The following is a 57,671-nucleotide window of genomic DNA, read 5'->3' as shown; positions in this document are numbered from 1 at the left end:
CGAGGATGGCCTCGGCGAGCCAGGTCAGGTAGTCGCTGACTTTCATCAGCGGCAAGCTGCCGGCGATTTCAGACGCGGCCACGCGCAAGCGGTGAGCCAACTTGAAGTGACGCAAGGCTTCCATCTGTTGCTCAAGGTCGTCCTCGGGGATGCGCGTCAGGCGCTCGCGCAGCTCAGCCGCAAGCTCCGGCGCCAATGGCGGCTTGAACAAACGGCCTTCGTTAAGCAGTTCATCCAGCAGCAGCGGGAAGCGTGTGATCTGTTCGGCGATCCACGGGCTGGCGGCGCACAGGGTCAACAGGCGACGCAACGCGTCGGGGTTTTCCGTGAGCAGCACCAGATAGGCAGAACGCCGAGCGACCGCTTCCACCAGCGGCAACACACGCTCCAGCACCAGGTCGGGGTTGGCGTGTTCGACAGACTGGGCGAGCAGACGCGGGATAAATGCATCCAGGCGTTCGCGACCCAGGCGCTGCATGGCACGCAGCTGGGGGCTGCTGCGCAGGCCGGCCAACGCTTTGAGCGCCTTGGTCGCGTCAGTGAACCCGCCTTCGGCCAATTGGCGGCAGGCCGCTTCGTCGTCTTGGGATTCTTCCCACAACGGCAACCACTCACCGCCCACTACCAGTTCGCTCTCTTCACCCTCTTCTTCGTCTGGATCGGCAATCACTTGGCGGAAATGCCAATCCACGCGCCCGCGCCAGTACATCAGGCGCTCATGGAACGCGGCCCAGTCGGCGAACCCCAGCATAAAGGCAATGCGCGCCTGATCTTCCGGGTCGTCCGGGAGCATTTGCGTCTGGCGGTCGGCAATCGCCTGGATCGCATGTTCGGTATAACGCAGGAATTCGTAGCCATTGCGCAATTCGGCGATCACCGCCGGCGGCAGGTAACCCTGACCCTCCAGGGTGCCGAGCACCTTGAGCAGCGGCCGCTGTTGCAAGCTGAGGTCGCGGCCGCCATGGATCAGCTGGAAGGCCTGGGCGATAAATTCCACTTCGCGGATACCGCCAGAGCCCAGCTTGATATTCTCGGCCATGCCTTTGCGCCGCACTTCCTGCTGGATCAACTGCTTCATGGTGCGCAGCGCTTCGATGGCGGAGAAGTCCAGATAGCGCCGATAAACGAACGGTCGCAGCATGTCGAGCAGTTGCGCACCCGCCACCTGGTCGCCCGCCACCACCCGCGCCTTGATCATGGCGTAGCGTTCCCAGTCACGACCCTGGTCTTGGTAGTACTGCTCCAGCGCATTGAAGCTGAGCACCAACGCGCCCGCGGAACCGTAGGGGCGCAGGCGCATATCGACGCGGAACACAAAGCCGTCAACCGTCATCGGGTCGAGGGCCTTGATCAGTTTTTGACCAAGGCGGATGAAAAATTCCTGGTTGTCCAGGGAGCGTTTAACACCGACGGTTTCGCCGCCTTCGGGATACGCGAAGATCAGGTCGATATCCGACGACAGGTTCAGCTCCACCGCACCGAGCTTGCCCATGCCGAGGATAACCATGTGCTGCGGCTCGCCGCTGCGCCGGCCGGTAGGCGTGCCGAACTGCGCGCAGTGGCGCTGGTACAGCCACTGGTAGGCCTGGTCGATGCTCGCGTCGGCCATGTCGGAAAGGTCACGGCAGGTTTGCACCAGGCCCGCCTGGCGGGTCAAATCGCGCCAGATGATGCGCACTTGCTGGCGAGTACGCTGGCGACGCAACACACGGCCCAGCTCGTCTTCTGTTTCGGCTTGTTGCACTGCGCCAGCAATTTGCCCGCACAGCTCGCCAGGGGCGAAACCCCGGTCCAGCTCGCCCCAGGCCACCAGCTCGAGCAACATCAAAGGGTCACGAACACTCTGTTCAATGACGAAATCACTGGCGGCGCACACGCGGACGAAATCCGCCCACCGTTGCGGCGTCCACGCAGAAAGTCCATGATCGTCGTCCAGCGCGGCCACGGCGTCACGAAATGACTGCTCGGCCCGCTGGGCTTTTGGCAAGAGAATGGCCGGCAGTTCGGCCATCATTGGAAGGCTCATGGTCTATCCTTGATCAGCGCGTAAATGGCTTGTTGCTGTGGACGTGATACTGGCGCTACATGAAGGACTGTCGAACAAAGGTTATAAATAGCTGAAAATCTATAGTTGTTGGCAGGGAACATTAAACTTCCACCTTTTCTTGTTCGCAAAAGATCAACAATAACGATTATGCTCACCAGCCAGACCGAGCCATACGCTCAGTCTTGTGTAGTTTTACTACTCGTATATACATTCGAAAGGCTGAAATGGCCGACGATTTGTAGTAAAACTACAGGACGCCGAAGCAACCTTCGGCCATCCAAGAATTTATGTCGTCTGCCCACAAGGCCAGTCGCAAACTTCAGGCAACCGATTCTGGTAGCCTTTCCGCCCTGGAGCAAGCCATGCAAGACCTCGATCCCGTCGAAACCCAGGAATGGCTGGACGCCCTGGAATCGGTTCTCGACAAAGAAGGCGAAGACCGTGCTCACTACCTGATGACCCGTATGGGCGAACTCGCGACCCGCAGCGGCTCGCAACTGCCTTACGCCATCACTACGCCATACCGCAACACCATCCCCGTTACCCACGAAGCACGCATGCCTGGCGACCTGTTCATGGAACGCCGCATTCGCTCGCTGGTACGCTGGAACGCCATGGCGATGGTAATGCGCACGAACTTGAAAGATTCTGACCTGGGCGGTCACATCTCCAGCTTCGCTTCCAGTGCAACTCTTTATGACATCGGCTTCAACTACTTCTTCCAGGCCCCGACCGAGGAACACGGCGGCGACCTGATCTACTTCCAGGGCCACACCTCTCCAGGCGTTTACGCCCGTGCGTTCATGGAAGGCCGCATCACCGAAGACCAGATGAACAACTTCCGCCAGGAAGTGGACGGTGGCGGCCTGTCGTCGTACCCGCACCCTTGGCTGATGCCTGATTTCTGGCAGTTCCCGACCGTTTCCATGGGTCTGGGTCCAATCCAAGCGATCTACCAGGCACGCTTCATGAAGTACCTGGAAGCCCGTGGCTTCATCCCTGAAGGCAAACAGAAGGTCTGGTGCTTCCTGGGCGACGGCGAGTGTGACGAGCCGGAATCCCTGGGCGCCATCTCCCTGGCTGGCCGCGAGAAGCTCGACAACCTGATCTTCGTCATTAACTGCAACCTGCAGCGCCTCGACGGCCCGGTTCGCGGTAACGGCAAGATCATCCAGGAACTCGAAGGTGTGTTCCGCGGTGCTCAGTGGAACGTGACCAAAGTCATCTGGGGCCGTTTCTGGGACCCACTGCTGGCCAAGGACGTCGACGGTATCCTGCAACGTCGCATGGACGAAGTCATCGACGGCGAGTACCAGAACTACAAAGCCAAAGACGGCGCATTCGTGCGTGAACACTTCTTCAACACGCCAGAACTCAAGGCGATGGTTGCAGACCTGTCCGACGACGAGATCTGGAAACTCAACCGTGGCGGCCACGACCCGTACAAGGTCTACGCGGCGTACCACGAAGCGGTCAACCACAAAGAACAACCCACCGTCATCCTGGCCAAGACCATCAAGGGTTATGGCACCGGTGCCGGCGAAGCGAAGAACACTGCCCACAACACCAAGAAAGTCGATGTCGACAGCCTGAAGTTGTTCCGCGACCGCTTCGACATTCCGGTCAAGGACGAAGAGCTGGAAAACCTGCCGTTCTTCAAGCCTGAGCCAAACAGCGCCGAAGCCCGCTACCTGAGCGAGCGTCGCACTGCACTGGGCGGTTTCGTGCCACAGCGCCGCGCCAAGAGCTTCAACATCCCGACACCACCGCTGGATACCCTCAAGGCGATCCTGGACGGCTCGGGCGACCGTGAAATCTCCACCACCATGGCCTTCGTGCGGATCCTCGCGCAGCTGGTCAAGGACAAGGAAATCGGTTCGCGCATCGTCCCGATCATCCCGGACGAAGCCCGTACCTTCGGTATGGAAGGCATGTTCCGTCAGTTGGGCATCTACTCCTCCGTCGGCCAGCTCTACGAGCCAGTCGATAAAGACCAGGTGATGTTCTACAAGGAAGACAAGAAGGGCCAGATCCTCGAAGAAGGCATCAACGAAGCGGGCGCCATGAGCTCCTTCATCGCTGCCGGTACTTCGTACTCCAGCCACAACCAGCCGATGCTGCCGTTCTACATCTTCTACTCGATGTTCGGCTTCCAGCGTATTGGCGACCTGGCGTGGGCAGCAGGCGACAGCCGTACCCGTGGCTTCCTGATCGGCGGTACCGCCGGCCGGACTACGTTGAACGGCGAAGGCCTGCAACACGAAGACGGTCACAGCCACATCCTGGCTGCCACCATCCCGAACTGCCGCACCTTTGATCCAACCTACGGCTATGAGCTGGCGGTGATCATCCAGGACGGCATGAAGAAGATGACTGAAGAGCAGCAGGACGTTTTCTACTACATCACCGTGATGAACGAGTCCTACCAGCAACCTGCCATGCCGGCCGGTGTTGAAGAAGGCATCATCAAGGGAATGTACCTGCTCGAAGAAGACACCAAGGAAGCGGCGCACCACGTGCAGCTGATGGGCTCCGGCACCATCCTGCGTGAAGTGCGCGAAGCGGCGAAGATCCTGCGTGAAGAGTTCAACGTCGGCGCTGACGTGTGGAGCGTTACCAGCTTCAACGAGCTGCGTCGCGACGGCCTGGCCGTAGAGCGCAGCAACCGTCTGCACCCAGGCCAGAAGCCTGCGAAGAGCTACGTCGAAGAGTGCCTGGCCGGCCGCAAAGGTCCGGTGATCGCCTCTACCGACTACATGAAGCTGTTTGCTGAACAGATTCGCCAGTGGGTCCCGTCCAAGGAATTCAAAGTCCTGGGCACCGACGGTTTCGGCCGCAGTGACAGCCGCAAGAAGCTGCGTCACTTCTTCGAAGTTGACCGTCACTTCGTGGTGTTGGCAGCCCTGGAAGCCTTGGCTGACCGTGGTGAGATCGAACCCAAGGTGGTGGCTGACGCTATCGTCAAGTTCGGGATCAACCCGGAAAAACGCAACCCACTGGACTGCTGAGGAGATTTTTTGTGAGCGAACTCATTCGCGTACCTGACATCGGCAGCGGTGAAGGTGAAGTAATCGAGCTGTTTGTGAAGGTCGGCGACACCGTCGAAGCCGACCAGAGCATCCTGACCCTGGAGTCGGACAAGGCGAGCATGGAAATCCCTGCTCCCAAGGCCGGCGTGGTCAAAAGCCTGAAAGTGAAGCTGGGCGACCGCCTGAAAGAAGGCGACGAACTGCTGGAACTGGAAATCGAAGGTGCCGCTGATGCGGCCCCTGCTCCGGCGGCTCCTGCTGCCGCGGCTGCACCTGCACCGGCTGAAAAACCTGCTGCCGAGGCCCCTGCGGCCCCGGCGGCTGCCCCTGCCGCCGCCAGCGTTCAGGACATTCATGTCCCGGACATCGGCTCGTCGGGCAAGGCCAAGATCATTGAGCTGCTGGTCAAGGTCGGTGACACTGTCGAAGCCGACCAATCGCTGATCACCCTGGAGTCCGACAAGGCCTCCATGGAAATCCCTTCGCCGGCTGCCGGCGTGGTGAAAAGCATTGCAGTGAAGTTGGAAGATGAAGTCGGCACTGGCGACTTTATCCTCACGTTGGAAGTGCAAGGCGCTGCACAGGCTGCCGCTCCAGCACCGGCCGCTGCTCCAGCCGCCAAAGCTGAAGCTGCACCGGCTGCCGCTGCACCTGCACCTGCTGCAAAAGCCGAGGCCGCACCGGCCCCTGCGGCTGCCGCACCTGCGCCAAGCGGTGCCAAGGTTCACGCCGGTCCAGCCGTGCGTCAATTGGCCCGTGAATTCGGCGTTGAGCTCAATGCCGTATCGGCAACCGGCCCTCACGGCCGCGTGCTGAAGGAAGACGTGCAGGTCTACGTCAAATCCATGATGCAAAAAGCCAAGGAAGCGCCGGCTGCCGGTGGCGCTACCGGTGGTTCGGGCATTCCGCCGATCCGCACCGTGGACTTCAGCCGCTTCGGCGAAACCGAAGAAGTGCCGATGACCCGCCTGATGCAAATCGGCGCGTCGAGCCTGCACGCGAGCTGGCTGAACATCCCGCACGTGACTCAGTTCGACCAGGCCGACATCACCGACCTGGAAGCTTTCCGCGTTGCGCAGAAAGCCGTGGCCGAGAAGGCTGGCGTGAAACTGACCGTGCTGCCACTGCTGCTCAAGGCGTGTGCGCACCTGCTCAAGGAACTGCCGGACTTCAACAGTTCGCTGGCGCCAAGCGGCAAGGCAATCATTCGCAAGAAATACGTACACATCGGCTTTGCCGTCGACACACCGGAAGGCCTGCTGGTACCGGTCATCAAGAACGTCGATCAGAAGAGCCTGCTGCAACTCGCTGCCGAAGCCGCTGCGCTGGCTGCCAAGGCCCGCGACAAGAAGCTCACCGCAGACGACATGCAAGGCGCATGCTTCACCATTTCCAGCCTCGGTCATATTGGCGGCACTGGCTTCACGCCAATCGTCAACGCGCCGGAAGTGGCGATCCTGGGTGTGTCCAAGGCCACTATCCAGCCTGTGTGGGACGGTAAAGCGTTCCAGCCTAAGCTGATGCTGCCGCTGTCGCTGTCCTACGATCACCGCGTGATCAACGGCGCCGCTGCTGCTCGCTTCACGCAGCGCTTGAGCCAACTGCTGAACGACATCCGCACCATCCTGCTGTAAGCCTCAACGGGCCTCCTCCTCACCGAGGGGGCCTGGCTGCACCGATTTCCGAGCGCCACGCTCGTCCCTCAACCCCGCCACTTGGCGGGGCTTTTTTTGCCTGTTCCCCGGCAGGAAGCTGGATAAAGAAGACAGGTTTGTACACCTTCCATCATTCCGATTGAAGAAACCCCTCCCGCGGCCGATAACACCCTTATAGCACTTAGCCTTCATCCTCTCTTGTCAGCCCGCGCCGCATGATGCAACCTTGCCGCAGGCAACAGAAAAGAGGGCGTAAGCCCGGCGCCGTGCGCGTTATTTCAAATGAGTCTGCCCCATGAAAAGCCAACCCGATGTCGCCCGAATGGCGGCCGAGGTAGTGACGCAGTTACCGGTGCCTTCGCGCCTCGGTATGCTGCGTTTCGAGCGGCTGAATGAGGCAAGCTGGGCCCTCCTTTACCTCGACCCCAATTGCGAGCGCCAATTCGGTGTGTCGGCCGTTGAGCTGTGTGCCCTGCTCGGCACGCCCTACGCCAGCCTGATGGAACCCCAGGCGCGCTATGAACTGCACGACACCATCCAGCAGCAACTGGCCCTGAGCCCTCACTACTTGGTGCGCTATACCCTGCATACCAATGATGGCCCGCTGAGCCTGCTGGAAATGGGCGAAGCCTTTAAACAACACAATCGCCACCTGCTGCGCGGCTACCTGATGGTGGTCGACGGCCTGTTCAGTGAACTCCCCGCTGCCGTGCCCACGGCAGACCTGGAAAACCAGAACAGCCGCCTGCAGATCGCCCTGGAGCTCAACCAGCGCGCCCAACAGGAACAGTTGCAACACCTGGAGCGGGTGCGTGCCCAGCAGGAGTTGATCCTGCTGCTGGCCCGCCAACGCTACACCACCAATAATTCGTTGCAAGAAGCCGCTGAGCTGATCACCCGCAGCGCCTGCGATATCTACCAGATCGACTGCGCCAGCATCTGGAACCTCGAAGGCCAACGCCTGGTGCCCATCTCGGCCTACCACCGCGACCACCAGCAGCACCACCTGCCCGGCTCCATTGACGCAAGCTGCTTCCCGGATTACCTCGAAGCCCTGCACACCAGCCGCGCCATTGACGCCACCAACGCCTTGCGCGACCCGCGTACCTGGGAAATGGCCGAGAACAAAGACATTAACGCCATGCTCGACGCGAGCATCCGCGTCGATGGCCAGGTCGTCGGCGTTTTGTGCCTGGAACAAAGCAGCTGCACGCGCGCCTGGCAGGCCGATGAAATTGCCTTTGCCGGCGAACTGGCCGATCAGTTCGCGCAAGTCATCAACAACCACAACCGCCGCACTGCCACCAGTGCCCTGCACTTGTTCCAGCGTGCAGTGGAACAAAGCGCCAACGCGTTTTTGCTGGTCAACTGCGACGGCGTGGTGGAGTACGTCAACCCGAGCTTTACCGCGATCACCCAGTACAGCGCCGAAGAAGTCCACGGCCACCGCCTGGCCGAATTGCCGGCGCTGGAAAACTTCAGCGAATTACTGTTCGACGCACCGTCGAGCCTGGCCAAGAGCAACAGCTGGCAGGGCGAATTCAAAAGCCGGCGTAAAAACCTCGAACCCTACTGGGGCCAACTGTCAATTTCCAAGGTCTATGGCGATAACCGTGAGCTGACGCACTACATCGGCATCTACGAAGACATCACCCAGACCAAGCTGGCCCAGCAGCGCATCGAGCGCTTGGCCTACACCGACAACTTGACCAACCTGGGCAACCGCCCCTCGTTTATCCGCAACCTGGATGAACGCTTTGCACGTGACAGCGACAGCCCGATCAGCCTGTTACTGGTGGACATCGATAACTTCAAGCGAATCAACGACAGCCTTGGCCACCAGACCGGTGACAAACTGTTGATCAGCCTGGCGCGCCGCCTGCGCAACAGCCTGAGCGCCAGCGGCAGCCTGGCGCGCTTTGCCAGTAACGAGTTTGCAGTGCTGCTCGACGACATCGATTTGGAGACCGGCCAGCAGGTCGCCAGCCAACTGCTCGCGACCCTCGACAAACCGATGTTCGTCGATAATCAGTTGATCAGCGTCACCGGCTCCGTGGGCCTCGCCTGCGCGCCGCTGCATGGCCGCGATCCGCAAACCCTGATGCGCAACGCCGGCCTGGCGCTGCACAAAGCCAAGGCCAACGGCAAACACCAGGTGCAAGTGTTTACCGAAGCCCTGAATGCCGAAGCCAGCTACAAACTGTTCGTGGAAAACAACCTGCGCCGCGCCCTTACCCAGAACGAGTTGGATGTGTTCTACCAACCCAAGCTGTGCCTGCGTAGCGGTCGCCTATTGGGCATGGAGGCGCTGCTGCGCTGGAACCACCCGGAAAAGGGCATGATCCGTCCCGACCAGTTCATCAGCGTGGCTGAAGAAACCGGGCTGATCATTCCCATCGGCAAATGGATTGCGCGCCAGGCCTGCCGCATGAGCAAGCAACTGAGTGCCGCCGGCATGGGCAATCTGCAGGTGGCGATCAACCTGTCGCCCAAGCAGTTCTCTGACCCGGACCTGGTCGCGTCGATTGCCACGATCCTCAAGGAAGAACAACTACCGGCCAACCTTCTGGAGCTGGAGCTGACCGAAGGTTTGCTATTGGAAGCCACCGAAGACACGCGCTTGCAACTCGATCAGCTGAAAAGCTTTGGCCTGACACTGGCCATGGATGACTTCGGCACCGGTTACTCGTCGCTGAGCTACTTGAAAAAATTCCCCATCGACATCATCAAGATTGATCGCAGCTTTATCCACGAAATCCCGGATAACCAGGACGACATGGAAATCACCTCGGCGGTGATCGCCATGGCCCACAACCTCAAGCTCAAGGTCGTGGCCGAGGGCATTGAGACGGCCAAGCAACTGGCGTTCCTGCGCCGGCACCGTTGCGATGTCGGCCAGGGCTACCTGTTTGACCGGCCGATCCCCGGCGCAGAGCTGCTCGAGAAGCTCAAACGCTATCCGCGCGGGCCAATCGCCTGACAGCGCTGTAACACTCGGGCACACTGGCGGTCTGACTTCTTATCCAATTCAACCTGACTGAGAGGACTGATCATGGTCTTGCGCTCGGAAATTATGGTGAACAAAAACGTGCTGCCTACTCAAGAACAAGCTTTGCCTGGTCGTGAAACCCCAATGACGCTGCCAGAGACTCATTTCGTCAACGGCAACCCGCTGCTGGGCCCGTTCCTCGATGACGTCGGTTTTGCGATCTTCGGCCTGGGTTGTTTCTGGGGCGCCGAGCGCAAGTTCTGGGAGCGCGATGGCGTGGTCAGCACCGTGGTGGGTTACGCCGGCGGCTACACGCCGAACCCGACCTATGAAGAAGTATGCTCAGGCCTGACCGGCCACAGCGAAGTAGTGCTGGTGGTGTATGACCAAGCCAAAGTGAAATATGAAGACCTGCTGAAGATGTTCTGGGAACTGCACAACCCAACCCAGGGCATGCGTCAGGGGAATGATATTGGCAGCCAGTACCGCTCGGTGATCTATGCGACCACGCCGGAGCAGTTGGCGGCGGCGCAAGCCAGTGCTGATGCCTATCAGGCTGAATTGACCAAGGCCGGCCTGGGTGAGATCACGACGGAAATCGAAGAAGCGCCGACGGTGTACTTCGCCGAGACGTATCACCAGCAGTACCTGGCGAAGAACCCGCAGGGCTACTGCGGGATTGGCGGCACAGGCGTGAGCTGTCCGATCTGAAGATCGGAGCTGCAAGTTTCAAGATGTAAGCTGCAAGTAAAAGCAGCAACCACCACTTACAGCTTGAAACTTGCAGCATTCATTCAGCAATAAGCCAATCCATCTGCCACCCGCCCTGGGTCTGCCCAAGCTTCTTCGACAACCACGGCAGCAGCTCACGCAGTTCCTCTTCCAGACCCCACGGCGGGTTGGCGATTGCCAGGCCCGAGCCGGTCAGGGTGTTGGGCGTGTCCAGCGGATGCACCAGCAACTCCACACGCAACAACTTCGGCGCACCGGTGCCGGCCAGGTCCTGGTAGAAACGGCGCAACAGGCGTTGGTCCTTCACCGGGTACCAGATGGCCGCGACGGTCTGACGCAGGCGGCTCACAGCTTCCTTGAGGGACGCCGCGCAACGTTGCATCTCGTCGAGCTTCTCGAACGGCGGATCAATCAGCATCAGCGCACGCTTTTCCGGCACCGGCAGCAAGGCACGTGGCACATGCCAGCCTTCGCCCAAGTGCACCTTGACCCGGCGATCACCTTTCATGTTGTCCTTGAGCAGCAGACCGTCTTCCGGATGCTTTTCATTGAGCAGTACGCGGTCCTGTGGACGCGTGAGGCGCCGCGCCAGCTCCGGTGAGCCCGGGTAGTAGCGCAACTCGCCATCCGGGTTCATCTCATGCAACACACGCATGTAATCGGCGGTCAGCGGCGGCAGGTCACTTTCGCCCCACAGGCGCGCGATGCCTTCCAGGTATTCACCGGTGCGGTTGGCCTGGTCGCCCTGCAGGTCGTACAGACCAATGCCGGCGTGAGTGTCGAGGTAGGCGAACGGCTGCTCCTTGCGCGACATCAGGGCGATGAGGCGGGTCAAGGTCAGGTGTTTGAAGACATCGGCGTGGTTGCCGGCGTGAAAGGCGTGACGATAATTCATGGTTGCTCCTGCGCAGGGGGCGAAGTTTACCTTTTACGGGCGCAAAGGTGCAGGGCGGTGTGCCGGGCGGTGCTTATGTCAAAAGCACAGACGTTATGCCGAAAATGATCTAGCGGGTTATGTGGGGGCGGGCTTGCCCGCGATGCCGGCGCTGCGGTATTACCAAGTACCGCGATGATGCTATCGCAGGCAAGCCAGCTCCCACCTTGCAGGGGGCGCCCACAGAGTCCAGGGAGGTCAATAATTTTCATGAAAGACGCCACCATCGCATTGCACCACGGCTTCAAGTCCGACCCAACCACCAAGGCCGTCGCCGTACCGATCTACCAGAACGTCGCGTTCGAATTCGATAACGCCCAGCACGGCGCCGATCTGTTCAACCTGGACGTGACTGGCAATATCTACACGCGAATCATGAACCCCACCAATGACGTGCTGGAGCAGCGTATCGCCGCCCTTGAAGGCGGTATCGCCGCCCTGGCCGTGTCGGCCGGCAGCGCCGCAATCCACTACGCGATCCAGACCCTCACCCGGGCCGGCGACAATATCGTCACCACCCCGCAACTCTACGGCGGCACTTACACCCTGTTCGCACACTTGCTGCCAAGCTTTGGCGTCGACGTGCGTTTCGCCCGCAACGACTCCGCCGACGCCATCGCCGAACTGATCGATGACAACACCAAGCTGGTGTACTGCGAAAGCATCGGCAACCCAGCCGGCAATATCATCGACCTGGAAGCCTTGGCCAAGGTGGCCCACGCCCGAGGCGTGCCGCTGATGGTGGATAACACCGTGGCCACGCCGATCCTGTGCAAACCGATCCAGTTCGGTGCCGATATCGTGGTGCACTCGGTGACCAAGTACATCGGTGGCCACGGCAATTCCCTGGGCGGTGTGATCGTCGACAGTGGCTCCTTCCCCTGGACCGACTACCCAGAGAAATTCCCCGGCCTCAACACCCCGGAGCCCGCGTATCACGGCGTGGTCTACACGGAAAAATTCGGCCCTGCCGCCTTCATCGCCCGCGCCCGCACCGTACCGCTGCGTAACACCGGCGCGGCGCTGGCCCCCATGAACGCCTTTCTCCTGCTGCAAGGCCTGGAAACCCTGGCCTTGCGCATGGAACGCCATACCGAAAACGCCCTGAAAGTTGCGCAATTTCTGCAAGACCACGCGGATGTCGAGTGGGTCAGCTACGCCGGCCTGCCAGACCATCCCCATCACGTATTGGCGCAGAAATATATGCAGGGTAAACCGTCGGCGATCCTGTCGTTTGGCCTGAAGGGTGGTTACGAGGCCGGTGTGCGCTTCTACGACGCGCTGCAAATCTTCAAGCGTTTGGTAAATATCGGCGATGCCAAATCCCTGGCCTGTCACCCCGCCTCTACCACCCATCGGCAGATGAACGAGCAGGAACAAGCCAAGGCCGGCGTGAAGCCGGAGATGATTCGCCTGTCAGTCGGTATCGAGGCGATTGAAGACCTGATCGAAGATCTGCAGCAGGCACTGGGTTCAACTCAGCTCTGAGGCCAGATAGTCGGCCAGCGCCTGATGGCTGACATCCGGACCGCGCGAGAAGTAGACGACCTTGTGCTGCAAGGTCGTCGGCGTGAACGCGGTGTAGAGGTCGGGGCGCTGCTCTTCCAGCCACTGCAGCAAGTTGCCGATAAGAGTCTGCGGCGATTGCCCGGCCAGGTGTTCCAATAACGGTGAAGGCACCCGCCACCACGGGCTGGCTTTAGCCGCCGTGACCGGGCCAGTCCCAACGGTCAGCGACTGGCCATTGATCAGGTAATGCTGGAATACCGGCAACACCTCGCCACCCACTTGCTGGAGGATGGGTAGCATCTGATCGCCATCCCATAAACGCAAAAACACCTCCTGGCCATCGGGCAGGTACACCTTGGTCAAGCCTTGAAGATGTGCCACCACCCTTTCCAACGAGCTCAACGATATGGCCAGCCACCCCCAATCCGTTGCGTCAGTGGAGGCGGCCCAATCGAGGAAAGGGCTGCCCGGTTCGACGATACCCACGTAGGGCATTACCTCTTCCCATTTCGCGTAGGCGGTGCCAGCCCAAATGGGTTGCAGTGGGGCGCCGACGGCAAGCGCTTTCCAAGCCTCCAAGGGCTTGGCGTCGCTGGCAGCACCCAGTACCGCGAAGAGCTGTTCACCAGCAAGCAAGGGTTGATGCATCGACGTAAATTCCTTTTAAAGTGGAGGTCAGGTGAGATCACACTGGCCGTTTTTACAACGCTCACACTCTTCGCAAAACGGCGCGCTGCGCTTCAGACTGGCGATTTGCACACGACTCAGCGGTGCAGGAATCACGGCCAGCAACTTCTCTTTCACGCCAGGAATCAACGGCGCGGATGTCGGAACGGCGGAGCCGCCGAGCTGAATCGGTACGCTGCTGAAAATTCCGCCCGCAGACAGGGTGATCGACTGCCCACCCGCCTGAATCGTGACGGTCGCGCCCGCATCAATGACAACGCTTTGCCCTGCCCCCATCTGGATGGTCTGCCCGGCGCGCACCTGCTGCGAGCCGCCAACCACCAGATGGTCGTCCTGCTTGAGGTCGGTCACGCGGTTGCCATGGGTTATGCGCTGCTCTTCGCCTTGCTGTTCATGGTGCGACTCACCGCCCACCTTCACCCGATGGTCATGCAGCACATGCTGCGTCCAATCACGCTGGGCACGCAGGTAGATTTCCTCGGCCCCCTTGCGATCTTCAATGCGTAGCTCGTTGTAGCCCCCCCCACCTGGGCTGCTCTGGCTGCGGAAAATGCTGCGGGTCTTGTCCGCCGGCAGGTCGAGGGGCAGCTGTGTTGCGGCGTTTGCCAGGCAGCCCACCACCAGTGGCATGTCCAGGTCGCCATTGACGAAGCCCACCAGCACTTCCATGCCGACTCGCGGGATCACGACCGAGCCATAACGATCATGCGCCCAGGCGCTGGCAACCCGCAGCCAGCAACTAGAATGGTCGTTATGCTCTGCGGCACGATCCCACGCCAACTGCACCTTGACCCGGCCGTATTCATCACAATGAATTTCACTGTCGACGGGGCCGGTCACCGTTGCGTTTTGATAGCCAGCAATGCTCGGGCGAGGCTGCTCTGGCATTGGCGGCCGGAAAATCACATCCCACGGGGCGGCGGCGAATTCGTTGCGATAGCCCTGGCGAAAATCCCCGCCCGACACCTCGGTTACAAGCTCTTCCAGTACCTGGGGCTGCTTGCCCTCATGGGTTACTTTCGTCACCAGCCACAAGGCGTTCCAGTCTTCGCGCGGGTGACCGGCGAGCCTGAGGAACCGTCCGCTGACCAGAGCAGGTTCATCACCACTGCCACAGGCGACACGATAGTCGCTGCGATGACGCTCCAGGCCACGCTGTGCGAGGTATTTGCCATAGGCACGGTCGCTGAAGTGGCCGGGGTAATCCTGCGCTTCGAGCTTGGGTAACTGCTCGCCAGACACCGCGCTTTCCAGTGCCAGGCTGGGTTTGCGAAAGTCATAGTCGCGCAGGTTGATTGCCGTGGCGCGGGTCTGCACCTGCACCGTAAACCGCTTGATCGCCGGGGTGTCCGCGACCATCCCGGAACCGGGAGTGTAAGGAGTAGGCTGATCCGCCTGGACAAAAACCGTCTGGTCATCGCCAAATACCAGCACATGCGCCTCGGCCGAATGCTGGAAGTGATAGTGAATACCCAACTCGGCACAAAGCCGCTGAATGAAGGCCAGATCAGTTTCGCCAAACTGCACGCAATACTCGCGCTCGGGGTAGGTGCCGCTGAGCCGGAACTCGAAGCGGTCGCTCTGGATCCCCTGCCCCTCCAGCACCTGCGCAACAATCTGCGGTACTGTCTTGTGCTGGAAAATACGCTGGTGACTGCTGTGCGCCAGATAGGCGAGCTGCGGTACAAGCGTCATTTGATAACGCGTCAGTCGGCGCCCTGAATCACCTTGCGCCACTCGGTGAACCAGACCATGAACGCCATGGCCACGATCATCAAATCCGAGATACACCGGGTGATGCAGCAGACTTTCCAGGTCGAGATCGGGCTGCTCGGCGACCAGTTCGAGTTCAAAACGGTAGGGTTGGCTGATGGACTCAACACCCATGAACTCGAACACCTTGAGTTCACTGGGCTCCCCATCGAGGGTCAGCGTGAAGGCACTTTGATTGGCAGGAGCGAACATCCGGTGTTTCTCTGCGAGGGATAGGTGGCAGATTCTGCACCACCGCTTCACCTTGCTGAGCACACCCCAAACAAATCAGTAAAACCCTACACGCACGCGCCAGAACTTTCTTAAGTCCGACGTAAAGCGCACACAAAAAAAGGCCCGCAATCTGTAGGACGCGGGCCTTTTTTCAATTCGTAGGGCGCTTAGCGCCCGTCGAATTACTTATTGAGGTTGTAGTCTTTTTCCGCCGCATCAAAGCGCTCAACCATACCCGCAGTCGGTGCGCCCATCTTGCTCACGAAGTAGATCGCGAGGCTGGCGAAGATGAAGCCCGGGATGATTTCGTACAAACCCAGCAATTCGAAGTGTTTCCACACGATCACGGTGATCGCGCCGACCAGGATACCGGCCAGTGCGCCGTCGCGGGTCATGCCTTTCCAGATTACCGAGATCAGCACCACAGGACCGAACGCAGCGCCGAAGCCAGCCCAGGCGTAGCTCACCAAGCCCAATACACGGTTTTCAGGGTTGGCAGCCATGCCGATGGCGATCAGGGCAACCAGCAGCACCATCAGGCGACCGACCCATACCAGCTCAACCTGGGAGGCGTTTTTGCGCAAGAAGGTTTTGTAGAAGTCTTCGGTCAGGGCGCTGGAACACACCAGCAATTGGCAGCTCAAGGTGCTCATCACGGCAGCCAGGATGGCCGACAGCAGTACACCGGCAATCCATGGGTTGAACATCAGCTTGGCCAGCTCAATGAACACACGCTCGTGGTTCTCGGTCACAGGGCCTGCCACTTCCGGATGCGCCGAGAAGTAAGCGATACCGAAGAAACCCACCGCCACGGTGCCGGCCAGGCACAGGATCATCCAGGTCATGGAGATACGACGTGCCTTGGCAATTGACTTCACCGAATCCGCCGCCATGAAACGCGCGAGGATGTGCGGCTGGCCGAAGTAACCCAGGCCCCAGCCCATCAGCGAGATGATGCCGATGAAGGAGGTGTTTTTCAGCATATTGAAGTTGTCGGGGTTCTTGGCTTCGATCGCCAGGAAGGTGGTGTCAACGCCCCCGGTGGCGAGCAGCACGATGATCGGCGTAAGAATAAGCGCGAAGATCATCAGCGTGGCTTGTATGGTATCGGTCCAGCTCACTGCCAGGAAACCACCGACGAAGGTGTAGGCAATGGTCGCTGCAGCACCGGCCCACAGCGCGGTCTCGTAGGACATGCCGAAGGTGCTTTCGAACAGGCGGGCACCGGCCACGATGCCGGAGGCGCAGTAAATGGTGAAGAACACCAGGATCACCACGGCGGAGATGATCCGCAGCAGGCCGCTTTTATCTTCGAAACGGCTGGAGAAGTAATCCGGCAGGGTCAGGGCGTCACCGCTGTGCTCGGTCTGGACCCGCAGGCGACCGGCGACGAACAGCCAGTTGAGGTAGGCACCGACGATCAGGCCGATAGCGATCCAGCTTTCCGACAGGCCGGACATGTAGATCGCGCCCGGCAGGCCCATCAACAACCAGCCACTCATATCGGAAGCGCCGGCCGACAAGGCAGTCACCACGCTACCGAGGCTGCGACCGCCCAGGATGTAATCGGAAAGGTTGTTGGTGGAGCGATAGGCCATGAAGCCGATCAGCACCATTGCTGCGATATAGATCACGAACGTGATCAGGGTTGGATTACTAACGCTCATAGGAGTGACGTCCTGGCTTTGTTTTTATGTAGCGACGGTCTGTCAGACGGCCACCCACTGCAAGTAGGATAGACGTAGCTGCGTGCCGCGCATTTATGACTGACGTTTCCCCAGGAAAGCCGTCAGCCGATGAACCGACTCACCGGAGTGGTTGCACCTTGGCCGCGAATGCTATTCAACAAACCAAATAAGGTGCAACCAGTTTCGTGAGAATAAGTTGCACCTTGATGTGAAAAGTACAAAACACCCTGTTTTTGCTACTTTTCGGAGCAAGAACAGCTGATCTCAGAAGCAAACGCACCAAGGCAGAGCCAATTCCGCCGAGGGCCATTTTATTTCATGTACCCGTGCGAAAATTTCATGCATAAAAAGGGTTGCACCCGGTTGCACCTCTGCATGCGCAAAGCTAATCTTGCCGCCAGCTGATGCCACTCGGTAGTGGCACCCATGAGGATAAGAAAATGGCTACGACCACCCTTGGGGTCAAACTTGACGACCCAACCCGCGAGCGCCTCAAGGCTGCCGCGACCTCCATTGATCGCACGCCGCACTGGCTGATCAAGCAGGCGATTTTCAATTACCTGGAGAAACTGGAGGGTGGTGCAACCCTGACTGAGCTCGATGGCTTGAGCAGCAAGGAAGCAGACGACGCAGGCGAGGTCCAGAACGACCACGCCCACCAGTGCTTCCTTGAGTTCGCCGAGAGCATCCTGCCGCAGTCCGTACTGCGCGCCTCGATCACCGCCGCTTACCGCCGCCCAGAGCCGGAAGTGGTGCCGATGCTGATCGAGCAGGCTCGCCTGCCAGCGCCTATGGCCGAGGCTACCAACAAGCTCGCCGCCTCGATTGCCGAGAAGCTGCGCAACCAGAAAAGTGCTGGCGGCCGTGCCGGGATTGTTCAGGGCCTCCTGCAGGAATTTTCCCTGTCTTCCCAGGAAGGCGTGGCACTGATGTGCCTGGCCGAAGCGCTGCTGCGCATCCCGGACAAAGGCACCCGTGACGCACTGATCCGCGACAAGATCAGCACCGGCAACTGGCACCCTCACGTGGGCAACAGCCCATCGCTGTTCGTTAACGCCGCCACCTGGGGCCTTCTGCTGACCGGCAAATTGGTCGCCACGCATAATGAGGCAGGTTTGACCTCGTCCCTGAGCCGCATCATCGGCAAAAGCGGCGAGCCGATGATCCGCAAGGGCGTCGACATGGCTATGCGCCTGATGGGCGAGCAGTTCGTCACCGGCGAAACCATCGCCGAAGCCCTGGCTAACGCGAGCAAATTCGAAGCCAAGGGTTTCCGTTATTCCTACGACATGCTCGGTGAAGCCGCGCTGACTGAGCACGATGCGCAGAAGTACCTGGCCTCGTACGAACAAGCCATTCACTCCATCGGCAAAGCCTCCCATGGCCGTGGGATTTATGAAGGCCCGGGCATCTCCATCAAGCTGTCGGCACTGCACCCGCGTTACAGCCGTGCGCAGTACGAACGCGTGATGGATGAGCTGTACCCACGCCTGCTGTCCCTGACGCTGCTGGCCAAGCAATATGACATCGGCCTGAACATCGACGCCGAAGAAGCAGACCGCCTGGAGCTGTCGCTCGACCTGCTGGAACGCCTGTGCTTCGAGCCGCAACTGATCGGCTGGAACGGCATCGGTTTCGTGATCCAGGCCTACCAGAAGCGTTGCCCGTATGTGATCGACTACGTCATCGACCTGGCGCGCCGCAGCCGCCATCGTCTGATGATCCGCCTGGTAAAAGGCGCGTACTGGGACAGCGAGATCAAGCGCGCCCAGGTTGAAGGCCTGGAAGGCTACCCGGTGTACACCCGCAAGGTTTACACCGACGTTTCCTACATTGCCTGCGCACGCAAGCTGCTGTCGGTGCCGGAAGTCATCTACCCGCAGTTCGCCACGCACAACGCCCACACACTGTCGGCTATCTACCACATTGCGGGTCAGAACTATTACCCCGGCCAGTACGAGTTCCAATGCCTGCACGGTATGGGCGAACCACTGTACGAGCAGGTTGTAGGCAAGGTTTCCGAGGGTAAGCTCAACCGGCCGTGCCGCGTGTACGCACCGGTGGGTACCCACGAAACACTGCTGGCTTACCTGGTACGTCGCCTGCTGGAAAACGGCGCGAACACCTCGTTCGTCAACCGCATCGCCGACCAAGCCATCTCGATTCAGGAACTGGTGGCCGATCCTGTGGCCAGCATCGAGCAAATGGCTACGCTGGAAGGCGGCTTCGGCCTGCCGCACCCGCGCATCCCTTTGCCGCGTGACCTGTATGGTAGCGACCGCGCCAACTCGGCCGGTATCGACCTGGCCAACGAACACCGCTTGGCCTCGCTGTCCTGCGCCCTGCTGGCGACCGCTCACAACAACTGGAAAGCGGCGCCGATGCTCGGTTGCGCTTCCAGCAATGAATCAGCGGCACCGGTACTGAACCCGTCCGACCTGCGTGATGTGGTCGGCCATGTGCAGGAAGCCACTGTCGAAGACGTCGACAACGCTATCCAATGCGCCATCAATGCAGGCCCGATCTGGCAGGCCACCCCGCCCGCCGAACGTGCCGCGATCCTGGAACGCGCCGCCGACCTGATGGAAGGCGAGATCCAGCCACTGATGGGCCTGCTGGCCCGTGAAGCCGGCAAGACCTTCGCCAACGCGATCGCTGAAGTGCGCGAAGCCGTGGACTTCCTGCGTTACTACGCCGTGCAAGCGCGTAACGATTTCACCAACGACGCCCACCGCCCACTGGGCCCGGTGGTGTGCATCAGCCCGTGGAACTTCCCGCTGGCGATTTTCAGTGGTCAAGTCGCCGCGGCACTGGCTGCCGGCAACCCGGTACTGGCCAAGCCTGCCGAGCAGACGCCGCTGGTGGCCGCCCAAGCCGTGCGCATCCTGCTCGAAGCCGGTATTCCGGAAGGCGTGCTGCAATTGCTGCCGGGTCAAGGCGAGAGCGTGGGTGCGCGCCTGGTCGGTGATGATCGCGTCAAAGGCGTGATGTTCACCGGCTCCACTGAAGTCGCACGCCTTCTGCAACGCAATGTCGCCGGTCGCCTGGATGCCCAGGGCCGTCCGATTCCGCTGATCGCCGAAACTGGCGGCCAGAACGCGATGATCGTCGACTCCTCGGCGCTGACTGAACAAGTGGTCATCGACGTGGTGTCCTCGGCCTTCGACAGCGCCGGCCAACGCTGCTCGGCCCTGCGCGTACTGTGCCTGCAGGAAGATTCAGCAGAGCGTGTGATCGAAATGCTCAAGGGCGCCATGGCGGAATGCCGCTTGGGTAACCCGGAGCGTCTGTCCGTCGACATCGGCCCGGTGATCGACGCCGAAGCCAAGGCCGGCATCGAGAAACACATCCAGGCCATGCGCGACAAAGGCCGCAATGTGTATCAGGTGGCTATCGCTGATGGCGAAGAGATCAAGCGTGGCACCTTCGTGATGCCAACCCTGATCGAGCTGGAAAGCTTCGACGAACTGCAACGCGAGATCTTCGGCCCGGTGCTTCACGTGGTGCGCTACAAGCGCAAAGAGATCGACCAGCTCATCGGCCAGATCAATGCTTCCGGCTATGGCCTGACCCTAGGCGTGCACACGCGTATCGACGAGACCATCGCCAAGGTGATCGACAACGTCAATGCCGGTAACGTCTACGTGAACCGCAACATCGTCGGCGCCGTGGTCGGCGTGCAACCGTTCGGCGGCGAAGGCCTGTCGGGTACTGGCCCGAAAGCGGGTGGCCCGCTATACCTGTACCGCCTGTTGTCGACGCGTCCTACGGATGCCATTGAGCAATCCTTCGTACGTGGCGACGCATTGGCCGCGCCGGACGTGCGCCTGCGTGATGCCATGAGCCAGCCGCTGACCGCCCTGAAAACCTGGGCCGACAGCAATAAGTTCAGCGACCTGAGCGCCCTGTGCAGCCAATTCGCCGCGCAATCGCAAAGCGGTATCACCCGCCAACTGGCCGGCCCGACCGGCGAGCGCAACAGCTACGCCATCCTGCCCCGCGAGCACGTACTGTGCCTGGCGGACGTGGAAGGCGACCTGTTGACTCAATTGGCGGCGGTATTGGCGGTGGGCGGTTCGGCGGTATGGCCAGAAACCGAGCTGACCAAGGCGTTGTTCTCACGCCTGCCTAAAGACATTCAGGCGAAGATCAAGCGCGTGGCCGACTGGACCAAGGATGAAGTGGTGTTTGACGCGGTTCTGCATCACGGTGATTCCGACCAGCTGCGAGCGGTGTGCCAGCAAGTGGCCCAGCGCGGTGGCGCAATTGTTGGGGTGCATGGTTTGTCGCAAGGCGAAACAGCGATTGCGCTGGAGCGTTTGGTGATTGAGCGTGCGTTGAGTGTTAACACGGCGGCGGCGGGTGGCAATGCCAGCCTGATGACTATCGGTTAAGCAGCAGCCGCAAGTTTAAGCTACAAGCTGCAAGTAAAAGCACGCCGCTCTTACTTGTAGCTTGAAGCTTGTGCCGCCCCATCACCCCCATCTATCTTCCTTCCCCGTTTTTATCAGCGCTCCTAGACTGCGGCATACTTTTCTACAGGTAATCCGCCATGTCCGAGACGCTGCTCAGTTCCCGCAATCTGGCTTTCGAGCTGTACGAAGTCCTCGATGCAGAGGGCCTGACCCAGCGCGAGCGGTTTGCCGAGCACAATCGCGAAACCTTCGATGCGGCCATCAGCACCGCGCGCAACATCGCCGAAAAGTATTTCGCCCCCCACAACCGCAAGAACGACGAGAACGAACCGCGCTACGAGAACGGCGCAGCCATCCTGATCCCGGAAGTCAAACCGGCGGTGGATGCCTTCCTTGAAGCCGGCTTCCTCAACGCGGCCCGCAGCTTCGAAGCAGGCGGCATGCAACTGCCCACCCTGCTGTCTCAAGCCTGTTTTGCGCACTTCCAGTCAGCGAACGCGGCGTCCACTTCCTACCCATTCCTGACCATGGGCGCCGCCAACCTGATCGAAAGTTTCGGCACCGACGATCAGAAACGACGCTTCCTGCAACCGATGATCGACGGCCGCTTCTTCGGCACCATGGCCCTGACCGAACCCCATGCGGGCTCGTCGCTGTCGGATATTCGTACGCGCGCGGAGCCTTCGGCTGACGGCACCTATCGACTCAAGGGCAACAAGATCTTCATCTCCGGTGGCGACCACCCGCTGTCGGAAAACATCGTGCACATGGTGCTGGCCAAGCTGCCGGATGCGCCCGCTGGGGTGAAGGGCATTTCGTTGTTTATCGTGCCCAAGTTCCTGGTCAACGACGATGGCAGCCTGGGCGAGCGCAACGACGTGCTGCTGGCGGGGCTGTTCCACAAGATGGGCTGGCGCGGGACTACGTCCACCGCGCTCAACTTCGGCGATAACGGTAGTTGCGTCGGTTATCTGGTGGGCAAACCGCACCAGGGTCTGAGCTGCATGTTCCAGATGATGAACGAAGCGCGCATCGGCGTCGGCATGGGAGCGGTGATGCTCGGTTACGCCGGCTACCTCTACTCGCTGGAATACGCCCGCGAACGCCCGCAAGGTCGCCTGCCCGACAGCAAAGACCCCACAACGGCTCCGGTCTCGATCATTCAGCACGCAGACATCAAGCGCATGCTGCTGACCCAAAAATCCTACGTGGAAGGCGCCTTCGACCTTGGCCTCTACGCTGCACGGCTGTTCGACGACACCACCACCCTGGCAACTGAAGCTGAGCGCAAGCACGCCCACGAACTGCTGGACCTGCTCACGCCTATCGTCAAATCCTGGCCTTCGGAGTTCTGCCTCAAGGCCAACGAACTGGCAATCCAGATTCTCGGCGGCCATGGCTACACCCGCGAGTACCCGGTGGAACAGTACTACCGCGACAACCGCCTGAACCCGATCCACGAAGGCACGCACGGGATCCAGTCCCTGGATTTACTGGGGCGCAAGCTCGCGCAGAACGGCGGCGCGGGGTTGAAGCAACTCATACGACTGATTGCCGAAACCGGTGCACGGGCGCAGGAATACCCAAGCCTGACCGCACTAAGGGAACCGCTGGAACAGTTGGTCAACCGCCTGCAAAGCGTCACCATCGGCCTGCTGACGGATCTCGCCCAAGGCAAGGTCAACAGCAGCCTGGCAAACTCGGCGCTGTACTTGAAGGTGTTCGGGCATACGGTGATTGGCTGGCGCTGGCTGGAACAGGCGATTCGCGCCGAAGAAGGATTGGCCAGGGGCAATGCGGCGGATGTGGCCTTTTATAAAGGCAAGCTCCAGGCCGCCCGGTACTTCCTGACCTGGGAAGTACCGAGCTGCCATCATGAACTGGCAATTCTGGAGGCACGCGATGACACGTGCCTCGGCATGCAGGATGAGTGGTTCTAAGGCGTACCGATCGCCTTGGAAATCACATCGACCGTGGCGCTGACTTGCTCTTGGTAACGGTCGAGTTCCTGCTGGTGAGCCTGCTGCATTTCGATCTGCTCGGCGCACAGGTTCAGCGCCGCCAGCACCAGTAGTTTGTCACCGATCAGGGTCGGGTACTTTTTCTTGGTGGTGGCAAGGGACGCCTTGAGCAGGGTCACGGCGTGCATCAGGGTTTTGTCTTCCCCGGCCGGAGCCTTGATCGAGTAATCCTCTCCGAGAATCGAAACGACCTTTATCCCTTCACTCATGCGTTGACAGGCCCTGCGCTCACACGCTCAACCAGCGCCTGGATACGGGCGGCGGTAGCGCCGTGCTTTTCTTCCTGCTCCATCAGGTTCAGTTGCAGGCTGTCGTTCTCATCCTTGGCGCGGGCCAATTCCGCTTTTAGGGATTCGGTGGTGCCCAGCAGATCCTGATTTTGTTGTACCAAGTCGCTGACGAGTTGTTCCAATTGGCTGAGGGATGCTTCTAACATTTTGATTTCTCTGGCTTTTAAAAGGGCGGTGACGATAAAGAAAATTCACCTCGGATGCCAGGGTTATCCCTGGCGCGCAGCCCGATTTTTAAAGGCCGGGCCGCACTTTCGAGCCTTAGTGACTGCAATTACCCGATCTGGTTCCTGAATCGGCCAAGACCCTCGTCAGGTGCGACAAAAACGCACACGCCCCTTTAGACTTTAGTCGTAAGACCGATAGAGAAGCACACACCGTCTCATGGCCGCACGGATCGCGCGCTCCCCCAGGATTCCCCCCATGTCGCTTCGTAATATGAATATCGCTGCGAGAGCCTTCCTCAGCTTCGCGCTTATCGGCGCGTTGATGCTGTTTCTCGGTATTTTCGCGTTGAATCAGATGAGCAAGATCCGTGGCGCCACCCAAGACATCACCCTGTCCAGCGTGCCGAGCATCCGCGCCCTCGATGAATTCACCCAACTCACCTTGCGCCTGCGGGTGCTGTCCTATCGCTTGCTGACCAACCGCGAACCGGACGTTCAGCAAAAGACCCTGGAAGCCTTCGAACTGCGCAACCAGCAGATCCGTACCGCGCAGGGCATTTACGAAAAACTGATCGACAGCAGTGAAGAGCGCTCGATCTACGACGAGTACATGCGCCTGCTTGCCCAGTACCAACAGATTGAAGCGCGCATGAAGAGCCTGTCGCGCGCCAACCAGATCGAAGAGCTGCGCACCCTGCTCAACACTGAGCTGTTGAGCAACTCCGAGCAGGTCAACACCGTGCTCAACCGCCTGCTGGACTACAACAACAAGGCCGCCCTTAACACCAACCAACAGGCCGAAGACCATTACAACATGGCCTTCAACTGGGTGATTGGGCTGCTGATTATCGCCACGACACTGACGATGCTGTTCGCCTGGCTGCTGACCCGCAGCATCACCCTGCCCATTTCCCAGGCACTGGAAGCGGCGGAAGAAGTGGCCGAAGGCAACCTGACGCGCCTGATCAAAGTCGACGGCAACGACGAAGCCGGGCGCCTGCTGGCCGCCATGGCCAAGATGCAGGACAAACTGCGCGACACCCTGCAACGCATCGCCGGTTCCGCTACCCAGCTCGCATCAGCTGCCGAAGAGCTGAACGCGGTCACCGACGAAAGCGCCCGCGGCCTGACTCAGCAAAACGCCGAAATCGAACAAGCCGCCACTGCGGTGAATGAGATGACCAGCGCTGTCGAAGAAGTCGCACGCAATGCGGTGAGCACCTCCGAAGCTTCGCGCAACGCCACCACCTCCGCCGGTGATGGCCGTGATTTGGTGCAGGAAACCGTCAGCGCCATCGAACGCATGAGCGGCGACGTACAGGCCACCGCCACGCTGATCGGCGACTTGGCCAATGAGTCGCGCGATATCGGCAAGGTGCTCGACGTGATTCGCGGCCTGGCGGACCAGACCAACCTGCTGGCCCTTAACGCCGCGATTGAAGCGGCGCGCGCCGGTGAAGCCGGACGAGGCTTTGCGGTGGTTGCCGACGAAGTACGCGCACTCGCCCATCGCACCCAGCAGTCGACCAGCGAAATCGAGCGGATGATCGGCAGCATCCAGGCGGGTACAGAGCATGCAGTGGATTCGATGCGCAACAGCACGGAACGCGCTGAGTCGACGCTGAACATCGCCAAAGGCGCGGGGATGTCGCTGGACACGATCAATACCGCGATTGTCGAGATCAACGAGCGCAACCTGGTCATCGCCAGTGCGGCGGAAGAACAGGCACAAGTGGCGCGGGAAGTGGACCGTAACCTGGTGAACATTCGCGATCTGTCGGTACAGTCGGCGACCGGTGCCAGCCAGACCAGCGCGGCGAGCAGTGAGCTGTCACGGTTGGCGGTGGACTTGAATGGGATGGTGGGGCGGTTCCGCCTCTAACTGACTCGTCTCAGTCAAAATGGGGGAGCGGGCTTGCGCGCGAATGCAGTGGTTCAGTCAGCCTATCTTTAGCTGATGTACCGCATTCGCGAGCAAGCCCCCGCCCACATTAGATCTACATGAATCAGAAGAACCTTTTTGACAGCGCAGCAATTCAACAGGTTAGAATCGCTGGCACGCAGACTGCATGGTCAGTTTGCGCCCCGTCTTGTTTGCTCATGGAGTACTGCCTTTGAATGCGACGACCATCAACAGCCTGTTCTTGATCGGCGCGTTGCTGGTGAGTGCGAGCATTCTGGTGAGTTCTCTTTCGTCCCGCCTGGGGATTCCGATCCTGGTGATCATCCTGGCCGTGGGGATGCTGGCCGGCGTTGATGGCGGCGGCATCATTTTCGATAACTACCCGACGGCCTACCTGGTGGGCAACCTCGCCCTGGCGGTGATCCTGCTCGATGGCGGCTTGCGTACCAGGGTCGCAAGTTTCCGTGTGGCACTCTGGCCGGCGTTGTCGCTGGCCACGGTGGGGGTGTTGATTACCACCGGCCTCACCGGTATGGCCGCGGCCTGGCTGTTTGATCTCAATATCATCCAGGGCCTGTTGATCGGCGCCATCGTCGGCTCCACGGACGCCGCAGCGGTATTCTCGTTGTTGGGCGGTAAAGGCCTCAACGAGCGGGTCTCCGCCAGCCTGGAAATTGAATCCGGCAGCAACGACCCGATGGCGGTGTTCCTCACTGTCACGTTGATCGACATGATTGCCAGCGGCCAGACGGGCCTGCACTGGAGCCTGCTGACGCACCTGCTCCGCGAGTTCGGCATCGGCGGTATCGTCGGCCTGGGAGGCGGCTGGCTGATGCTGCAGATGGTCAACCGGATCAGCCTGGCCAACGGCCTGTACCCGATCCTGGTGATCGCCGGTGGCCTGTTCGTCTTCGCCCTGACCAACGCCCTGCACGGCAGTGGCTTCCTCGCCGTGTACCTGTGCGGCCTGGTCATCGGCAACCGGCCGGTGCGCAGCCGTCACGGCATTTTGCATATGCTCGATGGCATGGCGTGGCTGGCTCAGATTGGCATGTTTTTGGTGCTGGGCCTATTGGTCACGCCCCACGACTTGCTGCCCATTGCCCTGCCGGCGCTGGGTCTTGCACTGTGGATGATCCTGTTTGCGCGGCCGCTGTCGGTGATGGTTGGCCTGCTGCCGTTCAAGGCGTTTCACGGCCGCGAAAAAGCCTTTATCGCCTGGGTCGGCCTGCGCGGTGCGGTCCCGATCATTCTGGCGGTGTTCCCGCTGATGGCCGGCCTGCCGCATGCGCAGCTGTACTTCAACCTGGCGTTCTTTATCGTGCTGGTCTCGCTGCTGGTGCAGGGCACAAGCCTGCCGTGGGTGGCCAAGCTGCTCAAGGTCACCGTACCGCCGGACCCGGCGCCGATCTCCCGTGCGGCCTTGGAAGTGCATGTCACCAGCGAGTGGGAGCTGTTCGTCTACCGCCTGGGCGCAGAAAAATGGTGCATCGGCGCCGCCCTGCGTGAGCTGAAAATGCCTGAGGGCACGCGGATCGCCGCCCTGTTCCGTGGTCAACAACTGCTCCATCCGTCGGGTAGTACGGTGCTGGAAGTCGATGATTTGCTCTGTGTGATCGGCCACGAACACAACCTCCCGGCCCTGGGCAAACTCTTCAGCCAGGCGCCGCAACGCGGTTTGGATTTGCGCTTCTTCGGCGACTTCGTACTGGAAGGCGACGCCCAACTGGGCGCGGTTTCCGCCCTGTACGGCTTGAAGCTGGAGGGCATCGACCCGGACATGCCGCTGAGCCGCTTCATCACCCAGAAAGTCGGCGGTGCGCCAGTCGTAGGCGACCAGGTGGAGTGGAACAACACCATCTGGACCGTCGCGGTCATGGACGGGAACAAGATCGGCAAAGTCGGCGTCAGATTCCCCGAAGGAAGTCGCCCAGGCCCCGGACTCTTCCTCTAAACTGCGGGGCGACAGTTCGCCCCCTTTTTTTTCATTTCGCTCGACCGGTCTCTATGCCAACTCTGCGCACATTTCTCGCCACTGCCCTGCTGGGCTTGACCCTCTGTGTCGGCACCGTCCACGCGGCCGACCCGCCCAGCGCCGACGCCATCCAGCAAACCCTGGACAAACTGCCCGACCGTAAGCTGCCCGACGCCGACATGAAAGCGTTGCAGGCGATCCTGCAACAGACCCTGACGTACCTGGACAATAAGCAGGACTATGAGCAGCGCCTCATCGACCTCAAGCACCAGCTGGAAGACGCCCCGCGTCAGACCACAGAGAACCAGCGCGAACTGACGCGGCTCAAGGCTACCAAGGTCGTCCCGGTCGCCCAACGCTACGCCACCCTGCCGGTACCGCAGCTCGAGCAATTGCTGGTGCAGCGCAGTACCCAGCAGGGCGACCTGCAAAAAGAGCTGGCCGACGCCAACAGCCTGTCCATCGCCGCCCAGACCCGGCCCGAACGCGCCCAGACCGAAATCAGCAGCAGCCAGACGCGCATCCTGCAGATCAACTCGATCCTCAAGGCCGGCAAAGACAACGGCAAAACCCTCAATGCCGATCAACGCAACCAGCTCAACGCTGAACTCGCCGCCCTGAACGCACTGATCCCCTTGCGCCGCCAGGAACTGGCAGGCAACAGCCAACTGCAAGACCTGGGCAACAGCCAGCACGACCTGATCCAGGAAAAAACCGCGCGCCTGGAGCAAGAAATCCAGGACCTGCAAACCCTGATCAACCAAAAGCGCCTGGCCCAATCCCAGCAGACCGTCACCCAGCAATCCATCGAAGCGCAAAAAGCTGGCGGCAGCAGCCTGCTGGCCACGGAAAGCGCGGCCAACCTCAAGCTCTCCGACTACCTGCTTAAAAGCACTGACCGCCTCAACGACCTGACCCAGAAAAACCTGCAAACCAAGCAGCAACTGGACACAGTCACCCAGAGCGATTCGGCCCTGGACGAGCAGATCAACGTGCTCAAAGGCAGCCTGCTGCTGTCCAAGATCCTCTACAAACAGAAACAGGCGCTGCCGCGCCTGACAGTAGACCGTGACCTGGCGGATGACATCGCCAACATTCGTTTGTATCAGTTTGAGGTCAACCAGCAGCGCGAGCTGATCAGCTCGCCCAGCGCCTATGTGGATAACTTGCTGGCTAACCAGGCGCCAGAAGATGTCACCCCGCAACTGCGCCGCACGTTGCTGGAACTGGCCATTACCCGTAGCGACCTTCTGGAGCGCCTGAGCCGAGAGCTGAGCTCGCTGCTGAATGAATCCATCACGTTGCAACTGAACCAGAAACAACTGCTCAGCACCGCCACCACACTGCGGGCGACGCTGGATGAGCAGATGTTCTGGATCCCCAGCAACAAGCCGCTGGACACCGAGTGGCTGGAAACTGTCCCGGCGCACCTGAGCAAGCAAGTCGCCACCCTGCCCTGGGCTTCCAGCATCAGCGAATTGTATGACGGCCTGACCCAGCGCCCGCTGCTGTTCCTGCCACTGCTGCTGGTGATCGGTGCCCTGCTGTGGCGACGCAAAGCCCTGTATCAGCGCCTGAGCAAGGTCCACCTGGACATCGGCCACTTCAAGCGCGACAGCCAGTGGCACACGCCGCAGGCCATCCTGATCAACATTCTGCTGGCGATGCCGGTGGCGCTGGGCCTGGCGCTGTGCGGCTATGCACTGCAAATTGACGCCCGCGGGCAGAACGCCAACCTCGGCGCAGCGTTGCTGCAAATCGCCCAGGCCTGGCTGGTGTTCTACACCGCTTATCGCATCCTGGCGCCGGGTGGCGTGGCGCAATTGCACTTCCGCTGGGAAAAACCCCAAGTCGAATTCCTGCAAGGCTGGATACGCAAGCTCGGTCTGGTGGTGCTGGCGCTGGTGGCCGTCGTGGCGATCGCCGAGCACCAGCCGGCGGCGCTGGCGGACGATGTGCTGGGCATTGGCGTGGTGCTCACGTGCTATGCGCTGATGGCCTGGTTGCTGGGTCGCCTGCTGCTCAACAGCCCAACCCATGAAAAAGCCTCACTGTTTCGCAAGGCCATCGGCCTGCTGTTTACCGCCCTGCCCGTCGCCCTCTTTATCGCCGTGTGCTTTGGCTATTACTACACCGCGCTCAAGCTCAGCGACCGCTTGATCAACACCCTGTACCTGCTGATGTTCTGGCTGGTGATCGAGGCCACCTTTGTACGCGGCCTGGGCGTTGCGGCGCGGCGACTGGCCTATGCGCGAGCACTGGCTAAACGTCAGGCCGCCAAGGAAGCCGGTGATGGCGAAGCGGTGATCGAAGAGCCGACCCTGGACATCGAGCAGGTCAACGAGCAGTCGATGCGACTGATCCGCCTGGCCTTGCTCGGCGGCTTTATCGCGGCGTTGTACTGGGTGTGGTCGGACCTGATCTCGGTATTTTCCTACCTGGACAACGTCACCCTGTACGAATACACCAGCGGCACGGGTGCGAATATCAGCATGGTGCCGATCAGCATCGGCGATTTCATCGGCGCGTTGATCATCATCGGCATTACCTTCGCACTGGCGCGCAACCTGCCCGGTCTGCTCGAGGTGCTGGTACTGTCCAGACTGGAACTGGCCCAAGGCAGCGCCTACGCGACGACCACGCTGTTGTCGTATGTGATTGCCGGCATCGGTTTTGTCTCCACACTCTCCACCCTTGGCGTGAGCTGGGACAAGTTGCAATGGCTGGTGGCGGCGCTGTCGGTGGGGTTGGGCTTTGGTATGCAGGAGATCTTCGCCAACTTTATCTCCGGCATCATGATCCTGTTCGAACGCCCGGTGCGCATCGGCGACACCATCACCATCGGCAACCTGTCGGGCACGGTGAGCAAAATCCGCATCCGCGCCACGACGATCACCGACTTTGACCGCAAGGACATCATTGTCCCGAACAAAACCTTCATTACCGGGCAACTGATCAACTGGTCGCTGACCGATACCATCACCCGGGTCACCCTGAAGCTGGGCGTGGACTACGGCTCCGATCTGGACTTGGTGAAGGAATTGTTGCTCAAGGCTGCCAGGGAAAACCCACGCGTGTTGAAGGAACCGGAACCGCTGGTGTACTTCCTCAACTTCGGTGAAAGCACCCTCGACCACGAACTGCGCATGCACGTGCGCGACCTGGGCGACCGCAACCCCGTGCTGGATGAGGTCAACCGCTACATCAACCGTGAGTTCAAGAAACAGCACATCAAAATCTCGTTCCGGCAGATGGAGGTGTACCTCAAGAACACGCACGGCCAGGAATACAAACTGGTGCCGGTCGAAGACGAGCGCAAGACCCTCTTAGGGCCTGCCCCCGAGCAGGACGCCCCCGAGCCGCCACCCGGCAAAGTCGAAGATGCGCCGGAGCCGCCGCCGAGCAAACTCGACTAACGGCGCTATCCCCAGCAGAATGCTCGGACATTCTGCTGGAGATGGCCGGTGAAAGCCCTCGACGAACTGACCTTCGACAACCGCTTCGCACGCCTGGGCGACGCGTTCTCAACCCACGTACTGCCTGAACCCCTCGACGCACCGCGCCTGGTAGTGGCGAGTAACGCTGCCATGGCATTGCTCGACCTCGACCCGGCCGTGGCCGAAACGCCGGTGTTTGCCGAGCTGTTTGGCGGGCACACGCTGTGGGCCGAAGCGGAGCCACGGGCGATGGTCTATTCCGGGCATCAGTTCGGTGGCTACACCCCGCAATTGGGCGATGGCCGTGGGTTGTTGCTGGGTGAGGTGTATAACGAGGCCGGCGAGCACTGGGACCTGCACCTCAAGGGTGCCGGTATGACGCCTTACTCACGCATGGGTGATGGGCGCGCCGTGTTGCGGTCTTCGATCCGCGAGTTTTTGGCCTCCGAAGCGCTGCATGCGCTGGGTATCCCCAGCAGTCGCGCACTGTGCGTGATCGGCTCCGACACCCCGGTGTGGCGTGAGAAGCAGGAACGCGGCGCGATGGTGCTGCGCATGGCGCCGAGCCATATCCGCTTCGGGCATTTCGAGTATTTCTATTACACCAAAAAACCCGAACAGCAGGCGATTTTGGCTGAGCACGTATTGAACCTGCATTACCCCGAGTGCCGAGAACAACCAGAGCCTTACCTGGCCATGTTCCGCGAAATCGTCGAGCGCAATGCCGAATTGATCGCCAAGTGGCAGGCTTATGGCTTTTGCCATGGCGTGATGAATACCGACAACATGTCGATCCTGGGCATCACCTTCGACTTCGGGCCGTTTGCGTTTCTCGATGACTTTGATGCGCACTTCATCTGCAACCACTCCGACCATGAAGGACGTTACTCCTTCAGCAACCAAGTGCCGATTGGGCAGTGGAACCTCAGTGCATTGGCACAGGCGTTGACGCCGTTTATCAGCGTCGACACCTTGAAAGAAGCGCTTGGGCTGTATCTGCCGTTGTATCAGGCGAATTACCTGGATTTGATGCGTCGCCGCATGGGGCTGACCAGCGCTGAAGACGATGACCAGAAGCTGGTGGAGCGCTTGTTGCAACTGATGCAGAACAGTGGCGTTGATTACACGCTGTTCTTCCGCCGCCTGGGAGATGAGTCGGCGGCGCTGGCCGTGGCACGACTGCGCGACGACTTCGTCGACCTCGCCGGGTTTGATGCCTGGGCTGAGCTGTACAAGGCCCGCGTTGCGCGGGATGGGGAATATAGCGAAGAGCAGCGCCGCAAGCGGATGCACGCGGTGAACCCGCTGTACATCCTGCGCAACTACCTCGCGCAGAACGCCATCACTGCGGCCGAGTCGGGCGATTACAGCGAAGTGCGGCGGCTGCATGAAGTACTGTCCAAGCCGTTTGAGGAGCAAGCGGGGATGGAGCAATACGCACAGCGCCCCCCGGATTGGGGCAAGCATTTGGAGATTAGTTGTTCGTCGTAAACGCCTCAGATAAAGGTTTCTACTGATACGCCGAAGCGTTCAGCCAGCCAACGAATTTGCCGTATGTTGAGTTGGCGCTTTCCGCTCAACACCTCAGAGACGACCGATTGGGCGCCGACGCCCGGCAGGTCGCTCTGAGTGAGATTGTGCTCGCGCATCATGTATCGCAGCACATCGGCGCCGCTGGCGACGGGCATTGGGCGATGCTCATGATCGTAGGCTTCGATCCAGTCGCTGAGGATATCTACCAAGCTCATCAGCGGACTGTCCTCATTTTCGCCGATCAGGCTCAATAACTCGTCCAACCCACATACCAGAGCGTCGTAGTCTTCCTCGTTTTCTGGTTTGCGCATCACTGGTGAAACAAATTGCCAGTGTTCGGCAGCTACTCGCATAAGCGCGCTCATCTGTTGTTTTCCTTCCATTTATCTTTCTCATAGTCGCGGTGATCAAGCAGATGCTTGATGTAGATGCGCTGCGCCCGATACTCCACGCCAGCAATCAACCTCAACTTGTTGCCTCCAATATCGAAAATGTGAAACTCCCCGACTTTATCCGTGGCGGGGAACATGGCTTTCATCGCCGCGAAATCTTTGGGGTAATTTCGCCTCATTACCCGATACCACTGATCTAACGCTGTTGCTGAACGTGGCCACTTTTCCTTCGCTTCCCAGATCCTTTTCTCGCTGATCACTCGCATGCAACATCCTTATCGCATCTTGCTATGAAGGTTAAACCCGAATTCCGAATATCGCAATTTGCGATAATCGCAAACAGACCGATGGCTCAAAACAGAACAGGCTCTGACAGCCTAGATAGCTGCCCACATCAGCACGGGCAAAGCTGTGAGTGGATGAGTCCTCCCTCTCCCCGCCTTGATAAACACCTCGCCCGACTCCAGATACAGCCCATTGGCCACATCGAAGGAGCCCACCATGTCCGAACCTCTTGTAATCCCCTGCCCTCATTGCAACGGCCTCAACCGCATCCCCGGCGAACGCCTGAGTGACGCGCCCAAATGCGGGCGCTGCAAGCAGCCGGTGTTGTTGAGCAAGCCTTTCGAGTTGAAGCAAGGCGACTACGCCAGCCAGATCAAGGGCGACCTGCCCTTGCTGGTGGATGTGCGGGCCGACTGGTGCGGGCCGTGCAAGTCATTCGCGCCGGTGTTTGAGCAGGCCGCTGGGCAGCTGGAGGGCAAGTGCCGGTTGGCCAAGCTCGACAGTGAGGCCAATCAGCAGTTGTCGGCGCAGTTGGGGATTCGTTCGATTCCCAGCTTGATTCTGTTCAAGAATGGCCGCGAAGTGGCGCGTCAGAGCGGGGCGTTTCCGTTGCCGCAGTTGATGAGTTGGTTGCGTAGCCAGGGCGTCTAAACACGGTCGAGTGTGGGAGCTGGCTTGCCTGCGATGGCAGTGTTGAATTCACTGCAGCTATCGCAGGCAAGCCAGCTCCCACACTGACCGCATTCCAGCCTTAGGCCAACGGGGCTTCGCGGTCCATCATCTGGCCGACGAGCATGACGCCGAGTTCGCTCAATTGGTGGATGGCCAGGGCCACGTCGCGGTGTTCGCCGCTGAGGTCGTTGGACAGGTTGAGCAGTAGGGTGCGGACGGAGGAGAAGGTTTCGTAGCTGTTGAGGACGAGGGTTTCGGTGGGGAGGTTGGGGGTGACGCTGTAGACGTTATTAGTTTTCATGGTCATCGCTCGGGATAAGGCCGCCCTCACAACGCTACTAAACGAGGGGTGGCAGCTGTACGCAGGTTAGTAGACCGGGAGCGATGCAAAGCCGGCGCACCCGAAGATGCCCTACGCACAGCCACCATCAAACAAAGACAAAATTGCTCGACGGGGCTTGTGCCCTTTACATGCTCTTCAGGCTACTAAACCCGATCACTGAACATTCAGCGACCCAGGAACCTTAGAGACGCCCATCCAGACGCACAAGCCGGGCGATTCTGGCTTACCTGTAGGCAACGTTACAAGGCACAGCCCCTATTGCCGGACCCGTCCTACAGCCCCTGTGGGACAAATCCAAATCCAGCTGCAAGAATGCCATACACATGTGGGAGCTGGCTTGCCTGCAATAGCATCACTGCGGTGTGATTGACACACCGAGGTGCATGCATCGCGGGCAAGCCCGGCTCCCACAGTGTTCTACTGTTGCCTAAAAGATCACGCGTTTTCCAGCAGGTTATGCAATTCCACAAACTGCTGCGCCAGCTTATGCCGAGGGTCCAGATGGATCAGCGGCTTGTTCTCCTGATGCGACTCGCGCATGCGTACGGAGCTGGTCAGGTACACCGGCAGCACCGGCAACCCTTCTGCAATCAACTCATCGAGCATCTGCTGCGGCAAACTCGCACGCGCCTGGAACTGGTTGACCACGATACCTTCCACTTCCAGGCCTTCGTTGTGGTCTTCCTTCAATTCTTCGATTTCAGCCAGCAGGCCGTACAGTGCCTGGCGGGAGAAGCTGTCGCAATCAAACGGTATCAGCACGCGATCGGCAGCAATCAGCGCCGAAACCGCATAAAAATTCAGCGCCGGCGGCGTATCCAGGTAAATCCGGTCGTAGTCTTCGCTCAGTTCGTCCAACAGCTTTCGCAGCTTGTTGATCTTGTGCTTGGCTTCAAGCTTGGGCTGCAGGTCTGCCAATTCCGCAGTGGCGGTGATCACATGCAGGTTGTCGAAGGGCGTTTCGTAGATATCGACTTTGTTTTTCTTGGAAAACGGCCCGGAAGACAGGGTTTGCTTGAAAAAATCCGCGATACCCATGGGGATGTCGTCGCCGGTCAGCCCGGTGAGGTATTGGGTTGAGTTGGCTTGTGCATCGAGGTCCACCAACAGGGTTCGATAGCCTTCACTGGCGCTGACCGCCGCCAGGTTGCAGGCGATGCTGGACTTGCCAACGCCGCCTTTTTGATTGAACACCACGCGCCGCATGGAAAAACCTCCGTGTATCAATGAATGCAGGAGTGTAGAGGGCTTAAGCGAATGTTCGCTACCTCGTTCATCCATCCCCGACAAACGAACAGGAAGGGCCCGACAATCCAAATCGGCGTGGGGTAAAGGACAATCTGTAAATCATCCCAACCAAATTGTTATCAGCCGTGAACAATTTTTTACCAATATTTGCTAGAACCCCACGGCACCCGGATAATGCGCGCCATTCGGCTATTGCTCCCTGTCCCGGTATTCGGGGCCAAAAGTCGCACATGGAAGCCCGCAGGGGCGGGATACTTTCTCAGTGATCACTTTCAACATCGCCCAATGGCGCGCCTGGGCCCCTGGCCTGGAAGGCGCGGATGAATGGCGTGCCTGGTGCAAGGCCCCGGTGTCTCTGCCTGTCAGCGAAGCCTGCCCCGACGTCTCGTTCCTGCCAGCCATGCAACGCCGCCGGCTGAGCCGCCTGGCGCGCATGGCGTTCAGCGTAGGCTGGCCGCTGGCCGAGGGCTTGCAGGACTTGCCACTGGTGTTTGTTTCCCGGCATGGCGAGACCCCGCGCACCCTCGATATTCTCAGCGACCTGGCCAATGACCAGCCACTGTCGCCAACCCAGTTCAGCCTGTCGGTGCATAACGCGGTGATTGGGCTGTGGTCGATCCTGCGCAATGAAACCAGCGAAATGACCGCCCTCGCGGCCGCGGGCGATGGCCTGGAACACGGCATGCTCGAGGCCGCCGCGCTGCTCAACGAAGGCGCGCCGGCCGTTTTGCTGGTGATTACCGAAGAACTGCCGCCCGAGGCCTACGCCAGCTGGATCGTTGACGCACCCTTTCCTTACGCCCTCGGCCTGTTGCTGACACCGGGCGACGAGTGGCAGTTGGAACTCAGCACCCGCACTGTCCAACTCACTCAAACCCAGTGGCCCCACGCCCTGAACCTGCTGCGCACCCTGCTCACCGAACAGGTCGCCTGCCAACATGCCTGGAAGAACCGCGTATGGAACTGGCAACGCAAACCCTGAACGACAAACCGCGAGACGCCTACTATTGGCGTCTGTTCGCCACCGCTGCCAGTTTCGCGCTGTTTGGCTTCGGTGGGCTGTGCCTGCGGTTGCTGGTGTTTCCCCTGCTCAGTTGCCTGCCAGGCAGCGCAGCAAGCCACCGACGTCGCGCCCGCCACACCATCAGTTGGCTGTTCTGGTTCTTTATTCGCTTGATGCAACGCGCCGGCGTGCTGACCTATAGCGTCGACGGCGCGGAAAAACTCGGGCGCCCGGGCCAGATGATCATCGCCAACCACCCGTCGCTGATCGATGTGGTGTTTCTGATCGGCCTGGTGCGCCAGGCCAATTGCGTGGTCAAGCAGAGCCTGTGGCAGAACCCCTTTACCCGCGGGCCAGTGCGCGACGCGGGCTACATCAGCAACGACGGCAGCGCTGAAATGCTCGATGCCGCCGCCGATGCCCTGCGCGCAGGCCAGACCCTGATCATTTTCCCCGAGGGCACCCGCACCACACCCGGCGCGGCGCCTGCCTTTCATCGCGGCGGCGCCGCCATTGCGCTGCGGGGTGCGACAATCATCACCCCCGTGGTGATCAAGGTCAGCCCCACGACGCTGACCAAGGCCGAACCCTGGTATCGCATCCCAAAATGCCGCGTGCACTTCAGTTTGCGGGTGGGTGCCGATATAGAACCACAGGCGTTCGCAACACTGGGCCCCGCGCCCCAAGCCTCACGCAAGCTCAACGATTACCTGCACGACTATTTTTTTAAGGAGCTCGCCGAAGATGAGCGACAGACACTGCCTTGAGCACGACATAAAGATGCTGATCATCGAGGCCCTGGGCCTTGAAGACATCAGCGTCGACGACATCGGTAGCGAGCAAACCCTGTTCGGCGAAGGCCTCGGCCTGGATTCGGTAGACGCCTTGGAACTGGGCCTGGCAATCCAGAAAAAGTACGGCATCAAGATCGATGCCGACGCCAAGGACACCCGCAATCACTTCACCAACGTGGCCAGCCTTGCGGCGTATGTCACGGACAGACAGGCAGCTTGAGACCGGACCATGCAAACTCGTGACGATATCTTCAACACCTTGCGCGATGCCTTGGTGGAACTGTTTGAACTGCCGCCGGAACGCGTCACCCTTGACGCCAACCTGTACCAGGACCTGGAAATCGACAGCATCGACGCCGTCGACTTGATCGACCATATCAAGCGCCAGACCGGCAAGAAGATCGCCGCCGAAGAATTCAAGGCGGTACGGACCGTGAACGACGTGGTTGAGGCGGTGTACCGCCTGGTCCAGCCGGCCGCATGAGCCGGCTGATCGGCCTTGGCCTGTTGCTGGCGGGGCTGCTGTACCCATTTGCGGTGTATTACGGCACCGAGCACTTTGCACCCTGGCAATTCGGCCTGCTGCTCGGCGGCCTGTGGCTGCTGCGTGGGCTGACCGGTGCCCGACGCCCCGGCAGCCGCTGGATGGCGTTGGCGATCATCGTGTTTTGTTTAGCGCTGGCTTGGTTCGATAACCCGCAACTGTTGCGCTGGTACCCGAGCCTGGTCAACGCGTTCATGTTGTCACTGTTCGGTTTGAGCCTGAAATACGGCCCACCGATGGTCGAGCGCCTGGCGCGCATGACCGATCCGGTGTTGCCGCCCCACGCCATTGTGTATACCCGCCAGGTTACCGTGGTGTGGAGCGTGTTTTTTCTGTGTAATGGCCTGCTCGCCACTGCCCTCACCTTGTGGGCGCCGCTGAGTTGGTGGACGTTGTACAACGGCTTGATCGCCTACGGGCTGATTGGGCTGTTGTTTGCCGTGGAATGGCTGGTACGACAAAGGGTTCGAGGCCGCGTATGAATGGGTTGAAACTTGAGCACTTGCTGCTTGAGCCGCTGCAACAGCGTTTGGTCACCACCGAGCCTGAGATGAATCATGCACAGCTGTGGGAGCAGTCCCTGAGCCTGGCGGCGGGCCTGCAAGCGCGGGGTACCCAGCGCCTGGCCGTGTACCTGGAAGATGCCGGCCTGCTGGCAATTGCCCTGCTGGGCGCATGGCGGGCCGGGGTCAGCGTGCTACTGCCCGCCGATTTGCAACCTCAAACCCGCCAACGCTGGGACGAGGCCGTTGATGCCTGGCTGACCGAAGCGGCTGACCTGGACGCGCTGTTTCAAACACCACTGCGCCCAGCCGCCCTTGATCTGGACAGCTGCCAACTGAGCCTGTGCACCTCCGGCTCCAGTGGCGAACCCAAGCGCATCGACAAGACGCTGCGCCAGCTGGCTAACGAAGTTGAGGCGCTGGAAACCCTGTGGGGCCCGGACCTTAAAGACGCCTGCATCATCGGCAGCGTGGCCACTCAACATATCTACGGTTTGCTGTTCCGAGTGCTCTGGCCGCTGTGCGCCGGGCGCACCTTTGTGCGCAAGCAGTTGGCTTTCCCTGAAGACATGCAGCGCGCGAGCCGCGAGCACGGACAATTTGCCTGGGTCGCCAGCCCGGCACTGCTCAAGCGCATGGGCGATAACCTCGACTGGCCGGCACTGAGCCAGGTGTCGCGGGTGTTTTCGTCCGGCGGCGCGCTGCCAGTGGACGCTGCCGGCAGCCTTTACGACCGTTTGCAGCAGTGGCCCACGGAAATCCTCGGCAGCTCGGAAACCGGCGGCATCGCCTGGCGCCAGGGTGCGCAGCCCTGGCAGCCGTTTGCCGACGTGCAACTGAGTCAGGATGCAGACGGCGCGCTGCGCATCGCCTCAAAGTATCTGCCTGAAGGGCATATCGAACAGACCGCCGACGCCGCGCGCATTCACGCCGATGGCCGTTTCGAACTGCTGGGCCGCTTGGATCGCATCGTCAAACTGGAAGAAAAACGTATTTCCCTGCCCATGCTAGAACACGCACTGATGGCCCATCCGTGGGTCGCCGAAACCCGCCTGGGCGTGGTGCAGGAAAACCGCGCCTCCCTCGGCGCCCTGGTTGTGCTGAGCGACGAGGGCCTGCATGCCCTGCGCAATCAGGGCCGGCGCACGCTCACCCAAACCCTGCGCCAACACTTGAGCCAGCATTGCGAAGCGCTGGCCCTGCCGCGTCGCTGGCGTTTGCTGAGGCAGTTACCGCTGAACAGCCAAGGCAAGCTGCCCCAGGCCGACGTCGAGTCGCTGCTGTTGGCGCCGCGCCCAAAGGCGCCCGACGTGCTGGAGAAAGTCGAAGCCAACGGCGAATGGACCGCAAAACTGAGCGTCCCGCCGGACCTGGCTTATTTCAGCGGTCACTTCCCGGTCACGCCGGTGCTGCCGGGCGTGGTGCAGGTGGAGTGGGCGTTCAACCTAGGCCAGCAACTGCTCGATTTGCCGCCGACCTTTGCCGGAATGGAAGTGCTCAAGTTCCAGCAACTGGTACGCCCCGGCGACGCGATTGAACTGCACCTGCGCTTCGACCGGGAGCGCGGCAAGCTGTACTTCGCCTACCGCAACGGCGCCGCCGCCTGCTCCAGCGGCCGGATTTTGCTGGAGGCCACGCATGCATAACCCGTGCGCCCTGATCCCGGTCTACAACCACGAAGCCGCCGTGCCGGCCGTGGTCCACAGCCTGTTGAACAGCGGCCTGCCTTGCCTGTTGGTGGACGACGGCAGCAGCCCCACCTGCGCGGCAGTGCTGGCGCAACTTGCCACGCTGGATAACGTCACCCTGCTCACCCTGCCCAACAACCAGGGCAAAGGCGGCGCGGTGATGGCGGGCTTTCGCGAAGCCGCACGCCTGGGCTTCAGCCACACGCTGCAAGTGGACGCCGACGGCCAGCACGACCTGCGCGAAGTCGAGACGTTTATCGACACCTCGCGCAGGCACCCCGATGCGATTATCTGCGGCTACCCCGAATACGACGACAGCGTGCCCAAGGGCCGTTTGTACGCGCGCTACCTGACCCACGTGTGGGTGTGGATCAACACCTTGTCGTTGCAGATTCGCGATTCAATGTGCGGCTTTCGCGTGTACCCACTGGCGCCGGTGCTGGCGCTGATGGACTCGGCCTACATTGGTACGCGCATGGACTTCGACTCGGACATCCTGGTGCGCTTGGCCTGGCGCAACCAGCCGATGCGCTGGCTGCCAACCCAGGTGCACTACCCCGCTGACGGCTTGTCGCACTTTCGTTTGTTCCGCGACAACGTCCGTATCTCGGCCATGCACACCCGACTGTTCTTCGGCATGCTGATCCGTGCGCCGATGATCCTGTGGCGACGGTGGCAGGCATGAGCGACCGCAACAAACACTGGGCTGACCGTGATGAACGCGGCAGCTATTGGCTGATGAAGCTCACTGCCTTCGCCGCCAAGGTACTCGGCCGTCGGGTATTGAGCCCGCTGCTGTACGGGATCGTCCTGTACTTCTTCCTGTTCGGCCGCACGGCGCGCCAGAGCGCCTGGCAATACCAGCAGCGCCTGGCCGACTGGAGCGGGCGTGATGACCTGCGCCCCACCCACAGAAAAGTCTTCGGTCAGTTCATGGCGTTTGCAGACTCAATGCTCGATAAGCTCGACGTGTGGAACGGCAAATTGCGCCTGGAGCAGATCGACATCAACGACCCGGCGCAATTGCGCGGGCACCTGCGCGGTGAACGTGGGCAGATGCTGGTGGGGGCGCACCTGGGCAACCTCGAAGTGTGCCGCGCCCTCGCGGAGATCGGTGAAAAAGTCACCATGAACGTGCTGGTGCACACCAAGCACGCCGAACAATTCAACCGCCTGCTGGGCGAAGCCGGCGCGAGCCACTTGCGCCTGATCCAGGTCAGCGAGCTGGACCCGGCCACCATGCTGCTGCTCAGCCAGCGCCTGGACGAGGGCGAGTGGCTGGCGATTGCCGGCGACCGCGTGCCGCTGCACGGTGGGCGCACGGTGCGCGTGGGTTTCCTCGGCCATGACGCCGCCTTCCCCCAAGGCCCCTGGCTGCTGGCCGGCCTGCTCAAGTGCCCGGTGAACCTGCTGATGTGCCTCAAGCACAACAACCGCTATCGCCTGAGCATTGAACCTTTCGCCGAACGGGTCGAATGGAAACGCAACACCCGCGAGCAAGTCATAGCCTTATGGACCGCGCGCTACGCTGCACGCCTGGGCCAGTTTTGCCTGGAAGCGCCCCAACAATGGTTCAACTTTTACCCTTTCTGGAAGACCGATGACGACGCATCTTGAGCCAGTAACCTTTGGCGAACGCGCTTTGCGCATCGAAGACGTGCTGGCCCTGGCCAATCGTCAGGTGCCCACCCAATTGCAAAACGATGCCGCGTATCGCCAGCGCATTGCCAAGGGCGCGCAGTTCCTCGACTCGCTGCTGGACAAGGAAGGCGTGATCTACGGCGTGACCACCGGCTACGGCGATTCGTGCGTGGTGGCGGTGCCGTTGCAGCACGTCGAGGCGCTGCCGCGTCACCTGTACACCTTTCACGGTTGCGGCCTGGGCAAGTTGCTCGACGCCCAAGCAACCCGCGCCGTGCTGGCCGCGCGTTTGCAGTCGCTGTGCCACGGCGTGTCCGGTGTGCGCGTGGAACTGCTCGAGCGCCTGCATGCCTTCCTTGAACACGACGTGCTGCCGCTGATCCCGGAAGAAGGCTCGGTGGGCGCCAGCGGTGACCTGACGCCGCTGTCCTACGTGGCCGCGACCCTGTCCGGCGAGCGCGAAGTGATGTTCCGTGGCGAACGCCGCCAGGCTGCCGACGTGCACCGCGAGCTGGGCTGGGAACCGCTGGTACTGCGGCCCAAGGAAGCGCTGGCGCTGATGAACGGCACCGCTGTGATGACCGGCCTGGCTTGCCTGGCCTTCGCCCGCGCCGACTACCTGCTGCAACTGGCCACGCGCATCACCGCACTGAACGTGGTGGCGCTGCAAGGCAACCCGGAACACTTCGACGAGCGCCTGTTCGCCGCCAAGCCGCACCCGGGGCAGATGCAAGTCGCCGCCTGGCTGCGCAAAGACCTGGCGATTGACGCACCGACCGCGCCGCTGCATCGCCTGCAAGACCGTTATTCGCTGCGCTGCGCGCCCCACGTGCTCGGGGTGCTGGCCGACAGCCTGAACTGGCTGCGTTCGTTCATCGAGGTCGAGCTGAACAGCGCCAACGACAACCCGATCATCGACGCTGAAGAAGAGCGCGTATTGCACGGCGGGCACTTCTACGGCGGGCATATCGCCTTCGCCATGGACAGCCTCAAGACCCTGGTGGCCAACGTCGCCGACCTGCTTGACCGCCAGCTCGCGCTGCTGGTGGACGTGCGTTACAACCACGGCCTGCCGAGCAACCTGTCCGGCGCCCCGGCTGACCGCGCGATGATCAACCATGGCTTCAAGGCCGTGCAGATCGGCACCAGCGCCTGGACCGCCGAAGCGCTGAAAAACACCATGCCGGCCAGCGTGTTCTCGCGCTCCACCGAGTGCCATAACCAAGACAAGGTGAGCATGGGCACCATCGCCGCACGCGATGCGATCCGCGTGCTGGAGCTGACCGAACAGGTCGCCGCCGCTACCCTGCTCGCCGCCAACCAAGGCGTTTGGCTGCGGGCCCAGGCTGAGGATGCACGCGCGCTGCCACCGGCATTGGCGGCGATGCACGAAGAACTCGCCAAAGATTTCCCGCCGGTCATCGAAGACCGTGCCCTGGAAGGTGAACTGCGCCTGTGCCTGCAACGCATCGCCGAGCAACACTGGAGGCTGCATGCGTAGCCCCGGCGTACTGCATTGCGACACCGAAATCCTGGTGCCGTTTTTTGACGTCGACACCATGAATGTCGTGTGGCACGGGCATTACGTGAAGTACCTGGAAGTGGCGCGCTGCGCGCTGCTGGACCAGATAGGCCATAACTACACGGCGATGCTCGAGTCCGGCTACGCCTGGCCGGTGATCGACATGCAACTGCGCTACGTGCGCGGTGCTGTGTTCGGCCAGACCATTAACGTGCGCGCCAGCCTGGTGGAGTGGGAGAACCGCTTGAAGGTCAATTACCTGATCACCGACCTCGCCAGCGGCGAGCGTTTGACCCGTGCCAGCACCGTGCAAGTGGCCGTGGAAATCACGACCCGCGAGATGCAATTGGCCTCGCCAAAAGTATTCACAGACGCCATAGAAAGGGCCTTGAAATGCTGACCCCTGTGGGAGCGGGCTTGCCCGCGATGGACGTTAACGATAACGCGGGCCGCCTGACACTGCGCGGCGCTCTCAGGCTCTTCGCGAGCAAGCTTGCTCCCACAGGGGTTGCGCTGTTGCTGAGCTTTAATGCCCACGCCTTTGATCTGCAACAACTCAGCGATCAGCTTGCAAAACCCTCAGTGATCCACGGCAGCTTCACCCAGGAAAAACACCTGCGTGCCCTGCCCCAACCCTTGGTCAGCAAAGGCACCTTCGTCCTCGCCAAGGACCACGGCCTGCTGTGGCTGCTGAAAACCCCGCTGCAACAGGACTACCGCATCAGCGCACAAGGCATCGCCCGCCGCGACGCCAATGGCTGGCAACTGCTGCCAAACAAGAGTGCCGGCGCCGAGCAGAACCGCTTGTTCCTCGCCGTGCTCCAGGGCGACAGCAGCGGCTTGCAGCGTGACTTCGACTTGCAGTTGCACGGCGAGGCCAAGCAGTGGCAATTGACCCTGATTCCGCGCTCGCTGCTGCTCAAGCAAGTCTTCAACCGGATCAACATCGACGGTGGCGATCTTGTGCAAAAGATCGAATTGCTCGAAACCCAAGGCGACAGCACCGTGCTGCGCATGCAGGACAGCACTGCCAAACAGCCGTTGAGCGACGCGGAGCAACACGACTTTGCCCAGTGAGCGCCTGCTGCCGCGCCTTTTCCTGATCCTGCTGATGGCGGTGCTTACGCTGGCCGGCTGGCAGTGGCGCCACGGCGCGCCGTTGTCCGCCAACCTGATGGAGCTGGTGCCGGGCAACACGCCGGATGCCCTGGAGCAACAAGCCGAACAGCGCATGCAGGAACCGCTTAACCGCCAAATACTGGTGCTGGTGGGCCATGCCGACCGCCAACAAGCGGTCGCCGTGGCGCAACAATTGGGCGAGCGCTGGCAAGCCAGCGGGTTGTTTGAAAAAGTGCAGTGGAACCTGCAAGCCGACTTGCCGGCGCTACGCGAGCAATTGCTGCGCGGTCGCCTGGCGATGCTCTCGACCACGGACCGCGAGCAACTGATGAACCAGCCCGACGCGTTTATCCAGCAACGCGTGCAAGCCCTGTTCGACCCCTTTACCGGGTTCAGCCTGGTGCCCAGCCAGGATGACTGGCTGGGGCTGACCGGGCGTATCCAGAACAGCCAACCGCAACAGGGCGCAGTGCAATTGGATATCGGCAGCGGCGCGTTGGTCGCCGACGCTGACGGCAAGCGTTGGGTGCTGCTGCGTGCGAGCACCACCGGCAATGCCTTTGACATGAACCTGCCGCTGCAAGTGGCGCAGTTGCTCCAGGCCAGCCGCGAGCAGGCAGGTCAGCAAGGCGCGCAACTGCTCGCCGCCAGCGGCTTGCTGTATGCGGCCAATGGTCAGCAGCAAGCCACGCGGGAAATCACCTGGGTCGGCGGCGGCGCTACCGTCGGCATCCTGTTACTGCTGTTGCTGGCGTTCCGACGCTGGCGCGTGTTGCTGGCTTTTGTGCCGGTGCTGGTGGGCATACTGTTTGGCGCGGTGGCCTGTGTGGCGCTGTTCGGGCACATGCATGTGATGACCTTAGTGCTCGGCTCCAGCCTGATCGGCGTGGCGGTGGATTACCCGCTGCACTACCTGTCGAAAAGCTGGAGCATGCGCCCATGGCGCAGCTGGCCGGCGTTGCGCCTGACCTTGCCCGGCCTGAGCCTGAGCCTGGCGACCAGTTGCATCGGTTACTTGGCGCTGGCGTGGACGCCGTTCCCGGCGTTGACACAGATCGCGGTGTTCTCCGCCGCTGGGCTGGTGGGCGCTTATTTGTCCGCCGTGTGCCTGTTGCCGGCGCTGCTCAAGGGCGTCGAGCTGCGCACGGCGCAATGGCCGCTGTGTATCGCCGAAGGCCTGTGGCGGCTGCGCGCCTCGCTGCTCAAGCGCGTGCCGAGCCCGGTCTTGCTGGCGCTGCTGGTGCTGTTTTGCGCCGGTGGCCTGTGGCAGTTGAACAGCAAAAACGATATCCGCCAGTGGATCGGCGCGCCGCCGCAATTGCTGGAAGAAGCACAGGCCGTCGCGCGGATTACCGGGTTCCAACCCACCAGCCAGTTTTTCCTGGTGCGGGCGCAGGATCAGCAGCAGTTGCTGGAGCGCCAGCGCGCACTCGCGCAGCGCCTGGATCAATTGGTAAACATGGATAAGCTCAAGGGCTATCTGGCGCTCAATCAACTGGTCAGCCTGCCCGCAGAGCAGCAACAAGTGCGCGACGCCTTGAATAAACTGCCGCAGCACTGGCAGCCATTGCTGGACCTTGGCGTACCGGCCAGCGCCCTGCAAGCTGAGGTGAGGCAACTGCAAGCGTTGCCTACGCAAGATATCGACGCCGCACTGGCAGGCCCATTGGCCGAGCCTTGGCGCACCCTGTGGCTGGGCCCGGTGGACGGCGGCGTGGCAGCAATGGTTAGCCTGCAAGGCTTGAACAACCCGGCGCTGCTGCGGGTGCAAGCAGTGGATTTACCCGGCGTGCAATTGGTGGACCGCCTGGGCGAATTGAACCGGGTGTTCGCCGACACGCAAATCAGCGCCGCCGAATTGAAATTGATGTCGTGCGTGCTGATCGTGCTCTTGCTGATCCTGCCCTTCGGGTTTGGCGGTGCCTTGCGCATTGTCGCCCTGCCGCTGCTGGCGGCCCTGTGCAGCCTGGCCAGCCTCGGTTGGCTGGGCCAGCCGCTGACGCTGTTCAGCCTGTTCGGTTTGCTGCTGGTCACGGCGATCAGCGTCGACTACGCGATCCTGATGCGCGAGCAAATCGGCGGTCCGGCGGTCAGCCTGCTAGGCACATTGCTGGCGGCGCTGACAACCTGGTTGTCGTTTGGCCTGCTGGCCGTATCCAGTACACCGGCAGTGAGTAATTTCGGCTTATCGGTCAGCCTGGGCCTGGCCTTCAGCTTTATGCTGGCACCCTGGGCCGGGCAACAGAGGCACGCCTTATGAATGTGATTAATGCCAATGTGGCAAGGAGCCCTCGTGCCCACAGTTGAAATGGAACGTCGCCAGGTGTTGGTGATCGGTGCCGGTCCGTCCGGGGCCATCGCCGCTGCGCTGTTAAAGCGCAAAGGCCATGATGTATTGATCATCGAGCGCCAGCATTTTCCCCGCTTCTCGATTGGCGAAAGCCTGCTGTCCCACTGCATCGACTTTATCGAAGAAGCCGGCATGCTCGACGCCGTACAGGCGGCGGGTTTCCAAGTGAAAACCGGTGCCGCATTCGCCTGGGGCGAGCGCTACAGCGCGTTTGATTTCAGCGATACGTTCAGCAACGGCAAGCCCACCACCTTCCAGGTGCAGCGCGGCGAGTTCGACAAGTTGCTGGCGGATCAGGCAGCCGTTCAGGGTGTAGAGATCCGCTACGGCGAAACCATCGTCGGTGTGGATTTCAGCGGCGAGTGCCGCTACCTGCACGTACGTCGCGAAAACGGCAGCGAGTACCACCTCAAGGCCAAGTTCGTGCTCGACGCCAGTGGCTACGGCCGTGTGTTGCCGCGCCTGCTGGACCTGGACGTACCGTCGACTTTTCCGGTGCGCCAGGCCGTATTCACCCACGTTGAAGACCGCGTCGAACACCCGGGCTTCGACCGTACCAAGATCCTCGTAACCACCCACCCGACCCAGCGCGATATCTGGTTCTGGACCATCCCGTTCAGCGACGGCCGCTGCTCGGTGGGCGTGGTCGCGGCCAAGAGACATTTCGACGGCCGCGACGGCGACCTCGATGCCTGCCTGCGGGGCTTTATCGATGAAACCCCGAGCCTGTCCGGCGTGCTGCAAAACGCTGTGTGGGATACGCCGGCGCGCACCATCGGCGGCTATTCGGCCAACGTCAAAACCCTTCACGGCCCAGGCTTTGCACTGCTGGGCAACGCAGCGGAATTCCTCGACCCGGTGTTTTCCTCCGGGGTAACCATCGCCATGCGTTCGGCGAGCATGGCCGCCGGCGTGCTGCACCGTCAGCTCAAAGGTGAAACCGTCAACTGGCAGACCGAGTTTGCAGAGCCGTTGAAACGAGGTGTCGATACCTTCCGCTGCTACGTCGAAGGCTGGTACGCCGGGACCTTCCAGGATGTGATTTTCCATCCGGACAGCTCGCCGGAGATTCGTCGGATGATCAGCGCGATCCTCGCCGGCTACGCGTGGGATGAACGCAACCCGTTTGTCAGCGAGCCCAAGCGACGGTTGCGCATGTTGTCGGAGATTTGTGCGAGTGAACCGGTATGAGCAGCCAGTATTTAAGTAAGAACTACGTCGAAGAAACCAAATTTGGCCTCTGGTTCCTGCGCAGTCACACCTGGCAGCATCGCGTGTTACGCGTGGCGATCAACGACTTGCGCAGCCTGTTTACGGAGCCATTGCCTGAGGCGCCGGTACTGCTGGACGCCGGTTGCGGTCAGGGCAAATCCTTCACGCTGTTGCAGCAGGTATTTGCGCCTTCACGGTTGATCGGCCTGGACGCAGACCCCCACAGCCTGGAGTTGTGCCAGGTTGAGGCCACGCGCCAAGGGTTGAGCGTCGAGCTGATCGGCAGCGACTGCGCCACCCTCGACGTGCCAGACGCCAGCGTCGACATCCTGTTCTGTCACCAGACCTTCCACCATCTGGTTGAACAGCACCGCGCCCTCAAAGAGTTCTATCGTGTACTCAAGCCCGGCGGCTATCTGCTGTTTGCCGAGTCCACCGAAGCCTATATCGACACCTGGGTCATCCGTTGGCTGTTTCGCCACCCCATGCACGTGCAGAAAAGCGCCGAAGAGTACTTGCAGATGCTCCGCGAGCAGGGCTTCGAGTTTGGCCCGCAGAACGTCTCGTACCCGTATTTGTGGTGGAGCCGCTCCAGCGACTTCGGCCTGCTCGAGCGCTGGGGCCTGCGCCAGGCGCCGCCAGTGGGCCAGCGCGAAGAAACCCTGGTCAACTGCGTGGCACGCAAACCCCTGGCGAGTACTGCCCCATGATGCGCATGCTGTTGATGGGCTGCCTGTTGCTGCTGAGTGCCTGCGCCAGCCAGCCACCGCTGCCCGAGAAAACGCCGGTCCTGGCCCTGCCGCTGCAGCTGCATGTGCAGCGCCTGGCCGACGGCCAGAGCCAGGACTGGCTGCTGGTGATCCAGCGCGAAGGCGCGGCGATTCGGTGGTCGATGATGGACCCGCTGGGCATCCCACAGGCCCGGCAAAAGCTGATCAATGGCGAGTGGCAGGCCGATGGCTTGCTGCCGCCCAATCCGCAGGCCAGGGAGCTGTTTGCCGCATTGCTGTTTGCGCTGACATCGGCAAATGACGTGCGCGCGCTTTACCCCAGCGCGCAGGCGATGGACCTGACGCGCACCCTGCCGGGGCATTGGCAGATCGTGTATCAATCGTCCGAGGTCTTCAGCGTGAACATGACCGGGCAGCCCTTGAGCTACCGCATCACGCCGCTCGGGGCTGCCCGATGACCGCCTACCTCAACGCCCTGGGCATAATCTGCGCCCTCGGCCGTGGCCAGGCCGAGGTCAGCCGCAGCCTGTTTGCCGGTGACTGCTCGGGCATGCGCGCCGAAAGCGGCTGGGTGCCGGAGCGCGTGCTGCCGGTGGCCGGTGTGCACGGCGAACTCGCCACCATCCCGCTAGAACTGGGCCAGCAGAGCAGCCGCAATAACCAGTTGCTGCTGGAAGCAGCGTTGCAGATCGAAGACGAGATCCGACAGGCGATCAATACCCACGGCACATCACGGGTGGGTATTGTGCTCGGCACCAGCACCTCGGGCATCGACGAAGCCAGTCGCGGGATTGCCCATTACCTGCGGGAAAACCAGTTCCCCGGCGACTACGACTACCAGCAACAGGAACTCAGCGCCCCGGCAAACTTCCTCGCGGACTGGCTGCAACTGAGTGGCCCGGCCTACGTGATCTCCACCGCCTGCACCTCCAGCGCCCGCGCGCTGATGAGTGCCCAGCGCCTGCTGGACCTGGGCGTGTGCGATGCAGTGATCTGCGGCGGCGTCGACAGTTTATGCAAATTGACCCTCAATGGCTTTACCGCGCTGGATGCCGTGTCGAACGAGCGCTGCAACCCGTTTTCGGCGAACCGCAACGGCATCAATATCGGCGAAGCAGCGGTGTTGTTCCTGATGAGCAAGGAACCGGCGCCGATCGCCCTATTGGGCAGCGGCGCGAGTTGCGATGCGCACCATATTTCCGCGCCCGAACCCTCCGGCAAAGGTGCTCTGCAATCAATGCGCAAGGCGCTCGCCAGCGCAAAGTTGCAGCCCGAACAGATCGGTTATCTGAACCTGCACGGCACCGCCACCCAGCATAACGACGCCATGGAAAGCCTGGCCGTCGCCAGCCTATTCCCGGAAGGCGTGCCCTGCTCGTCGACCAAACCCATGAGCGGGCATACCCTGGGCGCAGCCGGCGCCCTGGAAGCGGCGTTCTGCTGGTTGAGCCTGGTCCATAAGCGGGTGCCGCCGCATGTATGGGACGGCCAGCCCGACCCGGCACTGCCCGCCCTGCAGTGGGCGCAGGCCGCGCAAGCCCTGGAAAAACGCTGCCTGATGAGCAATTCGTTTGCCTTCGGCGGCAACAATGTCAGCCTGATTATCGGAGAGGCCCCATGATCGATTGGCCACTCGCCGAACTGCTGCCTCATGCCGGCGACATGATCCTGATCGACCAGGTGCTGTCGTTCGATGAAGAGCAGATTCGTACCCGTGCCACTATCAAGCCCGGCGGCCTGTTCAACCGCCCGGACGGCAGCCTCCCGGCCTGGGTCGGTATCGAATTGATGGCACAAAGCGTCGCCGCCTATGCCGGTTGCCGCGCCCGCCAGAAAGGCAAAGCGGTGGAACTGGGCTTCCTGCTCGGCACACGTAAGTTCGAGTGCAACGTGGAGCACTTCCCGGCAGACGCCGAGCTAACGATCCACGCCCTGCGCTCCCTGGAGGACGAAAACGGCATGGGTGTGTTCGAATGCCACCTTACCGGCAGCGGTATCCAGGCCAGCGCCCGCTTGAATGTATTTCGACCGCCCCAGGCGGCCACCTATTTAGATGAATCGAAGGACGAAACGCCATGACTGAATCCGTACTGGTCACCGGCTCCAGCCGTGGCATCGGCCGCGCCATCGCACTGCGCCTGGCACAGGCCGGGCATGACATCGTGCTGCATTGCCGCAGTGGCCGTGCCTCTGCCTGCGCGGTACAGGCCGAGGTGGAAGCCCTGGGTCGCCAGGCGCGGGTGCTGCAATTCGATGTGGCGGATCGCGCGACGTGCAAGGAAATCCTTGAAGCCGACGTAGAGCAACACGGCGCCTATTACGGCGTGGTGCTCAACGCCGGCCTGACCCGTGACGGTGCGTTTCCGGCGCTGTCGGAAGACGATTGGGACGTGGTGATGCGCACCAATCTCGACGGTTTCTATAACGTGTTGCACCCGGTGATGATGCCGATGATTCGTCGTCGCGCCGCCGGGCGCATTGTGTGCATCACCTCGGTTTCCGGGTTGATCGGCAACCGTGGCCAGGTTAACTACAGTGCCTCCAAAGCCGGGTTGATCGGCGCGGCCAAGGCCCTGGCCATCGAACTGGGCAAGCGTAAGATCACCGTCAACTGCGTCGCACCCGGCTTGATCGACACCGCGATGCTGGATGAAAACGTACCGGTGGAAGAGCTGATGAAGATGATCCCGGCGCAGCGCATGGGCACGCCTGAAGAGGTGGCTGGCGCAGTGAACTTCCTGATGTCGGCCGAAGCCGGCTACATCACGCGCCAGGTCCTGGCGGTGAATGGAGGCTTGTGCTGATGAAACGCGTCGTAGTGACCGGTATGGCCGGCATGACCTCCCTGGGCGGTGATTGGGCGACCATTTCCGCCAACTTCCGCGCCAACCGCAGCGGCATCCGGCGCATGGACGAGTGGGACCGTTTTACTGAATTGAACACGCGCCTGGCCGGGCCAATCGACGATTTTGTCGTGCCCGCGCACTGGACGCGCAAGCAACTGCGCAGTATGGGCCGGGTGTCGCGCCTGGCGGTGTGGGCCGCGGAGCAGGCGTTGCAGGACGCCGGTTTGCTCGGCGATGAGTCGATCAAGGACGGGCGCATGGGCGTGGCCTGCGGCTCCTCCACCGGCAGCACCGACGAGATCAAGGCGTTCGGCAACATGCTGCTGAACTCGGTGGCCGAGGGACTGAATGCCAACTCCTACGTGCGCATGATGCCGCACACCACGGCGGCGAATATCAGCATCTTCTTTGGCCTCACCGGGCGGCTGATTCCTACGTCAAGCGCCTGCACCAGCGGCAGCCAAGGCATCGGCTATGCCTATGAGGCGATCAAGTTCGGCCGCTTGCCATTGATGCTCGCCGGCGGCGCCGAAGAACTGTGCCCCACCGAAGCCATGGTGTTCGACGCGCTCTACGCCACCAGCCTGAAAAACGACGCGCCGCAAACCAGCCCACGCCCCTATGACAGCGGGCGCGATGGCCTGGTGATCGGCGAAGGCGGCGGGATGCTGGTCCTCGAAGAACTGGAACACGCCCTGGCGCGGGGTGCGCATATCCACGCCGAGCTGGTGGGCTTTGGCAGCAACGCCGACGGCCAGCACACCACGCGTCCGGAGCAGAAAACCATGCGCCGCGCGATGGAACTGGCCCTGGAAGATGCCGGGCTTGAGCCTTCCGCGATTGGCTACGTGAACGGTCATGGTACTGCCACCGACCAGGGCGACATCGCCGAGACGCAGGCCACCAGCAGCCTGTTCGGCGCCCGCATGCCCATCAGTTCACAGAAGAGCTTTCTCGGTCACACCCTGGGTGCGTGCGGCGCACTGGAGTCGTGGTTCAGCATCGAGATGATGAACCGCAACCAGTACGTACACACCTTCAACCTGGATTCAGTGGACCCTCAATGCGGCGAGCTGGATTACCTGCAAGGTGAATTCCGCGAGATGCACAACGATTACGTGATGAACAACAACTTTGCCTTTGGCGGCGTCAACACCTCGCTGATCTTCCGCCGCTGGTCCTGACTTTTTAATCGATTGGAGAATACGCAATGTCTTCCTTGCTACGCGCGACCCTGATCACCCTGGCCTTGCTGACCACCGCTGGCTGCACCAGCAAACCAGTGCTCAACACCCAGCACGACCTGCCGGCCACTGCCCAGGTCAGCGAAGAGAAAATGAAAACGGTGATCGTCAACGCCCTGCAAAAGCGCGAATGGACGGTACAACGCCTGAGCCCGCAACTGGTGCAGGCCGAGATCACCGTGCGTAACCAGTACTACGCCGCCATCGACATCCGCTACACCCGCAACAGCTACGCCATCACCTACCGCGACAGCCGCGAACTGGGCTACAAAGACGGCAAGATCCATCGCAACTACAACCGCTGGGTGAGCATGCTGGACCGCGACATCATGGCGGCGTTGCGCAGTAATGGCGTGAGTGAGTCTGGGACTGCGGCGCAGTTGTTTGAGCAGACGGGCACTTCGAAATAAAACTGGCGCTCGCTGCGCGCCAGAAACGACAAAGATCAAAGGTGGGAGTTGGCTTGCCTGTGATGCGGACGACTCGATGGATCAGGTATGCCGAGGGGATGCTATCGCAGGCAAGCCACCACCCACATCGATCCGCTTCGCTTTGAAGTACGCGTTCTTACTGAGCGGATTTACGCGTCAACAACTCCACAAACGCCGCTGCCATCGGCGTCTGCGCGCCTTTTCGCTGCACCAGCCACACCGCCGTCACCGCCTCCGGATCCAGCAGCGTGCGATACACCACCCCGTCGATCCGTATGCGCTGATAGGAGGCCGGCAACACCGACACGCCCAGCCCCGCCGCGACCAGGCCAATGATGGTCATCGCCTCCCCCGCTTCCTGGGCAAAGTGCGGGCTAAACCCGGCGTCACGGCACAGGCTGAGCAACTGCGCGTAGAGCCCACTGCCATAGCTACGCGGGAAAAACACGAACGGTTCTTCCGCCAGCTGCGCCAAGTGCAGGCCATGCTCACTGCCTGCTACCAATGGGTGGCCGGCGTTCATTACGGCCACCAGCGGTTCGCGCATCAACTCGACCACACTCAATGAATCCGGCAACGGCAATGGCCGCATCAGCCCGACCTGAATAGACTCATCCACCAGCGACTCGGCCACCTCGGTGCTGCTCATCTCCTGCAGATTGAGGTGCACCGCCGGGAACGCCTGGCGAAACGCAAAGATCGCTTGGGGAATGCTGGAGTTAAACGGTGCCGATGACGTGAAGCCGATCTTCAATTCGCCCAGCTCACCCAACTGCGCCCGGCGCGCCACGTCCGCCGCTTTGTCGACCTGAGCCAGGACCAATCGCGCCTCATGCAGGAACAACCGTCCCGCCTCGCTCAGCTCGACCCGACGATTGGTACGCTCAAACAAACGTGCACCCACTTCCTGTTCCAGCGCCTGAATCTGCTGGCTCAGCGGCGGCTGCGAGATGCCTAGCACCTGCGCAGCCCGGCCAAAGTGCAGTTCTTCGGCGACGGCAATGAAGTACCGCAAGTGACGCAATTCCATACAGGCCTCATTAGGTCGTAAAAGCTATCAAACAGGTCGAACAATATATTGGAAAGAATCATTAGCCAGCTATATTCTTTTTTGCATGGCCGGTCCTGGCACGCTCTTCCTCCCCGAGGTCCCCGTGAATTCTGCTGTCGCTCCACTCGCTCAAGAAGTCCCGCCCACTGCCCTGGATGAGGTGGTGGCCCAGCTCAATGACGCGTACATCGAAAAAGGCACACCGATGTTCATGCGTACGGTACTCGCGCTGTTCTCCGGGGGTTTCGCCACCTTTGCCCTGCTGTATTGCGTGCAACCGATGATGCCGGCGCTGTCCCACGAGTTTTCCATCAATGCAGCGCAAAGCAGCCTGATCCTGTCCGTGTCCACTGCGATGCTCGCGCTGGGCCTGCTGATTACCGGGCCGATTTCCGACACCCTGGGACGTAAACCGGTGATGGTCGCCGCGCTGTTCTGCGCGGCACTCGCGACGATTGCCAGTGGTTTGATGCCTTCCTGGGAGGGGATTTTATTCATGCGCGCGCTGGTGGGCCTGTCACTGAGCGGCCTGGCCGCCGTGGCCATGACCTACCTGAGCGAGGAGATCCACCCGCAGCACATCGGCCTGGCCATGGGCCTGTACATTGGTGGCAACGCGATTGGCGGCATGAGCGGGCGCCTGATCATCGGCGTGTTGATCGACTTCGTCAGTTGGCACACCGCAATGCTGATCATTGGCGCCCTGGCGCTGATCGCCGCCACGGTGTTCTGGAAAATCCTCCCCGAATCGCGCAACTTCCGCGCCAGCAGCCTCAAGCCGCGCAGCCTGGTGGACGGTTTTGTCATGCACTTCAAGGACGCGGGCCTGCCGTGGCTGTTCCTTGAAGCGTTCCTGCTGATGGGTGCGTTCGTGACGATGTTCAACTACATCGGCTATCGCCTGCTGGCCGATCCCTACGGCCTGAGCCAAGCCGTGGTCGGCCTGCTGTCGCTGGTGTACCTCTCGGGGATCTACAGCTCAGCGAAAATCGGCTCCCTGGCCGACCGCCTCGGCCGCCGTCGCGTATTGTGGGCCACCATCGTGCTGATGCTTGTGGGCATGACGCTGACCTTGTTCACACCGCTATGGCTGATCGTGCCGGGCATGCTGATCTTCACGTTCGGCTTCTTCGGCGCCCACTCGGTGGCCAGCAGCTGGATCGGCCGCCGCGCGGTGAAGGCCAAGGGGCAGGCGTCTTCGTTGTACCTGTTCTGCTACTACGCGGGATCGAGTGTGGCGGGGACGGCGGGTGGGTTCTTCTGGCACTACGCCGAATGGAACGGGATTGGGGCGTTTATCGTGGGGTTGTTGATTGGGGCGTTGCTGGTGGCGTTGAAATTGGCGAAGTTGCCGCCGTTGCAAGGTGCAAAAAGCACGTAACACCTGCGCCTCTAGCGGTTCTGCCGGGCCAAGGTACACTGACGGCATTTGTCAGCCTTGGTAAAGGAAAGCCAGATGCGCCTGGACCAGCTTCATATTCAGAATTTTCGTTGCTACGATGAGGCCACTTTTGACTTCCAACCCGGGTTTAATCTGGTCGTGGGGGTTAATGGGAGCGGCAAGACTTCGTTGTTGCAAGCGGTGGCGTCAAGCCTTTGCAACTTCTCAGGCGCCATGGGCAGACACGAGGCCCATATATCAGATCAAGATGTACGGTTTACCGTTCAGCAATTCAATGACCGTTTCAGGTATGAGCACATCTATCCACTGGTGTTGAGTGCTACAGGTTCTGCATTTGGCCTCACCAATTGGAAGATTTCCAAGGATCGTAAAGACCAGTCACAAAGCCACAACTATGAAATTCATACGACCCTCTCAAAAAAAATCGATCACCTAGATTCAGAGCATATCTTCGATCTTCCACTGTTTACTTTCTACCGAGCTAACCGCCGATGGACATCGGCCCAAGTGTCTCCCGAACTTGCAGCGACACAGAAATCGTCAAGACTCGATGCGTATGTAGATTGGTTTGATGCAGCTGTAAATTTACAGAATTTTGAAAGTTGGTTCATAGGAAAAACGCTAGAACGCTTACAACGTATTTCCCGATCAGACTCTTCACGGGATTTTGACGATGAGCTTCATTGGGTAAATACAGCGCTAAAATTTGCATTACCTGACTCGAAAGGCATTGAGTACGACTTGGGGCTTCGTACGTTGCTAGTGCATGTCGACGAACAGATTAGTTTGCCTTTTGGCAGTTTAAGCGATGGGCAACGCGGCATGATCGCTCTGGTTTCAGATATTGCCAGACGTATGTGTCTCCTAAACCCTCACATGGGAAGTCGAGTTTTAGAAAACACCTATGGCATCGTTATTATTGATGAGCTCGATATCCACCTGCATCCCGGATGGCAGCGCAGTATTGTTTCAGCGCTGAAAAACGCATTCCCGAAGATCCAATTTATTGCTGCCAGTCACTCACCGCAAATAATCGGTGGTTTGAAGCCTGGTGAAATCATGCTCTTGAATAAAAGGGATGCCTCACACCCTCACGTTTCCTACGGACTTGACTCCAGCAGAGTTCTGGAGGAAATCATGGGAGTCTCCGAACGCGAACCAGAAATTGAAACGCTCCTCAGCGAACTCTTCAGTACCCTCGAAGACAATGACTTTAAAAAAGCCAAAGCTCAGCTTCAAGCACTCAAGGAAAAAGCTCCCGGCCTTCCCGAGTTTTTAAGAGCTGAGGCGCTTCTTAAGCGTAAGGAGATGATTGGTCGATGAAGCGAGTTATCAAAGGCACTGAACCTGCATCATTTACCGAGTGGAAGTCGATGGCGAATGAAGCGTGGTCTCCCACCTATTCAGAGCTACGACATCCACAGAAAAAAGAGCTACATGCCAGCCTGCTGACCGAACAAGGTTATGCCTGTTGTTATTGCGGAGACAAAATCACCCTGGACTCGAGCCATATTGAACACTTTCGCCCCCAGAAAAACTTTGAGCATTTGGACTTGGATTACACCAATCTCCACGCATCCTGCCAAGGTGAAACGGAAACGCCCAAGCCGGCACATTGCGGCCATAGCAAGGGGAGTGACTTCTGCGAAGATT

47 protein-coding genes and 1 pseudogene (2 of these 48 only partly in view) are annotated in these 57,671 nt (G+C 60.7%); 36 read left to right on the top strand and 12 right to left on the bottom strand.

What is annotated here, in order from left to right:
• Nucleotides 1-2,026 carry the 5' portion of a bifunctional [glutamate--ammonia ligase]-adenylyl-L-tyrosine phosphorylase/[glutamate--ammonia-ligase] adenylyltransferase gene (gene glnE, locus AACY08_RS09930; protein ID WP_339469263.1) on the bottom strand. The gene continues 914 nt to the left of window position 1, outside the view, so the window shows 2,026 of its 2,940 coding nt (coding positions 1-2,026); the start codon lies at nucleotides 2,024-2,026; its stop codon lies off the left edge, out of view.
• Nucleotides 2,027-2,409: 383 nt separating this feature from the next.
• Here glnE and aceE point away from each other — a divergent pair, with 383 nt between their 5' ends.
• From aceE to msrA, 4 genes are all read left to right on the top strand, one after another.
• Nucleotides 2,410-5,055, top strand: a complete 2,646-nt coding sequence (gene aceE / locus AACY08_RS09925) for a pyruvate dehydrogenase (acetyl-transferring), homodimeric type (RefSeq protein ID WP_339415598.1) — start codon at nucleotides 2,410-2,412, stop codon at nucleotides 5,053-5,055.
• Between the two features lie 11 nt (nucleotides 5,056-5,066).
• The gene (gene aceF, locus AACY08_RS09920; RefSeq protein ID WP_339469262.1) at nucleotides 5,067-6,710 is read left to right on the top strand and encodes a dihydrolipoyllysine-residue acetyltransferase; all 1,644 of its coding nucleotides are present in this window, start codon (nucleotides 5,067-5,069) and stop codon (nucleotides 6,708-6,710) included.
• A 316-nt stretch (nucleotides 6,711-7,026) separates the two neighbouring features.
• Nucleotides 7,027-9,711: a putative bifunctional diguanylate cyclase/phosphodiesterase gene (locus AACY08_RS09915; RefSeq protein ID WP_339469260.1), complete on the top strand. Its 2,685-nt coding sequence runs from the start codon at nucleotides 7,027-7,029 to the stop codon at nucleotides 9,709-9,711.
• A 72-nt stretch (nucleotides 9,712-9,783) separates the two neighbouring features.
• Nucleotides 9,784-10,431, top strand: coding sequence for a peptide-methionine (S)-S-oxide reductase MsrA (msrA, locus tag AACY08_RS09910; RefSeq protein WP_339469258.1), 648 nt, complete (start codon nucleotides 9,784-9,786; stop codon nucleotides 10,429-10,431).
• Nucleotides 10,432-10,510: 79 nt separating this feature from the next.
• On the opposite strand, the gene AACY08_RS09905 is transcribed toward msrA, so the two are convergent.
• Entirely contained in the window at nucleotides 10,511-11,347 is an 837-nt protein-coding gene (locus tag AACY08_RS09905; protein WP_339469257.1) for a 23S rRNA (adenine(2030)-N(6))-methyltransferase RlmJ, read from the bottom strand.
• Between the two features lie 249 nt (nucleotides 11,348-11,596).
• On the opposite strand from AACY08_RS09905, the gene AACY08_RS09900 reads away from it, so the two are divergent.
• Nucleotides 11,597-12,874, top strand: a complete 1,278-nt coding sequence (locus tag AACY08_RS09900) for an O-acetylhomoserine aminocarboxypropyltransferase/cysteine synthase family protein (RefSeq protein ID WP_339469255.1) — start codon at nucleotides 11,597-11,599, stop codon at nucleotides 12,872-12,874.
• On the opposite strand, the gene AACY08_RS09895 is transcribed toward AACY08_RS09900, so the two are convergent.
• From AACY08_RS09895 to putP, 3 genes are all read right to left on the bottom strand, one after another.
• Nucleotides 12,860-13,543 carry a DUF4123 domain-containing protein gene (locus tag AACY08_RS09895; protein WP_339469254.1) on the bottom strand — a complete coding sequence of 228 codons (684 nt, stop codon included), beginning with the start codon at nucleotides 13,541-13,543 and terminating at the stop codon, nucleotides 12,860-12,862. The two genes, AACY08_RS09900 and AACY08_RS09895, sit on opposite strands and share 15 nt — an antisense overlap.
• 27 nt (nucleotides 13,544-13,570) lie before the next feature.
• Nucleotides 13,571-15,547 carry a type VI secretion system Vgr family protein gene (locus tag AACY08_RS09890; RefSeq protein ID WP_339469253.1) on the bottom strand — a complete coding sequence of 659 codons (1,977 nt, stop codon included), beginning with the start codon at nucleotides 15,545-15,547 and terminating at the stop codon, nucleotides 13,571-13,573.
• Nucleotides 15,548-15,750: 203 nt separating this feature from the next.
• A complete protein-coding gene (gene putP / locus AACY08_RS09885) occupies nucleotides 15,751-17,235 on the bottom strand; it encodes a sodium/proline symporter PutP (RefSeq protein ID WP_339469251.1) in 1,485 nt (494 codons plus the stop codon).
• Nucleotides 17,236-17,696: 461 nt separating this feature from the next.
• On the opposite strand from putP, the gene putA reads away from it, so the two are divergent.
• Complete coding sequence (putA, locus tag AACY08_RS09880; protein ID WP_339469250.1) at nucleotides 17,697-21,650, top strand: trifunctional transcriptional regulator/proline dehydrogenase/L-glutamate gamma-semialdehyde dehydrogenase; 3,954 nt, start codon at nucleotides 17,697-17,699, stop codon at nucleotides 21,648-21,650.
• Between the two features lie 158 nt (nucleotides 21,651-21,808).
• Nucleotides 21,809-23,611, top strand: coding sequence for an acyl-CoA dehydrogenase (locus AACY08_RS09875; RefSeq protein WP_339469249.1), 1,803 nt, complete (start codon nucleotides 21,809-21,811; stop codon nucleotides 23,609-23,611).
• Here the strand turns inward: AACY08_RS09875 and AACY08_RS09870 are convergent.
• Both AACY08_RS09870 and AACY08_RS09865 read right to left on the bottom strand, forming a co-directional pair.
• Complete coding sequence (locus AACY08_RS09870; protein WP_314566837.1) at nucleotides 23,608-23,901, bottom strand: cell division protein ZapA; 294 nt, start codon at nucleotides 23,899-23,901, stop codon at nucleotides 23,608-23,610. The genes AACY08_RS09875 and AACY08_RS09870 overlap by 4 nt on opposite strands.
• Nucleotides 23,898-24,128 carry a hypothetical protein gene (locus AACY08_RS09865; protein ID WP_339415589.1) on the bottom strand — a complete coding sequence of 77 codons (231 nt, stop codon included), beginning with the start codon at nucleotides 24,126-24,128 and terminating at the stop codon, nucleotides 23,898-23,900. The genes AACY08_RS09870 and AACY08_RS09865 overlap by 4 nt, the downstream gene beginning before the upstream one ends.
• Before the next feature lie 238 nt (nucleotides 24,129-24,366).
• Between AACY08_RS09865 and AACY08_RS30440 the strand changes: the two are divergent.
• From AACY08_RS30440 to selO, 5 genes and pseudogenes are all read left to right on the top strand, one after another.
• Nucleotides 24,367-25,128, top strand: a pseudogene (locus AACY08_RS30440) (MCP four helix bundle domain-containing protein); the annotation flags it as partial.
• 30 nt (nucleotides 25,129-25,158) lie between these two features.
• Nucleotides 25,159-26,031 carry a methyl-accepting chemotaxis protein gene (locus tag AACY08_RS30435; RefSeq protein ID WP_445261431.1) on the top strand — a complete coding sequence of 291 codons (873 nt, stop codon included), beginning with the start codon at nucleotides 25,159-25,161 and terminating at the stop codon, nucleotides 26,029-26,031.
• A gap of 232 nt (nucleotides 26,032-26,263) precedes the next feature.
• Nucleotides 26,264-28,006: a potassium/proton antiporter gene (locus tag AACY08_RS09855; RefSeq protein ID WP_339469246.1), complete on the top strand. Its 1,743-nt coding sequence runs from the start codon at nucleotides 26,264-26,266 to the stop codon at nucleotides 28,004-28,006.
• Nucleotides 28,007-28,059: 53 nt separating this feature from the next.
• Nucleotides 28,060-31,443, top strand: coding sequence for a mechanosensitive channel MscK (gene mscK / locus AACY08_RS09850; RefSeq protein WP_339469245.1), 3,384 nt, complete (start codon nucleotides 28,060-28,062; stop codon nucleotides 31,441-31,443).
• 48 nt (nucleotides 31,444-31,491) lie between these two features.
• Complete coding sequence (gene selO / locus AACY08_RS09845) at nucleotides 31,492-32,955, top strand: protein adenylyltransferase SelO (RefSeq protein WP_339469244.1); 1,464 nt, start codon at nucleotides 31,492-31,494, stop codon at nucleotides 32,953-32,955.
• Nucleotides 32,956-32,960: 5 nt separating this feature from the next.
• Here the strand turns inward: selO and AACY08_RS09840 are convergent, their stop codons facing one another.
• Together AACY08_RS09840 and AACY08_RS09835 are read right to left on the bottom strand one after the other, a co-directional pair.
• Nucleotides 32,961-33,362 carry a helix-turn-helix domain-containing protein gene (locus AACY08_RS09840; RefSeq protein ID WP_339415827.1) on the bottom strand — a complete coding sequence of 134 codons (402 nt, stop codon included), beginning with the start codon at nucleotides 33,360-33,362 and terminating at the stop codon, nucleotides 32,961-32,963.
• On the bottom strand, nucleotides 33,359-33,655 hold the full coding sequence (locus AACY08_RS09835; RefSeq protein WP_049710375.1) for a type II toxin-antitoxin system HigB family toxin: 297 nt from the start codon (nucleotides 33,653-33,655) through the stop codon (nucleotides 33,359-33,361). The genes AACY08_RS09840 and AACY08_RS09835 overlap by 4 nt, the downstream gene beginning before the upstream one ends.
• 235 nt (nucleotides 33,656-33,890) lie before the next feature.
• Here AACY08_RS09835 and trxC point away from each other — a divergent pair, with 235 nt between their 5' ends.
• Nucleotides 33,891-34,325 carry a thioredoxin TrxC gene (gene trxC / locus AACY08_RS09830; protein WP_339469243.1) on the top strand — a complete coding sequence of 145 codons (435 nt, stop codon included), beginning with the start codon at nucleotides 33,891-33,893 and terminating at the stop codon, nucleotides 34,323-34,325.
• Between the two features lie 100 nt (nucleotides 34,326-34,425).
• Here trxC and AACY08_RS09825 read toward each other — a convergent pair whose 3' ends face one another.
• Together AACY08_RS09825 and AACY08_RS09820 are read right to left on the bottom strand one after the other, a co-directional pair.
• A complete protein-coding gene (locus tag AACY08_RS09825; protein ID WP_339469242.1) occupies nucleotides 34,426-34,647 on the bottom strand; it encodes a DUF6124 family protein in 222 nt (73 codons plus the stop codon).
• A 477-nt stretch (nucleotides 34,648-35,124) separates the two neighbouring features.
• Nucleotides 35,125-35,895, bottom strand: a complete 771-nt coding sequence (locus AACY08_RS09820; RefSeq protein WP_339469241.1) for a ParA family protein — start codon at nucleotides 35,893-35,895, stop codon at nucleotides 35,125-35,127.
• Between the two features lie 304 nt (nucleotides 35,896-36,199).
• Between AACY08_RS09820 and AACY08_RS09815 the strand changes: the two genes are divergently transcribed.
• Genes AACY08_RS09815 through AACY08_RS09720 form a run of 20 tightly spaced genes read left to right on the top strand, consistent with a single transcriptional unit; the run spans nucleotide 36,200 to nucleotide 53,544 of the window.
• Nucleotides 36,200-36,919 carry a beta-ketoacyl synthase chain length factor gene (locus tag AACY08_RS09815; protein WP_339469240.1) on the top strand — a complete coding sequence of 240 codons (720 nt, stop codon included), beginning with the start codon at nucleotides 36,200-36,202 and terminating at the stop codon, nucleotides 36,917-36,919.
• A complete protein-coding gene (locus AACY08_RS09810; RefSeq protein ID WP_339427271.1) occupies nucleotides 36,895-37,707 on the top strand; it encodes a lysophospholipid acyltransferase family protein in 813 nt (270 codons plus the stop codon). The genes AACY08_RS09815 and AACY08_RS09810 overlap by 25 nt, the downstream gene beginning before the upstream one ends.
• Entirely contained in the window at nucleotides 37,685-37,954 is a 270-nt protein-coding gene (locus AACY08_RS09805; RefSeq protein ID WP_339427272.1) for a phosphopantetheine-binding protein, read from the top strand. The genes AACY08_RS09810 and AACY08_RS09805 overlap by 23 nt, the downstream gene beginning before the upstream one ends.
• A 9-nt stretch (nucleotides 37,955-37,963) precedes the next feature.
• The gene (locus tag AACY08_RS09800) at nucleotides 37,964-38,218 is read left to right on the top strand and encodes an acyl carrier protein (protein WP_003187949.1); all 255 of its coding nucleotides are present in this window, start codon (nucleotides 37,964-37,966) and stop codon (nucleotides 38,216-38,218) included.
• On the top strand, nucleotides 38,215-38,760 hold the full coding sequence (locus AACY08_RS09795; RefSeq protein ID WP_339469239.1) for a hypothetical protein: 546 nt from the start codon (nucleotides 38,215-38,217) through the stop codon (nucleotides 38,758-38,760). Before AACY08_RS09800 ends, AACY08_RS09795 begins: the two co-directional genes overlap by 4 nt.
• Nucleotides 38,757-40,427: an AMP-binding protein gene (locus tag AACY08_RS09790; RefSeq protein ID WP_339469237.1), complete on the top strand. Its 1,671-nt coding sequence runs from the start codon at nucleotides 38,757-38,759 to the stop codon at nucleotides 40,425-40,427. The genes AACY08_RS09795 and AACY08_RS09790 overlap by 4 nt, the downstream gene beginning before the upstream one ends.
• On the top strand, nucleotides 40,420-41,154 hold the full coding sequence (locus tag AACY08_RS09785) for a glycosyltransferase family 2 protein (RefSeq protein WP_339435794.1): 735 nt from the start codon (nucleotides 40,420-40,422) through the stop codon (nucleotides 41,152-41,154). Before AACY08_RS09790 ends, AACY08_RS09785 begins: the two co-directional genes overlap by 8 nt.
• Nucleotides 41,151-42,086: an LpxL/LpxP family acyltransferase gene (locus AACY08_RS09780; protein WP_339469235.1), complete on the top strand. Its 936-nt coding sequence runs from the start codon at nucleotides 41,151-41,153 to the stop codon at nucleotides 42,084-42,086. Before AACY08_RS09785 ends, AACY08_RS09780 begins: the two co-directional genes overlap by 4 nt.
• Nucleotides 42,070-43,611: an HAL/PAL/TAL family ammonia-lyase gene (locus tag AACY08_RS09775; protein ID WP_339469234.1), complete on the top strand. Its 1,542-nt coding sequence runs from the start codon at nucleotides 42,070-42,072 to the stop codon at nucleotides 43,609-43,611. Before AACY08_RS09780 ends, AACY08_RS09775 begins: the two co-directional genes overlap by 17 nt.
• Entirely contained in the window at nucleotides 43,604-44,032 is a 429-nt protein-coding gene (locus AACY08_RS09770) for an acyl-CoA thioesterase (RefSeq protein WP_339427274.1), read from the top strand. Before AACY08_RS09775 ends, AACY08_RS09770 begins: the two co-directional genes overlap by 8 nt.
• Nucleotides 44,026-44,709, top strand: a complete 684-nt coding sequence (locus AACY08_RS09765) for an outer membrane lipoprotein carrier protein LolA (protein ID WP_339469233.1) — start codon at nucleotides 44,026-44,028, stop codon at nucleotides 44,707-44,709. Before AACY08_RS09770 ends, AACY08_RS09765 begins: the two co-directional genes overlap by 7 nt.
• Nucleotides 44,699-47,011: an MMPL family transporter gene (locus AACY08_RS09760; RefSeq protein ID WP_339469232.1), complete on the top strand. Its 2,313-nt coding sequence runs from the start codon at nucleotides 44,699-44,701 to the stop codon at nucleotides 47,009-47,011. Before AACY08_RS09765 ends, AACY08_RS09760 begins: the two co-directional genes overlap by 11 nt.
• Before the next feature lie 33 nt (nucleotides 47,012-47,044).
• On the top strand, nucleotides 47,045-48,292 hold the full coding sequence (locus AACY08_RS09755; RefSeq protein WP_339469231.1) for an NAD(P)/FAD-dependent oxidoreductase: 1,248 nt from the start codon (nucleotides 47,045-47,047) through the stop codon (nucleotides 48,290-48,292).
• Nucleotides 48,289-49,023, top strand: coding sequence for a class I SAM-dependent methyltransferase (locus tag AACY08_RS09750; protein ID WP_339415569.1), 735 nt, complete (start codon nucleotides 48,289-48,291; stop codon nucleotides 49,021-49,023). The genes AACY08_RS09755 and AACY08_RS09750 overlap by 4 nt, the downstream gene beginning before the upstream one ends.
• The gene (locus AACY08_RS09745; protein ID WP_339469230.1) at nucleotides 49,020-49,502 is read left to right on the top strand and encodes a hypothetical protein; all 483 of its coding nucleotides are present in this window, start codon (nucleotides 49,020-49,022) and stop codon (nucleotides 49,500-49,502) included. Before AACY08_RS09750 ends, AACY08_RS09745 begins: the two co-directional genes overlap by 4 nt.
• Nucleotides 49,499-50,665: a beta-ketoacyl-[acyl-carrier-protein] synthase family protein gene (locus tag AACY08_RS09740; protein ID WP_339469229.1), complete on the top strand. Its 1,167-nt coding sequence runs from the start codon at nucleotides 49,499-49,501 to the stop codon at nucleotides 50,663-50,665. The genes AACY08_RS09745 and AACY08_RS09740 overlap by 4 nt, the downstream gene beginning before the upstream one ends.
• Complete coding sequence (locus AACY08_RS09735; RefSeq protein ID WP_339469228.1) at nucleotides 50,662-51,123, top strand: hotdog family protein; 462 nt, start codon at nucleotides 50,662-50,664, stop codon at nucleotides 51,121-51,123. The genes AACY08_RS09740 and AACY08_RS09735 overlap by 4 nt, the downstream gene beginning before the upstream one ends.
• The gene (gene fabG / locus AACY08_RS09730) at nucleotides 51,120-51,848 is read left to right on the top strand and encodes a 3-oxoacyl-ACP reductase FabG (protein ID WP_339469227.1); all 729 of its coding nucleotides are present in this window, start codon (nucleotides 51,120-51,122) and stop codon (nucleotides 51,846-51,848) included. The genes AACY08_RS09735 and fabG overlap by 4 nt, the downstream gene beginning before the upstream one ends.
• The gene (locus AACY08_RS09725) at nucleotides 51,848-53,074 is read left to right on the top strand and encodes a beta-ketoacyl-ACP synthase (RefSeq protein ID WP_339469225.1); all 1,227 of its coding nucleotides are present in this window, start codon (nucleotides 51,848-51,850) and stop codon (nucleotides 53,072-53,074) included. The genes fabG and AACY08_RS09725 overlap by 1 nt, the downstream gene beginning before the upstream one ends.
• A 26-nt stretch (nucleotides 53,075-53,100) precedes the next feature.
• A complete protein-coding gene (locus tag AACY08_RS09720; RefSeq protein WP_339469223.1) occupies nucleotides 53,101-53,544 on the top strand; it encodes a hypothetical protein in 444 nt (147 codons plus the stop codon).
• A 157-nt stretch (nucleotides 53,545-53,701) separates the two neighbouring features.
• On the opposite strand, the gene AACY08_RS09715 is transcribed toward AACY08_RS09720, so the two are convergent.
• Nucleotides 53,702-54,595: a LysR family transcriptional regulator gene (locus AACY08_RS09715; protein ID WP_339415562.1), complete on the bottom strand. Its 894-nt coding sequence runs from the start codon at nucleotides 54,593-54,595 to the stop codon at nucleotides 53,702-53,704.
• Nucleotides 54,596-54,719: 124 nt separating this feature from the next.
• Here AACY08_RS09715 and AACY08_RS09710 point away from each other — a divergent pair, with 124 nt between their 5' ends.
• The 3 genes from AACY08_RS09710 to AACY08_RS09700 all read left to right on the top strand — a co-directional run.
• The gene (locus tag AACY08_RS09710; RefSeq protein WP_339469222.1) at nucleotides 54,720-55,997 is read left to right on the top strand and encodes an MFS transporter; all 1,278 of its coding nucleotides are present in this window, start codon (nucleotides 54,720-54,722) and stop codon (nucleotides 55,995-55,997) included.
• Between the two features lie 75 nt (nucleotides 55,998-56,072).
• Complete coding sequence (locus AACY08_RS09705) at nucleotides 56,073-57,341, top strand: AAA family ATPase (RefSeq protein WP_339469221.1); 1,269 nt, start codon at nucleotides 56,073-56,075, stop codon at nucleotides 57,339-57,341.
• On the top strand, nucleotides 57,338-57,671 hold the 5' portion of the coding sequence (locus AACY08_RS09700; protein WP_339469220.1) for a retron system putative HNH endonuclease. It continues 308 nt past the right edge of the window; only the first 334 of its 642 coding nucleotides appear in the window; the start codon lies at nucleotides 57,338-57,340; the stop codon falls past the right edge of the window. Before AACY08_RS09705 ends, AACY08_RS09700 begins: the two co-directional genes overlap by 4 nt.

Origin of the sequence: Pseudomonas sp. EL_65y_Pfl1_R83 (genome assembly GCF_963970695.1) — a bacterium.
Lineage (GTDB): Bacteria > Pseudomonadota > Gammaproteobacteria > Pseudomonadales > Pseudomonadaceae > Aquipseudomonas > Aquipseudomonas tritici.
This window is presented reverse-complemented; position numbering and strand designations above follow the sequence as displayed.

Bases quoted from the DNA above. Each gene is read 5' to 3' on its own strand.
- AACY08_RS09890 (WP_339469253.1), bottom strand. From the start codon at position 15,547: ATGTTCGCTCCTGCCAATCAAAGTGCCTTCACGCTGACCCTCGATGGG.
- AACY08_RS09865 (WP_339415589.1), bottom strand. From the start codon at position 24,128: ATGTTAGAAGCATCCCTCAGCCAATTGGAACAACTCGTCAGCGACTTG.
- AACY08_RS09795 (WP_339469239.1), top strand. From the start codon at position 38,215: ATGAGCCGGCTGATCGGCCTTGGCCTGTTGCTGGCGGGGCTGCTGTAC.
- AACY08_RS09725 (WP_339469225.1), top strand. From the start codon at position 51,848: ATGAAACGCGTCGTAGTGACCGGTATGGCCGGCATGACCTCCCTGGGC.
- AACY08_RS09715 (WP_339415562.1), bottom strand. From the start codon at position 54,595: ATGGAATTGCGTCACTTGCGGTACTTCATTGCCGTCGCCGAAGAACTG.
- fabG (WP_339469227.1), top strand. From the start codon at position 51,120: ATGACTGAATCCGTACTGGTCACCGGCTCCAGCCGTGGCATCGGCCGC.
- mscK (WP_339469245.1), top strand. From the start codon at position 28,060: ATGCCAACTCTGCGCACATTTCTCGCCACTGCCCTGCTGGGCTTGACC.
- AACY08_RS09805 (WP_339427272.1), top strand. From the start codon at position 37,685: ATGAGCGACAGACACTGCCTTGAGCACGACATAAAGATGCTGATCATC.
- putP (WP_339469251.1), bottom strand. From the start codon at position 17,235: ATGAGCGTTAGTAATCCAACCCTGATCACGTTCGTGATCTATATCGCA.
- AACY08_RS09735 (WP_339469228.1), top strand. From the start codon at position 50,662: ATGATCGATTGGCCACTCGCCGAACTGCTGCCTCATGCCGGCGACATG.
- AACY08_RS09775 (WP_339469234.1), top strand. From the start codon at position 42,070: ATGACGACGCATCTTGAGCCAGTAACCTTTGGCGAACGCGCTTTGCGC.
- putA (WP_339469250.1), top strand. From the start codon at position 17,697: ATGGCTACGACCACCCTTGGGGTCAAACTTGACGACCCAACCCGCGAG.
- AACY08_RS09720 (WP_339469223.1), top strand. From the start codon at position 53,101: ATGTCTTCCTTGCTACGCGCGACCCTGATCACCCTGGCCTTGCTGACC.
- AACY08_RS09905 (WP_339469257.1), bottom strand. From the start codon at position 11,347: ATGAATTATCGTCACGCCTTTCACGCCGGCAACCACGCCGATGTCTTC.
- AACY08_RS09790 (WP_339469237.1), top strand. From the start codon at position 38,757: ATGAATGGGTTGAAACTTGAGCACTTGCTGCTTGAGCCGCTGCAACAG.
- AACY08_RS09765 (WP_339469233.1), top strand. From the start codon at position 44,026: ATGCTGACCCCTGTGGGAGCGGGCTTGCCCGCGATGGACGTTAACGAT.
- AACY08_RS09840 (WP_339415827.1), bottom strand. From the start codon at position 33,362: ATGAGCGCGCTTATGCGAGTAGCTGCCGAACACTGGCAATTTGTTTCA.
- AACY08_RS09740 (WP_339469229.1), top strand. From the start codon at position 49,499: ATGACCGCCTACCTCAACGCCCTGGGCATAATCTGCGCCCTCGGCCGT.
- AACY08_RS09835 (WP_049710375.1), bottom strand. From the start codon at position 33,655: ATGCGAGTGATCAGCGAGAAAAGGATCTGGGAAGCGAAGGAAAAGTGG.
- AACY08_RS09745 (WP_339469230.1), top strand. From the start codon at position 49,020: ATGATGCGCATGCTGTTGATGGGCTGCCTGTTGCTGCTGAGTGCCTGC.
- AACY08_RS09895 (WP_339469254.1), bottom strand. From the start codon at position 13,543: ATGCATCAACCCTTGCTTGCTGGTGAACAGCTCTTCGCGGTACTGGGT.
- msrA (WP_339469258.1), top strand. From the start codon at position 9,784: ATGGTCTTGCGCTCGGAAATTATGGTGAACAAAAACGTGCTGCCTACT.
- AACY08_RS09785 (WP_339435794.1), top strand. From the start codon at position 40,420: ATGCATAACCCGTGCGCCCTGATCCCGGTCTACAACCACGAAGCCGCC.
- AACY08_RS09915 (WP_339469260.1), top strand. From the start codon at position 7,027: ATGAAAAGCCAACCCGATGTCGCCCGAATGGCGGCCGAGGTAGTGACG.
- AACY08_RS09750 (WP_339415569.1), top strand. From the start codon at position 48,289: ATGAGCAGCCAGTATTTAAGTAAGAACTACGTCGAAGAAACCAAATTT.
- AACY08_RS09800 (WP_003187949.1), top strand. From the start codon at position 37,964: ATGCAAACTCGTGACGATATCTTCAACACCTTGCGCGATGCCTTGGTG.
- AACY08_RS09780 (WP_339469235.1), top strand. From the start codon at position 41,151: ATGAGCGACCGCAACAAACACTGGGCTGACCGTGATGAACGCGGCAGC.
- AACY08_RS30435 (WP_445261431.1), top strand. From the start codon at position 25,159: ATGGCCAAGATGCAGGACAAACTGCGCGACACCCTGCAACGCATCGCC.
- AACY08_RS09875 (WP_339469249.1), top strand. From the start codon at position 21,809: ATGTCCGAGACGCTGCTCAGTTCCCGCAATCTGGCTTTCGAGCTGTAC.
- AACY08_RS09870 (WP_314566837.1), bottom strand. From the start codon at position 23,901: ATGAGTGAAGGGATAAAGGTCGTTTCGATTCTCGGAGAGGATTACTCG.
- aceE (WP_339415598.1), top strand. From the start codon at position 2,410: ATGCAAGACCTCGATCCCGTCGAAACCCAGGAATGGCTGGACGCCCTG.
- AACY08_RS09770 (WP_339427274.1), top strand. From the start codon at position 43,604: ATGCGTAGCCCCGGCGTACTGCATTGCGACACCGAAATCCTGGTGCCG.
- AACY08_RS09900 (WP_339469255.1), top strand. From the start codon at position 11,597: ATGAAAGACGCCACCATCGCATTGCACCACGGCTTCAAGTCCGACCCA.
- AACY08_RS09705 (WP_339469221.1), top strand. From the start codon at position 56,073: ATGCGCCTGGACCAGCTTCATATTCAGAATTTTCGTTGCTACGATGAG.
- AACY08_RS09825 (WP_339469242.1), bottom strand. From the start codon at position 34,647: ATGAAAACTAATAACGTCTACAGCGTCACCCCCAACCTCCCCACCGAA.
- AACY08_RS09810 (WP_339427271.1), top strand. From the start codon at position 36,895: ATGGAACTGGCAACGCAAACCCTGAACGACAAACCGCGAGACGCCTAC.
- AACY08_RS09820 (WP_339469241.1), bottom strand. From the start codon at position 35,895: ATGCGGCGCGTGGTGTTCAATCAAAAAGGCGGCGTTGGCAAGTCCAGC.
- trxC (WP_339469243.1), top strand. From the start codon at position 33,891: ATGTCCGAACCTCTTGTAATCCCCTGCCCTCATTGCAACGGCCTCAAC.